This window comes from Flavobacterium sp. DG2-3, from assembly GCF_030730925.1.
Lineage (GTDB): Bacteria > Bacteroidota > Bacteroidia > Flavobacteriales > Flavobacteriaceae > Flavobacterium.
Genome location: NZ_JAVAMB010000001.1, coordinates 633872 through 691542, shown reverse-complemented (window position 1 = coordinate 691542; position 57671 = coordinate 633872). Strand labels below are relative to the sequence as shown.

Genomic DNA, 57671 nt, shown 5'->3' with positions numbered 1-57671 from the left:
AAACCGTTGGCTCTCAGATAATTCAGCAATTCTAATTGAGGCTGGTATCTAATTTGCTTTACTGGCACATTTTTACCCGGATATTTAGCTCCTGCAAAAAACTCCTTAGCCGAAGCTTCAAACTCCGCTTCAGTCATACCGGTATGAGTCGCTGCAACTAGTTCTATAAGTGCTTTATCTCCACCTTTTTCAAAAAAGGCTTTATCTTTTTCTACGACAGCTTTAAAAGGCTGTTTTTTTGCCAACTCCGGATTTGCTTCGACCATTTTTTTCACACGATAAAAAGCAAATAGTTCTTGTACATAAGGTTTCTCAGCCCACAAAGTTCCGTCATTATCAAACGTTGCAATTCTGTCTCCTTCAGGAATAAAATCAGCGCTTCCTTCTTTGGTTACTTTCGTAACATAATCAATAATTTCTTTCTTTAAAGGCGTGTCGTTCCAGCTTGGCAAAGGGTCGCCACCTGTAGTAGTTTCTGTCTTTTTAGTCTCTGTTGTTGGTGCAGTTATGGTGTCTGATTTTTTACAGGAAAATAAAAACAAAACTGCTAGAGACAAAATGTATATATTTTTTCTCATGGTGTTTTTCTTAAATAAAGAGATTCAGACTCTTTAATCTGAATCTCTTTTGTTATGATTTATTTTTTCTTTTTTGAAGCTGCCTCTTCTTCTTTTAATTTTGGCAAAATGTTTTTTTCTACATATTCCTGCGCTTTTATACCTCTTAAAGTCTGTTGCAATATTGTTGTTGGGTTAAAACTTGGCGGGAACGAACGAGGCGGGTATTCTTTGAATGACTCAGCAAAAACAAATACATCATTCATTGCTCCATAGACAGAACCTACATGATTAAGTAACCAGTCCCAATAGGTATTTGAAGTAAAATCAGCTCTTTCATAAGGATCTTGGTATAAATTGAATATTTTTTGTAGACGAAGTTCTGTAAAAGGCTCTGCCCAAACTCCCATAGTTCCTGCTAAACGTTGTTCTGCAAAAACATATTTATAATCACCAACGCGCATACCTACCAATAAACCATCATCATCCGAATAGAAGAATTTGTCTCTGACACTTTTTCCGCCTTCCAATAATTTAGTCTGGTCAAAACCATCTAAGTGCACTTTATAGTTTTTACCATTTGCACTGTATCCTTTTAAAAGTTTGTTTACAATATCTGGCTCACCCGCTATAGAAGCAAAAGTTGGAATCCAATCGTTGTGGCTCATTAGCTCATTTGTAACAGTTCCTGGTTTAATATGGCCTGGCCATTTTACAATACAAGGAACACGGAAAGCTCCTTCCCAGTTTGTGTTTTTTTCTGAACGAAATGATGTCATTGCACCATCTGGCCACGTATTCATGTGAGGTCCATTATCCGTAGAATATACCACGATTGTATTGTCGGCAATTCCTAAATCGTCAAGAGCTTTTAAGATGCTTCCGATAGTTTCGTCATGCTCGATCATACCATCAATATATTCACTGTCACCGTGAGTATATCTTCCTCTGTGTTCTTTTCTCACGTGTGTACGAAGGTGCATACGAGTAGCATTAAACCAGCAGAAAAATGGTTTGCCAGCAGCATTTTGTCTTTTAATAAAATCAATAGCAGCTGCAGAAGTTTCATCATCTACCGTTTCCATTCTTTTTTTAGTAAGCGCTCCGGTATCTTCAATTTTTTGTTTTCCAACACGTCCAAAGCGAGGATCTGTTGTTGGGTCATCAACATTTGTTGCCGTACATTTTAGCACCCCTCTTGGTCCAAATTTTTTCAAATATTCTGGATCTTTCGGATAATCTGGCAATTCTGGTTCTTCTTCTGCATTTAAGTGATACAGATTTCCAAAAAATTCGTCGAAACCATTAACTGTAGGCAATGTTTCATTTCGGTCACCCACGTGATTTTTTCCAAATTGCCCAGTTGTATAACCAAGACTTTTCATAACACCTCCAATAGAAGGATCTAACTGGCTCATTCCCATTGGTGCGCCGGGGAAACCTACTTTTGTAAGTCCTGTACGAATACCATGCTGTCCTGTTAAAAATGCCGCACGACCGGCAGTACAGCTTTGTTCTCCATAATAATGTAGAAAACGCATTCCTTCATTAGCTAAACGATCAATATTTGGGGTTGTATATCCCATAAGTCCGTCACTGTAAGCACTAATATTAGTAATTCCAATATCATCGCCCCAAAGCACCAAAATATTTGGCTTTTTGCTTTGTGCCGTAATAGAAACCCCAGAAAAAAATAATAACGCTAATACCTGTAAGGCATTTGCTAATCCGCAATTTAATTTGATTTGTTTCATGATTAAAAAATTCGTTAATAGATCTTGTTATTATTATATGAGTTTGATAAATGCAAAAAAATCAAATGGGAAATGGTAAGCTTTCAAAAAAACAATCTAAACGAGGTTTCATTTTTTTGATGTGTTTCAAATTCATTTTATTTTAAAATCTGAAACAAAAAAATTTTAACTTTTTCTTAAGTCTCTCAAAATTAACTAATAAATGAGCGAACAATTGTATTTATTCGGAACGAGCTTGTTTCATTTTATAATATGAAACAAGAAAAGTTAAAAATTTGCACCAAAATGTTTCATCTTATAAAATGAAACACATCAAAACGTCAGAAAATTAACTAGTTACATTTTTGTTACCAAAAGTTCGAAAAAGAAGGAAATGCATGTTTGTTCCGTTTTTTTGTGTAGTTAATTTGTAAAAATTGAGTCAAATGAAACATAAAAACTCTTTTTTGACCAAAAGTGTATAAGATTGCCAGAATAGCAAATCAAGGAAAGTAAACTATTTTTGAAAAAGTCTCAAAAACAAAAAAACCGCTTAAAGAATAAGCGGCTTTTTTAAAATATGTTTTGAAGAAATAATTACTCGATTTCAGAAACTCTCATCGTGTTAACCATTCCTCTATCTTTAATTGGCATTGCAGCAAGGTTGATTAAATAATCTCCTTTTTTGGCATAACCTTTCTCGATTGCAATTTGATTTACATCTGTTACAGTATCATCTGTACTTTCCTCATTATCATAGTAGAAAGATTTAACTCCCCATAATAAATTCAATTGTGTTAAGATTCTTCTGTTTGAAGTAAATACTAAAATATGAGCAGTTGATGGTCTCCAAGCCGAAATTTGGAATGCCGTGTAACCGCTGTTTGTTAAAGTACAGATCGCTTTAGCTTCGATTTCATTTGCTAATAAAGCCGCTTGGTGACAAACTGTTTTAGTAACAAAACGTTTTGTTTTAATCTGTGGTGTATTTTGAGGAACTTGAATAAGCGGAGAGTTTTCTACAGCTTCGCAAATTTGTGCCATTCTCTGAATTACTTGTACAGGGTAGTTTCCTGTAGCTGTTTCTCCAGACAACATAACCGCATCTGCACCATCCATTACAGAGTTTGCAACGTCATTTACTTCTGCTCTTGTTGGAGTTAAACTTGTAATCATTGTTTCCATCATTTGTGTAGCAACGATAACTGGAATTCTAGCCGTTTTAGCTCTTCTGATCAAATCTTTTTGTACCAATGGAACTTCGTGAGCAGGAAGCTCAACACCAAGATCTCCACGAGCAACCATTAAACCATCGCAATATGCTACAATTTTATCCATGTTCTCAAGAGCTTCTGGCATTTCAATTTTAGCAATGATTGGAATTTTAACTTCAGAATGCTTAGCAATTAATTCTTGTAAGTCTTGTAAATCGCGAGGAGTCTTTACGAATGAAAGTGCGATCCAGTCTACTTTTTGCTCGATAGCGAAAATAGCATCTGCAATATCTTTTTCTGTTAAAGCTGGTAAAGAAATTTTAGTATTTGGAAGGTTAACTCCTTTTTTAGACTTCAATTCTCCACCTTGGATAACTTTAGCAACAACCTCCGTTTTTTTATCTGTAGAAACAATTTCGAAAATCAATTTACCATCATCAAGCAAGATACGCTCTCCAACGTTAACATCATTTGGGAAATTCTGATATTTCATGAACGCTCTTTTTGATGTTCCGATAATATCTTCAGCAGTTGTAAAAGTGATTTCATCACCATCGTTTACAACAGTACCTTCTTCCATTACACCTACTCTAAGTTTTGGTCCTTGCAAATCTCCTAAGATTGCTGTCGTGTAACCAAACTCTTCGTTTAGGCCTCTAATAATGTCTATTTTTTCTTTTACTCCTTCGTAATCTGCATGCGAAAAATTGATTCTAAACACATTAACACCTGCGTCGATCATATCTTTAATGATCTCTCTTGTACTACAAGCGGGGCCAAGTGTAGCAACAATTTTGGTTTTCTTGTTTGTTAGCATTTTTTTTAAAAAATTAGATTGTTTTTTGATTTTATCTTGTCTGTATCAACGGCATAAATAGCCGCAATACTTTCTATTGTGTTTAATTTTTGTTGAATTTCTGAAAAATTAAGCGCCTCTTCGCTATTATCAATTTTCAGGAAAAAATCGACTTTTTTAAATTCAGGAAGTAAATGAATTGTTGTCGAAACCTCACTTGTTTCATTAGAAAACAAATTCTGAAAATCATTTGTACTCACAGAAATGATTTCATTTTTATTCTGAATTAAATTCCAGGAAACAGCTTTTTCTTCATCATAATAATAGAATCTCGAAAAATTTGCTTCACCTTCCTTAGTCTGAGCATGGATCTCGTGTTTGCTCTTACTTAAGTTAATCGGAAGGATTTTATTGATAAAATAGGCCAGTCTATAATCTTCTAATGAAGTATGAATTGCCATTAAATAATAATCAATTTCGTCAAATTCGTCTAAATCCAATTTATGAATAGCCATGTCTTGAAAAATCAAGTTGTAAATATACTATTTCTAAACGGAGCATCAACAGTTATGACATGCTTGTTTTGTTAAATTATAAACGAAAACGTTGTAGCCTTGTGATAGTTACAACATTTTTGCAGCTATTTCTTGTCAATTTTCTCTTGAAATGCAAAATACGCTCTTTGCGATGCTTTTTCTTCTGCTTTCTTTTTTGAAGTTGCTCTCGCTCTTGCAACAACTTTATCGTCGATACTCAATTTAACACCAAATAAACGCTGGCCGTCTATGCCATTGTCTTCAAAAATGTCATAATGAAAAACTCTTTTTTCTTTCTGGCACCATTCGATAACAAGGCTTTTATAACTTATAACTTTTCCTTCTAATCGAGCAATATCGACATAAGGTGTCACTACCTTTTTTTGAATAAATTTTTCGCAAAAAGAATAGCCTTTATCTAAATAAATTGCTCCGATAAGTGATTCAAAAATATTACCGTGAATGTTTTCTCCAAAATGCTGAATCGGCACTTTGCTTTCTACAAACTGTACTAAATTTAAATCTTTACCCAATTCATTCAAATGTTCACGACTCACTATTTTGGAACGCATTTTGGTCAAATAGCCTTCGTCTCCATTTGGAGCTTTGTTAAACAAATGTGCAGCAATAACCGCACTTAACATAGCATCTCCTAAAAATTCTAGGCGTTCATAATTTATAGGATGCCCTTTTTCATCTAATTTATTTGAAGAGCGATGCGTAAAAGCTCTTCTATAAAAATCAATATTTGTAGGCTGAAAACCAAGAATTTTCTGAATAGTGTCAAAAAAAATCCCGTCTTCTAGAGAACGGGATTTAGAAAATATTTTTTTGATAATATTCATATACAGAAATTAGTCAGCTAGTTTTTTAAACAATACGCAAGCATTATGTCCACCAAAACCAAATGTATTACTCATAGCAACATTTACTTCTCTTTTTTGAGGTTTGTTTAGAGTAAGGTTTAAAGATGGATCAATGTTTTCGTCAACAACTGTATGGTTAATCGTTGGAGGAACAATTCCGTGTTGCATTGCCAAAATAGAAGCAATAGCTTCAATAGCTCCAGCAGCACCAAGTAAGTGTCCTGTCATAGATTTTGTAGAGTTGATATTGATGTTTTTAGCATGATCTCCAAAAACTTTGCTAATCGCTTTTAACTCCGCAACATCTCCTAATGGAGTAGAAGTTCCGTGGGTATTAATGTGATCAACTTGATCTGGGCTCATTCCAGCATCTCTCAATGTGTTTTCCATAACTGCAATAACTCCAATTCCTTCTGGATGTGGAGCAGTTAAGTGGTAAGCATCAGAAGACATACCTCCACCGCCAATTTCGCAGTAGATTTTTGCTCCTCTAGCTTTAGCATGCTCGTAATCTTCAAGAACTAACGCTCCAGCTCCTTCTCCTAATACGAAACCATCTCTGGTAGCATCAAAAGGTCTAGAAGCTGTTTCTGGGCTTTCGTTTCTTGTAGATAAAGCGTGCATTGAGCTAAATCCTCCCATACCTGCAATTGTAACTGCTGCTTCAGAACCACCAGACACAATAACATCACACATTCCTAAACGAATGTAATTGAAAGCATCAATTAACGCGTTTGCAGAAGATGCACAAGCAGAAACTGTAGTATAATTTGGCCCCATATACCCGTTACGCATAGAGATATGCGCAGGAGCAATATCAGCAATCATTTTAGGAATAAAGAAAGGATTGAACTTTGGAGTTCCATCACCTTTTGCATAATACAATACTTCATCTTGGAAAGTTTCTAAACCTCCAATTCCTGCTCCCCAGATAACACCAACTCTTTGTTTGTTTACGTTATCATTTGTGATTCCGGCATCTTTGATAGCTTCATCACTGGCAGCAATTGCATACTGTGCAAATTTATCTAATCTACGAGATTCCTTGCGATCCATGTAATCTTCAATATTGAAGTTTTTTACTTCGCAGGCAAATTTCGTTTTGTGTTTCTCGGTATCATAATATGTGATTGGAGCGGCTCCGCTAACTCCATTCACAAGTGCATTCCAATATTCTTGGATATTATTCCCGATAGGAGTAAGTGCACCTAATCCTGTTACAACAACTCGCCTTAATGCCATAAATATGTATTTTGTACTTTAAACAAATAAAACCCACGCTTTCTTAACTTATAGTTACTTAAGAGCCATGGGAATTACAATATAAATATATCTTTTTGATTGAGAATCAATCGAAATTTAAATTTTAAAAAAATAATAACACCCGACTCTTAAAAATTTCAAAAATCAAAAATCAAATTCCAATTGGAATTTGGAATTTCAAAAATTGGGATTTTTAGAAATCGGGTGTGGTATTATTATTTTTTTGCTTCTTCGATATAAGAAATAGCTTGACCAACAGTAGCAATGTTTTCTGCTTGATCGTCTGGAATTTGAATATCAAATTCTTTTTCGAATTCCATAATAAGCTCAACAGTGTCTAATGAGTCAGCTCCTAAATCATTAGTGAAGCTTGCTTCTGTTACAACTTCGTTTTCGTCAACACCTAATTTGTCTACGATAATCGCTTTTACTCTTGATGCAATGTCTGACATAATCTTTAATTTTAGAATTTAATTTGTTGGCAAAAATAAAAAACTTTATTTTAAAACAACTATTTAGTTTATAAATGTGACACTAATTTATAAAATTAATTTCAAGAAAGGTCTTTCAAAGCTATTTATTTTCGTTTTTTATTCCGTTTTTTGCATTCTCAAAACACACAGCTTTATGAAAAAAATTATCGTTTTTGCCTCAGGATCAGGAACTAACGCAGAGAACATTATAAAATATTTTGCGAACACCGAAATCGCGAAGGTCGTTTCGGTCTTTACAAATAATGCTTCAGCAAAAGTGATTGAAAGAGCAAAAAATCATCAAATTCCAGTTGAAATCTTCTCAAAAAACGAACTTTTAGAGAGAAACGTACTACAAAAAGTACGAGAAATCGACCCAGATTTGATCGTGCTGGCTGGTTTTCTATTGAAGTTTCCCGAAAACATAATCGAACTATATCCAAACAAAATAATAAACATCCATCCTGCACTTTTACCGAATTACGGAGGTAAAGGAATGTACGGAATGCACATACATAGAGCTATTGTAAATAATAAGGAAAAAGAAACTGGAATCTCTATTCATTATGTAAACGAACATTATGATGAAGGCGGTATCATTTTCCAAGCAAATGTTGCGCTAACAGACGAAGATACTCCAGAAACCGTTGCAGAGAAGATTCATGAATTAGAACAAAAACATTTCCCGGAGATTATCGAGAGATTACTGCACGCGTAATTTTTTTAAAAACCATATAAGTTATATAAGTCCATTTTAGAAGGGGGACGCAAAATTATAGGAACGTAAAATTTAAGATCATATAAGTGTATTTGAATTCATTTTAAGTTGAAGTATAAAATAACAAAACTTAAATGCCCTTGCCTATCCATTAAGCAACATAACGTTCCAATTTTTAAAATGAACTTATATAACTTATATGGTGAAAAATAAAAAAACAGACAAAGCATTTACTTTTCTATCAAAACTTAAATGCCCTTGCCTATCCATTAAGCAACATAACGTTCCAATTTTAAAATGAACTTATATAACTTATATGGTAAAAAATAAAAAAAACAGACAAAGCATTTCCAATCTAAAATCAACAATCTAAAATCTAAAATAATTAAATGTCTCACGAAGTACATATATATACAGACGGCGCTGCAAAAGGAAACCCAGGAAATGGCGGTTATGGTGTTGTCATGGAACTAGTAGGTACTCCATATAAAAAAGAATTCTACGAAGGTTTTCGTCTTACTACCAATAACAGAATGGAACTTCTGGCTGTAATTGTGGGTCTGGAAAAACTGAAAAATCCAGGCATGAAGGTTCTGGTTATTTCAGATTCTAAATATGTGGTTGACTCTGTCGAAAAAAAATGGGTTTTCGGATGGGAGAAAAAAGGCTACACAGGCAAAAAAAACCCTGATTTATGGAAACGCTTTTTAATTGTTTACCGAAAACACAAAGTCGATTTCAAATGGATAAAAGGCCATAACAATCATCCGCAAAACGAGCGCTGCGATCAATTGGCCGTTATGGCATCCATGCAGCCCAAACTTTCAGTTGACGTGTATTACGAAACCATCGGTTCTAAAGAATAAAAAAACGCATCAATATTGATGCGTTTTTTGTACTAACTTAAATCTTTACAAACTGCTTATTCTTTATCTAAGTCTTTTGCCGTTTTAAATCCAACTAAAAGTCCAATACCAGCCATTATAAATATAATTGAAGGATAAACAGCTCCATCATTTAATGAAGTGTAAGTTGTAATTAATAAAGCAATAAATATACCTGCACCACTTCCTATTAATAAGAAAGCCAAATTTACTACAAACACTTTCCATGCTGGAACACCGCCATTTTTTCCTTGAATAAATATACTCGCATCTACTCCTTTTTCTATAAGAGCCAAACGCTCTCTGTTTCTTGTTGAATAAATTAAATAAACGATCCCGAAGATCATTAAAAAAAAGCTGATTGGAATTAAAATTTTGTCGTCCATGATATTTACGTTTTTAATTGATTGATATACCCATAGGACGACAGGTTTTGAAATGAGGTTACAGAATTTTAAAATAAATTTCAAAAAACAAATCCCAAATTACAAAAGTCACTGATAATCAATTAATTTTGATGTTATTTTTTACGTTGCCAACTTTGTCAAAGTTTAAAACTTTGACAAAGTTCAATTCTACCTTATATATTAAAGATTGGAATTTGGAATTTAAAAAGTTTGGAATTTATTTTTCAAGATTCTTGTAACCTTTTTCAAAACATTGTCGTCCTATATAATATGAGTACAATTAATGATCAGCATTATATCGATAAAATCCTGCAGGGCGAGACCAATGCGTTTGCCGTGCTGGTTGATCGTTATAAAGATATGATCTTTACGCTGGCTCTTAAAATGGTTAAAAACAGAGAAGAAGCAGAAGAAGTTGCACAAGACACTTTTATAAAGATTTACAGTTCATTAAATAAATTTAAAGGCGATTCTAAATTTTCAACATGGATTTATAAAATTGCTTACAATACCTGTCTGGATCGTTTAAAGAAAAACAAAAAAGAAGATTTAAATATTTCGATTGATGAATTTTCTTCTCATTTAATTAAAACGATGGACAATGCTTTGAGCGCTTTAGAAGACAAAGAACGAAAGGAGACCATTCAGAAATGTTTAAATTTATTACCAAGTGACGAAAATTTCTTGCTGACTTTATTTTATTTTGAGGATCAGAATTTGGAAGAAATTGGAAAAATAATGAATATTTCGGCCAATAATGCGAAAGTAAAATTGTTTAGGAGCCGACAGAAATTAGCCGTAATTTTGAAACAGCAGTTAGAACCAGAAATAATAGAATGTTATGAAAGAGAGCGATAAAAACTTAGAACAACTTATTGATAAAATGATGGCTGAAGAAAAACTGCAGTCGCCATCTTTTGATTTTACTTCTAAAATAATGTCTGAAGTTTTAATCTTGGAAGAGAAAAAATTAAAAGCATACAAACCTTTAATATCTAAACCTGTTTGGATTGCTATTGGCGCGGCTATAGCTTTCTTGATCGTATATGTTTCTCTTTTTTCAGTTTCAGAAAGAAATCTTAAAATTGACGAAATCGGAACTTTATATTCTGATAAGATTTCAACAGCATTTTCAGGAATTCATTTTTCGAAAAATATGTTGTATGCTATTTTAATTGTTCCTATTATGATTTTGGTTCAGGTTGGCGTTTTGAAGAATTATTTCGATAAGAAGTATGAACTGTAAAATAATCGCATTTCTTTTCGAAAAATTTGCATTTTAAATCCTAAAAACATATTTTAAGCATTCCAAAAAATCAATTTTAACCAATTCATTTACAAGCTTTTTACTTCGAAATCGTTGTCATTATTTTAAGAAAATTTTGAGAACCTAAACCATTGCAAGATTGTAACTTATAGAGTATCTTTGCAGCCTAATTCGAAATTCATAAAATGAATAAACTATTGATTGTTGGAACAGTTGCTTTCGACGCGATTGAAACTCCTTTCGGAAAAACAGATAAAATATTAGGTGGTGCTGCAACCTACATCGGATTATCAGCGTCATTTTTTAACTTGCAATCGGCCATTGTTTCTGTAGTTGGCGACGATTTCCCTCAAGAACATTTAGATCTTTTAACTTCAAAAAATATTGATATCTCTGGTATCGAAATTGTAAAAGGAGGAAAAACCTTTTTCTGGAGCGGTTTATACCATAATGACTTAAACTCTAGAGATACTTTAGTTACTGAATTGAACGTTTTAGCTGATTTTCAGCCGAAAGTTCCTCAAAACTACAAAGATGCTGACGTGGTAATGTTAGGAAACTTACATCCATTAGTACAAAGCAGCGTTTTAGATCAATTGGAGAAAAAACCAAAATTAGTTGTTTTAGATACAATGAACTTTTGGATGGACTGCGCTCTTCCAGAATTATTAGACGTTATTAAACGTGTAGATGTTATCACAATCAATGACGAAGAAGCAAGACAGCTTTCTGGTGAATATTCATTAGTAAAAGCGGCTGCGAAAATCCAAGATATGGGGCCTAAATATGTGGTGATCAAAAAAGGAGAACACGGAGCACTTTTATTCCACAATAGAGAAGTATTCTTTGCACCAGCTTTACCATTAGAAGATGTTTTTGATCCAACAGGAGCAGGAGACACTTTCGCAGGTGGTTTCTCTGGATTTATTGCGCAAAGCGAAAACATTTCTTTTGGCAATATGAAAAATGCAATTATTTACGGTTCAAATTTGGCTTCGTTCTGCGTAGAGAAATTTGGGACTGAAAGGATGGAAACATTAAGCAAAGCAGAAGTAGCGATTCGATTACAGCAATTTAAGTCGTTAACTCAGTTTGACATAGAAATATAATGCCTAAGAGCCTCGATAAAACGGGGCTTTTTTATTACGTTAATACACACAACTTACAACAACACAAAAAAAAAACAAAAAAAATGAGCGACGCTTTAAAACACGAATGTGGAATAGCTTTAGTTAGACTACTGAAACCGCTTGAATATTATAAAGAAAAATACGGAACTGCTTTTTACGGAATCCAGAAAATGTATTTAATGATGGAAAAACAGCACAACCGCGGACAAGACGGAGCTGGTTTTGCAAGCATTAAATTTGACGTTGATCCAGGACAGCGCTACATTAGCCGAGTTCGTTCTAATCATGCACAGCCAATTCAGGACGTTTTTAAACAAATTAACGAACGCATTAGCGAAGAATTGAAAGAGCATCCAGAATTGGGTGACAATATGAAAGAACTAAAAGCAAATATTCCTTATGTTGGAGAATTGTTTTTAGGTCACGTTCGTTACGGAACTTTTGGAAAAAACAGCATCGAAAGTGTTCACCCATTTTTACGTCAAAGTAACTGGATGCACCGTAACTTGATTTTGGCAGGAAACTTTAATATGACGAATGTTAAAGAACTTTTCGAAAATCTAGTTGAATTAGGGCAGCACCCAAAAGAAATGGCTGATACTGTTACTGTAATGGAAAAAATTGGTCACTTCTTAGATAAAGAAGTAATGCAATTGTACCAAGACTGCAAAGCTGAAGGTTATTCTAAAAGAGATGCTTCTCCAGTAATTGCAGAGCGTTTGGATATTGCTAAAATTTTAGCTCGTTCTGCTAAAAATTTAGATGGAGGTTATGCTATGGCTGGATTATTAGGCCACGGTGATGCTTTTGTTTTTAGAGATCCCGCAGGAATTCGCCCAGCGTACTTTTATCAAGATGACGAAGTGGTTGTAGTAGCTTCTGAAAGACCAGTTATTCAAACTGTATTTAACGTTCCTTTTGAAAGTGTTCAGGAAATTGATCCAGGAAATGCTTTGATTATCAAGAAAAATGGTAAAGTGAGCATGAACCAGATCTTGGAACCAACCGTTAAAAAAGCTTGTTCTTTTGAAAGAATTTATTTCTCTAGAGGAAGTGATGCGGAAATCTATCAAGAGCGTAAAGATTTAGGTAAATTAATTTTACCAGCAGTTCTTAAAGCAATTGACAGCGATACAGACAACACTGTTTTCTCTTATATTCCAAATACAGCTGAAACTTCATTTTATGGTTTAGTAGAAGCTGCTCAGGACTTCTTAAACCAGAGAAAAAACAATTATATTCTAGAAAATAGAAATACACTTACTACCGAAACGCTTCAGGAACTTTTAGCTGTAAAAATACGTACAGAGAAAGTTGCCATAAAAGATGCTAAGCTTAGAACTTTTATTACTGAAGACAGCAGCCGTGACGATTTAGTTGCTCACGTGTACGATGTTACGTATGGTGTAATTAAGCCAGAAGATAATTTGGTAATTATTGACGACAGTATTGTTCGTGGTACTACATTAAAAATGAGTATCATTAAAATGATGGATCGTTTGAAACCAAAACGTATCGTAATTGTTTCTTCTGCACCGCAAATTCGTTATCCAGACTGTTACGGAATCGATATGGCAAAACTAGAAGGTCTAGTTGCTTTTAGAGCAGCGCTTGCTTTATTAAAAGAAAGAAACCTATACCATATTGTAGATGAAGTTTATGCTAAATGTAAAGCACAAGAAAATTTCCTTGATAAGGATGTTGTGAATTATGTAACTGCAATTTACGATCAGTTTACAGATGAAGAAATTTCAGATAAAATTGCAGAAATGTTAAGCTCACCAGAAATCAATGCTGAAGTAAAAATCATCTTCCAAACTGTAGATGATTTACATAAAGCATGTCCTAAAAATTTAGGCGACTGGTATTTTACTGGAGACTACCCAACTCCTGGTGGAAATAGAGTTGTAAATCGTGCATTTATGAATTTTTACGAAGGAAAAGACGCTAGAGCTTATTAATAAAATACTAACAAAAGGTTAAATTGTGCATTTCATCGGTTTTTTTTGCCGTTCATCCTATTTCTTTGGTGAAATTGAAAAGCTATGATACTTTTGGAATACCATAACATTAGTAGGTTAAGTTTATGGTAGATTTGGGGCAAAAAGGGTGGTAGAAATACCACCTTTTTTATTGGAATAAACTCAAATAATTTATAAACAGCCGATTATATCTCTTAATCGGATTTACTTACCTTTCATCTGAAATTTTTTCTTCACAAAAATAACCGCCCTACATTTACTATACCATAACATTAGTAGGTTAGTTTATGGTAAATTTGGGGCAAAAAAGGCGGAGTAATATCCGCCTTTTTTATTTTCATATCTTAAATTATTGAAAAACAATTAGTTATATGGTTTTCGTCGAGTATAATTGCCTTTCATCTAAAAAATTTTCATTATAAAAATGTCTGCCATACATTTACTGAACCATAACATTAGTAGGTTAGTTTATGGTAGATTTGGGGCAAAAAAGGCGGAGTAACATCCGCCTTTTTTATTGCAATAAATCTATAAATTTTTCAAAACAGCCAATATAGGTTTTTAATCGGATATTGTTGCCTTTCATCTATAAAGTTTCATTCAAAAATATATCTGAGCTACCTTTACAAGACCATAACATTAGTAGGTTAAGTTTATGGTAGATTTGGGGCAAAAAAGGTGGAAGTGATTCCACCTTTTTTATTTTATTTTTTTTAGAGAATAGATAAAAGAAAATAGAACAAAGACTTAAACTTAAAACTTATAAAAAAAAAAAAGACGAACAGCTTTCGCCATTCGTCTTTCTTCTATTTTCTTTACTCTATTTTCTTATTTGTCTAAAGCAAATCTTCTAGCAACTTCTGTCCAGTTAATTACACTGAAGAAAGCTTCAATATAATCTGGTCTTCTGTTTTGGTAGTTTAAGTAGTAAGCGTGCTCCCAAACGTCCATTCCTAAGATTGGAGTTCCACCATTACCAGCAACTTCTGGCATTAATGGATTGTCTTGATTTGGAGTACCTACAACTTCTAATTTTCCACCTTTTTGCACTGTTAACCAAGCCCATCCTGAACCGAATTGTGTAGCTCCAGCTTTAGCAAATTTTGCTTTAAATTCTTCGAATGATCCGAAAGAAGCTTCAATTGCAGCTAATAAATCACCTGTTGGCAATCCTCCTCCATTTGGAGACATAACTGTCCAGAACAAATTGTGGTTGTAGAAACCTCCACCATTGTTACGAACTGCTGCGTTAGATTTATCTAAGTTGATTAAGATATTTTCGATTGTTTTTCCTTCTAAATCTGTTCCAGCGATTGCTGCGTTAAGATTTGTAGTGTATGCATTGTGGTGCTTTGTATGATGGATTTCCATTGTACGTGCATCAATATGTGGTTCTAATGCATCGTATGCATAAGGTAATTGTGGTAATTCAAAAGCCATGGTAAAATGATTTTATGGTTTATAATAATTTATTCCAAATTTAAACATTTAACTTTGGAATTGAAAATACTATTTCGTTATAATTGAATTTAATTAACTGATAATTTACATTTTTATCACATAAACAACTGAAAATCTTTATTTTCCATTAAAAGTGGTCATCGTATTTTCTAAACCTGCTGTTCCGAAAGTCCTAATTATTTCTGCTGAAATTTCGTAGCGTTCTGGTAGTTTTGCTTCCTCCTCAGCAGTCCATTCTCCTAAAACATAATCTACTTGCTGGCCTTTTTTAAACTGGTCGCTAATACCAAATCTATAACGGGTATAGTTTTGAGTATTTAAAACCAGATTGATGTTTTTAAGTCCGTTATGACCGCCATCGCTTCCTTTTGGTTTAATTCTGATTGTTCCAAAAGAAAGGTTTAAATCGTCTGTAATAACCAATATATTTTCCAGCGGAATATTTTCTTTGTCCATCCAGTATTTCACTGCTTTTCCGCTTAAGTTCATATAAGTATTAGGCTTTAAAAGAAAAAAAGTTCTCCCTTTAAATTTATATTCCGCCAACGAACCTAATTTTACGGTTTCAAACGAAAGACCTTCTTTTTTGGCTAAGAAATCAAGTATTTTAAATCCAATGTTATGTCTGGTGTTTACGTATTCGGCTCCGATATTTCCTAATCCGACGATTAAATATTTCTTCATATTATCTGTGTTCTCTTCTTTGAGTGTTGATGAAAACAGTTTTGTTATCCATTTTATCATTTAGCAAAAATAAGGTTAATTGGGGAATTAGGAAATGTGTTAATTAGATAATTTGTCAATTAGATAATTTGTCAATTAGATAATTTCCTGTTAGCTGTGTTTTTTTAACCGCAAAGTTTGTGAAGGATTTACGCGAAGAACGCGAAGAATTGTCCTGTATTCTTTTCTCATTTTTGTCAGGCTGAGCGGAGTCGAAGCCTCAGCTCAAAGCTTAACAATCTAACATGAAATACTTTGCGCGGCTTCGGCTCCGCTCAGCCTGACAAAAGATTGAAACAAGATTTTTTTTCAAACCTCATTCCAACTTATAAAAACGATATTTCTCGTTAGCCCTGACAGGAGCGATATCCTTTTTCTGGTCTCGTTTTTTTTGACGAGACCAGGAAAAGATTTAGCGGATGGCAGGAATGTTACTTCTGATGAAAACGGAGGTTTGTGCTTCTAAAAAATAATTAGATAATTAGAGGAATGTAGCAATTAGATAATTTGGAGCACGTGAATCACTGTGTAGGGCTTCGACTCCGCTCAGCCTGACAAAAAAATACGATTTTTCAAACTTAGAAGCTCAGCACCTTAGAAACTTAGAAGCTTAAAAAAAAAAAGCCCCAATCGTAAGATTGAGGCTTTTTGTATAGTTTGAAAAAAATTATTTTTTCTTTCCTTTTGCAGGAGCTTTTGCAGCTTTTGCAGCTTCTTGAGCAGCTTTCATAGCAGCACGAGAAATTCTTACTTGAGCAACAACTGTGTTGTCTGGGTGCATAATTTTGTACTCTGGTTTTCCAACTTTAGTAACGTATAATTTGTTACCCATTTCAAGTGGAGTGATGTCAGCTTCAACAAAATCAGGAAGATTTGCTGGAATAGCTTTAACTTTCAATTTACGTTGGTTCAAACGTAAAACACCTCCCGCAAGAACACCTTTAGATGTACCAACGATTTTTACAGGAACTTCCATAGTGATTTCTTTATCATCAAATAATTGGAAGAAGTCAATGTGTAAAATTTTGTCAGATACTGGGTGAACTTGGATATCTTGCAAAATTGCATTGAATGATTTTCCTTTTCCAAGTTCGATCACAACTGTGTGAGCGTTTGGAGTGTAAACCAAGTTTTTGAATGCAGTAACGTCTGCTGAGAAATGTACTGCTTGGTTTCCTCCGTATAATACGCAAGGTACCTGTCCAGCATTACGTAAGGCTTTAGTTGACACTTTGCCCACGCTTTCTCTTTCTGATCCTTTAATTGTAATCGATTTCATTGTAAAAAAATATAGTTATTAAATAAATATTCTAATTCTTATTGTAGTGAGATTGCTTCGTTCTTCGCAATGACTACATTATAAATTTTCCACTGATGGAATTGTTGTGGTGAACCATTTGCATTACCTCAGCAAATAGAGGCGCGCAGCTTACCACTTTTATTTTCTTTGATTCTCTCTTTAACGGAATAGAATCTGTTACGATTAATTCTGTTAGTTTTGAGTTTTCAATTTTTTCGTACGCACCGCCAGATAAAATAGCGTGTGTACAAATTGCTCTTACACTTAGCGCTCCTTTTTCGATCATTAGGTCGGCAGCTTTCGCTAAAGTTCCTCCTGTATCGATCATGTCGTCTACTAAGATTACGTTACGTCCTTTTACTTCACCAATTAGCTCCATAGTGTCGATAACGTTGGCTGCTTTTCTTTGTTTGTAACAGATTACTACATCTGATTCTAGAAACTTAGAGTAAGCATATGCTCTTTTTGAACCTCCCATATCTGGAGATGCAATTGTTAGATTTTCTAAATTTAAACTTTCTACGTATGGTAAAAAGATTGTAGATGCAAATAAATGATCTACTGGTTTTTCAAAGAATCCTTGAATCTGGTCTGCATGCAGGTCCATTGTCATGATTCTTGTTGCTCCTGCAGCTGTTAATAGATTTGCTACTAACTTTGCTCCAATCGGAACTCTTGGTTTGTCTTTTCTATCTTGTCTTGCCCAACCAAAATAAGGCATAACCGCTGTAATATGTCTTGCTGATGCACGTTTTGCCGCATCAATCATTAACAACAATTCCATCAGATTATCTGCACTTGGAAAAGTTGAACATACGATGAATACTCGCAATCCTCTTATTGACTCTTCGTAAGATGGCTGAAATTCTCCATCACTATACGTTGACATCGTTACTTTTCCTAACGGAATCCCGTAGTCTTTTGCAATTTTTTCTGCAAGATAAACACTTTGTGAACAAGCAAAAATTTTAGCTTCTGGTTCTAGGTGCGACATTATATGTGTAGTTTTATTTCCGCTACATTTAATAGATTTTTACTCTATCATTTCTGTAAAGCTCGATACGCTTAAATGTCTCGGATGTAGTTAGTTGTGTGTGCTTCGTTTTAACGAGCTGCAAATTTATAAAATTAATCGAACACTGAAAGTAAAATTTTGAGATTTTTTATTAGAATTTTTAATTTTATTTTTTACATTTGCACCGTGTTAAAGGAATGGGCACAGAAATGAACTCATTCTATTGCGTTAAAATAATCACTTTAGATTGTTTTTTCGTCTGCTAAGCCCGGATGGCGGAATTGGTAGACGCGCTGGTCTCAAACACCTGTGGGAAACCGTGCCGGTTCGACTCCGGCTCCGGGTACAAAACCTCTTCTTAACGGAAGAGGTTTTTTTGTTTTATAGATTTTCCTATAATTTAAATTTTTCAGGATTTTGATATGTATTCCAAAATCTTAAAAGCTCAATATTATCATTATCTACAATTGTATAGTACAATGTAATTTGCTTTGTAACGGGAATCTGAAAAACATTTTTATAATTTGAAGATTTAAAAATCACGTTTTGTCTTGTGAGTAACTCAATGAGAGTATCTGTTTTATCTATAAAATTATAAACATCTTGCAAAGTCCATTCTCTTTCTAAATATTCAATATTTTGCCAGTAATCATTTTTTGCAGTATTTGTCCAAATTATTCTTACCATGGATTACCTATTGAATAAATGTGGAAAACGTTTTTTAGTTTCATCCATGACATCTTGGTGAGATTGAACTCTTCCTTTTGCTACATCTTCCAAAGCTTCATCTATTGCAGCTTTCTGGGCATTACTCAACAAAGAATCATCATTTTCTTCATCTAATGGAATCACAACAAATGAACGACCTTTCCCTCTGTGAATTATTAATTTTTCAGACTCTGCTATATCCAAATACTTTTTAATATTTCCTCTAAATTCTGTTACACTAACTGTTTTCATAATTACCAATTTTTACAAATGTACGCTTTTCTGTACGTTAAAATTAAAAAACCTCACAACTCGCATTATGCAAAACTGGAAAATTGCACGAATTAGCAATAAAACACAATTGATTTGCTTTTGTATGAAGCTCTAAAGCCAACTCCATTCTATCTGAATTTGCAATTATAACTTTTGGATTTAACCGAACTTCTGTAAAACGGCCGCTTCCGTCTGGATTTACTTCTAAAATTCCCTCCGCATTATCAAAATATTCGAGAACTTCAATTCCGTTTTGAGAACAGACGTATAAATATGACATCATATGGCAGGAAACCAAACTGCTCAACAATAAATCTTCGGGATTGTATAATTCTGGATCACCTTTGAAAGCTTTTGCCGCTGAAACGTCTAAAACTGGTTTTCCTTCAATTTTTATTTGATGGGTTTTGCTGTAGAATCTTTTTGATGATTCTGTTTCATTTTTCTTGGAAGTCCAGTTTAATTGGGTTTTGAATAAATGTTTGAATGCCATAACTGCTTTTTTTCGCCACGAATTCACGAATTTATGCAAATTGAAATGTATGTAAAAATCTAATTTCACAAATTTCAATTTCACAACTTGGAATTTTTTAGAAAAAATTCGTGAATTCGTGGCTATTAAAACTAAAAAACCTCGAAAGCAATTACTTTAGAGGTTTTAGAAATTAGAATAAATTAACAAATTCCAAAAAATTATTTTCCCCATTTAGTCCAGTCAGAATCTGGTCTTTTAAATGGTTCTGATAAAAATTTATTTACTATAGCATTAAACATCTCTGCACTAGAAGCTGGTGCAAAATGCGTTTCTCCAGGCATAATACACAATTGCGCGCTTACAAGATTTTCAAAAATTTCAACCGTATGCTCGTTTCTAATTATATCTCTGTCTCCTGCTATTACAAGAACTTTTGCCTTTATTTTTGATAAATCTTTTGCTGGAATATTGGGTTGGTTTAACAAAAGTCCGGCAAGTTGTTTTCCTAAATCCCAATTTTCACTGGTGTCTTTCGCTTTAATTTTCGACTCAAGCATATCTCTCGTTTTCGAAACATCATTAATCGCCCAAGAATTAACACCGTTAGGTCTCAAATTGGCACCCATTGCCACCATTTTCTTTATTTTGGTTTTACCTGAAATTCCCATTTGCAAAGCAACAATTCCGCCATCACTCCATCCTACAATGCTGATAGAATCTAATTTTAAATGATTTACTAATCCTTCCCAATCTTTTGTAATTTGAGTATAAGTTAAAGAATCTGTTTTCAACTCCGATTTACCTTGACCTCTGTTATCGGCGATAATAACTCTATATTTGGTTTTAAAATAATCAATCTGATTTCCCATCGATTCAATACTACCGTTATTTCCATGAATCAGCAATAATGGCTCTCCTTTTCCATATTCTTCGTAATAGATTTTAGCACCATTAAGTACAACAAATTTTCCAACGGTTTCATTTTTACCGTATGGAGTATCAAATTTGAAATTCATTTCAACCTGAGCATTTGTTATTTCAAATACTGAAAAAATTAACAATAACAATAATAGTTTAATCGGTTTTTTCATAAATAAAAAGTTTTTTTTAGGATAGTTATTTTTCAAATATAAGAAAGAACGTACAAATTTTTATTCTTTTACAATCTTTTTTCACCTTAATTTTACCTATAAAAAAACCTCGAAAGCAAATCACTTTCGAGGTTCTTAGAATTACTAAACTAATTAACAGATTTTAAAAATTACTTCTTTACAGAGAATTTAAAAGTCGTTTTCGTTTTATAATTTTCTCCCGGGTTCAAAACCGTTGTTGGAAAGTTTTTCTGGTTTGGAGAATCTGGATAATGTTCTGTTTCTAAACATAATCCTGTTCTGTGTGCAAAAGTTCCTCCTTTTGGCATCGGTAAAGTTCCGTCAAGGAAATTTCCAGAATAGAACTGAATTCCAGGTTCGTCTGTTGTCATTTCAAGAATTCTTCCACTTGGCGCGTGGTACACTTTTGCAATGATGGTTTTTCCTTTTTCTGGATTATTTAAAACCCAGCAGTGATCGTAACCTTTTCCTTTTTCTAACTGCTCATTTTTAACTGCAATATCTTTTCCAATTAATTTTGGCGTTCTGAAATCGAAAGGCGTATTCGCAACATCTTCTAATTTTCCTGTCGGAATCAAAGTCGCGTCAACTGGAACTAATTTGTCTGCATTTAAAGTCAATTCGTGATCTAGGATTGTTTTCGTAAAATCTCCAGATAAATTGAAATAAGAATGCTGCGTTAAATTCACAACCGTTTTCTTGTCTGTCGTAGCTTCATACAAAACTTCCAACTGATTATCATTTGTCAATGTATAAGTCACAAAAACTTGTAAATTTCCAGGATATCCTTCTTCCATATCTTTACTTAAATAAGATAATTTTAAAAAAGCTGTTTCACCAGATTTAACCTCATCTGCTTTCCAAACTACATTAAAAAATCCTTGCGGACCACCGTGTAAAGCATTTGGAGCGTTATTAATTGCTAGCTGATATTCTTTTCCGTCAAGCGAAAATTTTCCTTTCGCAATTCTGTTTCCGTATCTTCCGATTAAAGCTCCAAAAAATGGATTCTCTTTTTCGTATTGTGCCAAAGAATTAAAGCCGATTACTACATTTTCTGAAACACCTTCTTTATTCGGTACTTTCAAGTTAGTAATTCTTCCTCCAAAAGTGATGATATCAACTTCCATCCCATTTTGGTTTTTCAGTTTATAACTCTCGACTTTTTCACCTTTTGCAGTCGTTCCGTATTCCGATTTTTCAATCGTAACCGAAGCTTTTGCATCAGCAGTTTCTGTTTTTTCTGTATCAGCTTTTTTCTCGCCTTTACATTCAACTAATACTATTGCCGTACTCAACAGAGTTAAAATGAAGACACTACGTTTTAATACATTCATAAATTGATATTTTTTTGGTTTGTAAAAAGTTAGATGTTAGAAGTAAAATGTTCGATGTGAAATTTAATCATTTTTAAAATGTAAAAATCACATTTTTAAGTTTTTTCACATTTCACATCTTACAAATTATATTTAACTGCCTTACAGACCGTGTTGAAACAAATGGAAATAAGCTTCGTTGGCATTGATTTTATCTTTAAACTCTCTTACAGTTGTTCTTTCATCAATAACCAACAATTCGATTCCAGCGATATCTGCAAAATCTTCCATAAATTCTGTTGTGATCGACTGGCTGTAAACCGTATGGTGCGCACCTCCTGCTAAAATCCATGCCGTTGCTGCTACTTCTAAGTTTGGTTTACAATCCCAAAGAACGCGTGCTACAGGAAGTTTTGGCAACTCAGCCATTGGTTTAACCGCTGTAACTTCGTTCACGATCAAACGGAAACGAGTTCCCATATCAACTAAAGAAACGTTGATAGCGTCACCTGCAGGAGAATTGAATACTAAACGAGCCGGATCTTCTTTGCCTCCAATTCCTAACGGGTGCACTTCGCAAGAAGGTTTTCCGTCAGCGATTGATGGACAGATTTCTAACATGTGAGATCCTAAAACGTATGATTTTTGCGGTGTGAAATGGTAGGTATAATCTTCCATGAAAGAGGTTCCGCCTTCCAGACCAATACACATTACTTTTAAAGCTCTCACCATTGCAGCCGTTTTCCAGTCTCCTTCTCCACCAAAACCATAACCGTCGGCCATTAATCTTTGTGTTGCAATTCCTGGCAATTGTTTCCAAACGCCAAGGTTTTCAAATGTATCTGTAAAAGCTCCGAATCCACCTTCTTCTAAGAAAGCTCTTAAACCTAATTCGATTTTTGCTGCTTCAACTAATGAACTTCTTTGCGCTCCACCTTCTTTTAAAGAATCGGTTAAGCTATAAGAAGACTCATAAACCGCTAATAAATCAGCTAATTGTTTGTCTGTAACTTTTTCAATATGTTTAGTAACATCTGAAGAATCGTATCCGTTTACCGACATTCCGAAACGAATTTGCGCCTCAACTTTATCACCTTCTGTAACGGCAACTTCACGCATATTGTCTCCGATACGGGCAACTTTTAAGTTTTGCAATTCATCCCATCCTAAAACCACTCTTGACCAGATGCCTAATTGTTTTTGAACTCTTTGGTCTTCCCAGTGTCCCACAACTACTTTACGTTTTTTACGTAATCTTGACATGATGAAACCGAATTCACGATCTCCGTGTGCCGATTGGTTCAAGTTCATGAAATCCATATCGATGCTTCCCCACGGAATTTCAGCGTTATATTGCGTATGTAAATGACATAATGGTTTTTTAAGGATATTTAATCCGCCAATCCACATTTTTGCTGGTGAAAAAGTGTGCATCCAAGCGATGATTCCGATACAATTTTTAGCAGAGTTTGCCGCTAAACAAACGTCTAAAATTTGCGAAGGTGATTTCACCACATCTTTATAAACCACTTTTACTGGAATTGAAGACGAAGCGTCTAATCCTTTTGCAATAATCTGCGAATGTTCTGCTACTTTTCTTAGTGTTTCTTCACCGTATAATTCCTGGCTTCCTACTACAAACCATACTTCTTTTTGAGAGATATCAATCATGTCTTTATTTGTTTATTTTGTTTCAAGTTTCAGGTTTCAAGTTGGTTGGAATCTGAAAAAGCTTGAATTGTTTATTTTTGTTTTATTTGTTTAAAGTTTCACGCTCCAAGTTTCAAGTTCCAAAAACTTGAAACATGAAACAAAAAAACCTGAAACAAAAATTCTATTGTCCGTAATACGAATCTTTTCCGTGTTTACGATTGTAATGTTTCTTTATTAATGAATCTTTTAATCTTGGTGCATTCGGATTTATTTGTAAAGTCAGATACGCCATTTCTGCCACAACTTCCAAAACTTTACTGTTGTAAACCGCTTTTGCCGCATTTTTTCCCCAGGCAAACGGACCGTGATTTCCAATTAAAATCATTTCTACTTCTTCGTACGAAAGATTTTTTTCTTTGAAACAATCCAAAATCTGGATTCCGGTATTGTGTTCGTAATTTCCTTCAATTAAATGATCTGCCATTGGCGGTGCGCACGGAATATCTGCTGTTAAATGATCGGCATGCGTTGTTCCAAAAATCGGAATATCTTGTTGCGACTGCGCCCAAGCTACAGAATACGTTGCGTGAGTGTGTGCAACGCCTCCAATATTTGGCCAGTTTTTGTATAAATACGCATGTGTTTTCGTGTCTGATGACGGACGCATTGTTCCTTCAATAACATTATTATCAAAATCGACAATTACGATATCTTCAGGTTTTAAATCTTCGTACGGAACACCACTTGGCTTAATGGCAAAAACACCATTTTTTCTGTCCACAGCGCTCACATTTCCGAAAGTATACACTACAAGATTCAATGCGTTTAACTGCATATTTGCCTCGTAGCATTCTTGTTTTAAATCTTTATAAAGAGAACTCATTTTGAGAAATTTTAATAGTTGGATCAGCGAAAGCGCTTAATTGTTCGTAAGCTAAAAGCAGTTTGTGATATGCTTCTACTTTATCTGTTTGAGGGAAATATTCTCCATCAAAATTACTTCCTATTTTCTGACTTGCTTCGATTACGTTTGGATAAATTCCGGCTGCAACGGCTGCGTAAATTGCCGCTCCTAAAGCTGGCGTTTGATCTGACGCTGCAATTTTAATTGGCTTGTTTAAAACATTTGCCAAAGTCTGCATGATAAAAGGAGATTTACGGGCAACACCGCCAATTCCGATAACGCTGTCGATTTTTACACCTTCTTCTTCAAAACGGTCTACGATTTTCTTCGCTCCAAAACAAATTGCGTTTACCAAAGCTTTAAAAATATGTGGTGCTTTTGTTCCTAAAGAAAGGTTTGAAATCGCGCTTTTCACTTCTTGATTGGCATCTGGAGTTCTACGTCCATTAATCCAGTCTAAAGCAATTGGAAGACTTTCTGAAACTGGAATTTTCTCTGCTTCTTTCGTTAATTCAACAATCAATTTATCGCTGAATTCTTCTCTTAATTGTTCTTTTTGAGCATCGTTTAAAACAGAAGATGAACCCAATAAATGTTCTGTCGGCCACATCAATAATTCTTTGTACCAAGCCAATAAATCACCAAAAGCAGATTGTCCCGCTTCCAAACCGATAAATCCCGGAATTACAGATCCGTCCACTTGTCCGCAGATTCCGCGTACGGTTTTTGTTCCTACCTCATCATAAGAACCAACCAGAATATCGCAAGTTGAAGTTCCCATAACACGAACCAAAGTATTCTCTTCGATTTTGGCTCCAACTGCTCCAGAATGCGCGTCGAAAGTTCCAACAGCAATAATGGTTTCTGTTGAAAGTCCTAAACGGTCTGCCCATTCTTTGCTTAATTTTCCAGCTGCTAAATCTGAAGTATAAGTCTCATCGTATAAATTGCCACGAAGCTGCGCTAAATACGGATGTAGTTTTTCTAAGAATTCAGCTGGCGGTAATCCGTTCCAGTCGGTGTGCCACATCGCTTTGTGACCCGCCGCGCAACGGCTTCTTTTGAAGCTTTTTAAATCTTTATCTTCAATTAATAAATATGTCATTAAATCGCAATGTTCCATCCAAGTGTGCGCTGCATTTCGAACCGCTTCGTCTTGTCTTGCAATGTGAAGAATTTTTGCCCAAAACCATTCAGAAGAATAAATTCCGCCTACATATTTAGTAACGTCTTCTCCGCCCCAGCTTACTGCCAGTTCGTTGATTTCGTTTGCTTCGTTGATTGAAGTATGATCTTTCCATAAAACCATCATCGCATTCGGATTTTCTTCAAAACCTTTTGTCAATGCCAATGGTGTTCCGTCTTTCGTAACCGGAACTGGAGAAGATCCAGTTGTATCGATACAAATTCCTTTTACTAACGAAGGATCAACTTTACTTTCTTTAATAACGGTTTGAATCGTGATTTCCAATCCTTCAATATGATCCAAAGGATGCTGGCGAAACTGATTTATAGAAGCGTCACAATATTGTTTGTTTTTCCATCTTTTATAATGAGAAACATTTGATGCCAACTCCTGTCCATTTTCTGCGTCAATAAGCACCGCTCGAACAGAATCTGTTCCGTAGTCCAATCCTATTACGTAATTTTTCATTTCTAAATTTAATTGGTTAAATAATTGACAAATATAAAGATTATAATTTTATAAGTGTACAAAAAACACTTAATATGATTTTGCTATTTAATTTTTATAAAAAATGCATCAAAACAAGGCTTTAAGCTTAAAACCAAAGATAAATGTCAACATTACATTTATTCTTTTGCGATTATTTCATCTTAATCTTCAAAACAGTCAGAAAATAAGTTGGAAATCGTATTCACATTATTTTAAATTTTTAATTAAATTCAAATATTGGCCTACCGTTTTTATCAAATTTTAATTTCATCATTCTCGCATGGCGATTAGGATCATATAACGGATCTGCAATAATTTCTTTCAATGGTCTTTTATCTGTTGCAGGTACCACTTTGGGATCGCCAACCGCTTTTTCATAATCCCTTGCATGATAAATTACTAATGGTTCTCCGTTTTCATCTACTGTAAAAGAGTTATGCCCTGGCCCATATATTTTTTTCGCTTCATTGGTTTTTAATACAGGATATCTGGATTTTTTCCAAGAATTTCTATCTAATAAATCAGCATTTTCATCTGCTTCCATCATTCCCATACTGTAACAAGAACCAGTAGCACTTGCCGAAAAAGTAATATAAATTTTGCCATTGTGTTTAAGAAATGCAGGCCCTTCATTTACCCAAAAACCTATACGCTCCCAATCATAATCAGGAGTCGTTAGCATGAATTGAACTGTTTTTAGTTTTATGGGTGATTCCATTTCGGCTAAATACAAATTAGAAGCTGCAAACTGCCCGCCTGTTTTTTCTGCCCAACAGAAATAGCGTTTATTTTTATGCTCAAACACAGTCCCGTCTAGAGAAAAATCGGTAAAACTTTTTGGATCTGCGTCAGCTGCCTGCATTTGCCCCAATTCAATCCACTTATCATGCAAAGGATCCTGACCTGTACACTGCAAAACATAAGGTCTTAATCTCCAAATATCGTCTTCTTGGCTTGCTGCAAAATATACGTACCATTTTCCATCCAAATAATGAATTTCCGGAGCCCAAACATGACGGCTCATTGGTCCGCTTTTGTGTTTTTCCCACACTCTAAAAGTTTCCGCATTTTGAAGTTCATCAATAGACTTTGCGCGTCTTAACTCTATAGCGTCGTAAGTTGGTACAGACCCTGTAAAATAGTAATACCCATCTGTATGCTTGTAGATAAAAGGATCTGCTCTTTGCAACACAATAGGTTTGTTGGTTAAAGTTGTTTTTGTCGCAGTCACTTTTTCTTTAGACAGCTCTTTTTCTGCTTTTTTATCTGTACAGGAAGAGACACTTACAAAAACAACGGCTGAAAGTGCCAGATTTTTTAATAGGTTTATTTGCATGTTATATTGGTTTGTTGAATTAAATTTATTTGTGCGGAATTCAGTTTTTAAAATCAATCCAGACTTTCATTTTATTTACGCCTCGGTTTGACCAAGAATAGTATGGAATGGCTTTGAATTTATCAGTTTCAATTACATTCACTCCATTCAATAAATTGGCTTCTTTTCTTACTTGGAAAGTATCGTTGGCGCTGATATTTATTTTATCGAAATTGCTATTATTATCCACTTCTTCAAACGCATAAACAATTGGTCCGTATTCTAAAGAAACTTTGTTTTTGTTGGTTTCAACTTTCGAATTGGTTTCAACTTCCTGAACTTCCATTGGAAAATTAAGCGCAATTTTGTCTCCTTTTTTCCAATTTCTGGTTACGTTGAAATAACCATTTTCAGGCTGAATTGCTATTATTTCTCCGTTTATCGTAATCGTTGGTTTTTGAGTCGAAGCTTTTTTATACGTATATAAATCGCCTGGTAAAACTTCATTTCTTGCCCAACCCGGAACTCTAAGTTTAATCGTGAATTTACTTTCTTTTTTTGGGTTAACAGAAATGCCAACTTTTCCATTCCACGGATACGAAGTCTGCTGTGAAATCTGTAAATCGGTTTTTCCTAAAGTGAAAGAAGCGTCGTTTGAAGCATATAAATTCACAAATAAATCATTCTTTGTTTTCGAATAAATCAACCCCGGAATTGACGGAATAAAACGAATCAGATTTGTCGGACAGCAAGAACAATCAAACCAAGCCTGACGCGTACATGAACCTCTATTTGACTTATAAACTCCATCAGATTCTAAAGCATTGGGATAGAAAAATTGTTTTCCGTCAAGCGAAATACCCGAAATTAATCCGTTGTACATGGTTCTTTCGATCACATCAAAATATTTCGATTTTCCGTATAAACTGTGTAGTCTGTGATTCCAATATACATCTCCGATTGCAGCGCAGGTTTCGTTGTAAGCGGTTAAGTTTGGCAATTCGTAATTTACTCCAAAAGCTTCGCCGTCATGTCTTGAACCGATTCCGCCTGTGATGTACATTTTTTTGTTGACCATGTTTTCCCATAAATTATTTACGGCATTTTCATAGTTTTTATCTTTTGTTAAAGCCACAATATCGGTCATTCCCGCATACATATAAACCGCTCTTACGGCGTGTCCAACCACTTCATTTTGCTGAATTACTGGAATATGATCTTGCGCATATTCGCCATATAATTTATGATCGTTTGGATTTCCGCGATTGTCCAAATAGTATTTTGCCAGTTTTAAATAATCTTCTTTACCCGTAATCTGATACAATTTCAACAAACCCGTTTCTACAATTTGATGCCCTGGAACTCCTCTTATCTGATCTGGTTTTTCTCCAAAAGTTTTCACTAACAAATCGGCATTTTTGATGGCGATGTCCAAGAAATTTCTTTTTCCTGTTGCTTCATAATGTACAATAGCCGCTTCAATCAAATGTCCTGCGTTATAACATTCGTGGCTAATTTGTAAAGATTCCCAACGTTTTCCTTCAATCACCGGAACCCAAGTTGCGGGCGGTTTTGCTGGATTTATGGTTCTCCAAGTTGTTAAATAACCGTCTTTTTCCTGACCGATTTTTACAATCGCAATTAAGGAATCTAAAACTTTTTCCAATTTAGGATTTGGTGCTGAAATCAAAGTATTCGATGCGCCTTCGATAATCTTGTAAACATCGGTATCGTCAAAAGGCATTTCTCCGCGAACGGTTCCGGTTTTTTGTTTTCCAGCAATTAAAAAATTCTCAAAACGGCCTTCTTCATTACATTTCTGAATCGCATATTCTATTGTAATTTCCTGCACTCTTTTAATAATGGGCAACCAAAAAGAATCGGTTAATTTTACATTTTGGATGTTAACGGGTTCTATTTCGTAACCTGCTTTTAAGGCTGAAGTTTTACTCGATTGTACGGCATTGTTTTTGGTTTCTTTACAGGAAACTAAAACCAAAAGCGAGATGAAAATCGTTAAAATTGGTAAGTTGTATTTCTTCATTGTTTTATAATGACTTATTCGATGTAATTATTTTTTAAACACATAGAATCATAGTTTTACTTTATCTGTAAAAGGCATTTCATTTTTATAAATTCACATAGCTATGTGTTTAAATTTTGTTTCCCGCAGATTTAGCTGATTTATTTTAATCTTAAAATCTGTGACAATATTTTTTCTAACACATAGAATCATAGTTTTTCTTTGTCTGTAAAAGGCATTTCATTTCTCTAAATTCACATAGCTATGTGTTCAAATCTAGATTTGTTCTTTTAACTCTTTTATACATTTTTAAAATCTATGTTTCTATGTGTTTAAATTTTTCTCCTGCAGATTAAGCAGATTTATTTTAATCTTTTTAATCTTGTTCAACGGATTAAAATCCGTTGCTACAATATGTTTCGTTCCTACGGAACTTCTTTGTTTATTTTAGAACAGGCCATAAATCGGCGTCCCATTGCATTTCTTTGACTACTAATTTTGGCGTTCCGTTGGTTTTCTTTTCGTAAGCGTGGTAAAACATATAATCTTTTCCGTCGAAAGTGTAGGCGCTGTTATGGCCTACGCCAAAGTAATTTTCATCGCCTTGAACAACTAGACTTCCTCCGCCTTGGTCTAGCTGTTTTCCTTCTTTATCTAAATAAGGACCGATTACACTTTTTGATCTTCCGACAACGACTTTATAAGTGCTTTTTTCTCCGCGACAGCATAAATCCCAAGAAAGAAATTGATAGTAATAACCGTTTTTCTTAAAGATAAATGGAGCTTCAAGCGCGCCATCTCCAGGATCTGAATCGGCTAATTCGAAACTTCTTTTACGTTTTGAAATCGTATGCCATTCTTGCGGTTCTGCAATTGATTTTAAATCAGAATTTAATTTGACCAATTTCAATCCTTCCCAAAAAGAACCAAAAGAAAGCCATGGCGTATTGTTTTCATCAAAAACTAAATTCGGATCTATGGCGTTCCACATATCTCTGTTTGGGTGCGATTGAATAACGATTCCCTGATCTACCCATTTGTAATTTTTATCTTTTGGGTCTAAAGTTTTATTAATTGCAACGCCAATCGCCGACGTATTTTTCGCGAAAGCGGAAACCGAATAATACAGATAATATTGATTGTTATGGAATGAAATATCCGGTGCCCAAATGTGGTTTTTAAAATCGGCTGCAACACCATCTGCCCAAACTGGTTTTTCTTTGAAAACGGGTGCCTCTTTGTTCCACTTTTTTAAATCTTTTGAACTAAAAACACTGATTCCGTTGCCTGTGCAGTACAAATAATAAGTGTCTTTTTGTTTGATGACAACGGGGTCGTGAACGACAATATCCTGCGCAAATGACATCGACACTGTCAACATCATTAGAACTGTAATTGTCTGTTTTATGTTTTTGTAAACCATATAAGTGATGTAAGTTTTTTGAGCTCTCCTGCAAGGTTTTCAAAACCTTGTAGGTCTTTATTATACATGAATTCTCATTTTTGTCATCCTGACGAAGGAAGGATCTCCGTTAGTAGCTCGACAAAGATTGACGATTCTCTAAATGGAGTTACTTGCGGATATCCCTCGTTCCTCGGAATGACAAGATTGTGGTTACTTTTCTAATTAAGAACATTTAAGTTTTAAAAACAGAAATTTGAAATGGCCTTCGACTCCGCGCAGGCTGACAACCTTACTGAATTCCCTCAGATGTCATCACCACACGTTTCATCGTTCCGTCTTTGTTGTAAAATAATTTATCGACGCAGACTGACCTTCTAAAACTTCCTCCATGTGGTTGTGATGCTCCGTTGTGATAAATGAAATAAGATTGCCCTTTAAAATTAATTATCGATTGATGATTCGTATTGCAGTTTCCAGCTAATTCGTTTAGAATTCCTTTAAACTCCCAAGGTCCAGTAATTGATTTGCTCATCGCGTAGGCAATTTTCTCTGGAAACTCATAAGCGTACGACAAATAATACCAGCCTTCGTGCTTGTGAATCCACGGTGCTTCGGTGAAATTTGGCAGTTTGATGTGATGAATTTCTCCGTCGATTTCCGTCATATTTTCTTTTAATTTGGCATAATGGCAAGCAGTATTTCCCCAAAATAAATAAGCTTGTCCATCATCATCGATATAAACCGTCGGATCGATGTCATCCCAACTTATATCGCTAAATTTGGTCATATCATTGGTGATTAATGCTTTTCCTAACGCATCTTTAAAAGGTCCAAGCGGGTTGTCTGCAACTGCAACTCCAATAGATTTTCCTGGAACTGTGCCGTGTTCAACCGTAACGTACCAATAGAATTTTCCATTTCTTTCTATTACCTGCGAAGCCCAAGCATCACTTTTTGCCCATTTAAAATCGGTTACTTTTAAAGGCACTGGATGCGATTCCCATTTTTTCATATCAGAAGAAGAATACACCAGCCATTCATTCATTTTATAAAAATTAAAATCGTTTGGCGCTTCATCATGACCAGCATACAAATACACTTTGTCTTTATAAACCAATGCCGCTGGATCGCCGGTGTATTTATCGGTGATAACGGGATTGTTTGTTTTTACCGATTGCGCAGTGGCTATCGATAAGAATAAAATGGAAAGGCTTGTAAATAGGTTTTTCATCATTGCTTTTATTTTTTTTCGCCACGAATTCCCGAATTTTACCAAATCATAATTCGAGAAATTTGCGGTTATTTTTATTACACAAATTTTTTAATCATTTTAATTCGTGAATTCGTGGCTTATTTTTTTGTTTCACGCAGATTTTACAGATTAGAGCAGATTTATTTGATTTTTTTCTACCTGCTAAAATGGTTCTCTCGCAGATTCTACCGATTTGTTTTTAAGCTCTTATACCTTTGGAATTTGGGATTTAAAAAAATTGGAATTTTTAGTTCACTTTCTTACCCCAAACGGCTAATCCTGCGCTGTTGATTCCAGTGTAAGTTAAAGTCACTTTTCTGGTAGCCGATTCCCAATCCCAAGCGTCGACTACGTTGCATTTTACTCCGTTTATGGTGGCGATTTTTTTAGCAGCATCATATGACCAAGTTCCTGTTATGTCTCCGCTTACTTTTTTGTCGGCTGTTAAATAAATTGTGACTGCTTTCTGCATGGTTTTGTATTGGTAATTCATCGTGATTTGTTCCCAAGTTCCTACCAAGTTTCCTTCAGCAAAAGTCGTTGTCGGCACTCCCGCATAACGTTCAGGTTCTACAACTGGCCATCCGTCTTCTGTCCATTGAATGCCGCGAACATGTCCCATCATAACCGCATTTGAAACTGCGATTCCAGCAATACCTTCAGGCAAACGCGCTTGAGAAGCATAAAACCATTGTTTTGTTGTTGGGTTTTGAAAAACAGCACAATGCGCAAATCCAACCCAGCCTGTATGATTTTTAAATTGATACGGATGTGTTACTAGCGGAAAACATTCTGCTCCGTTGGTAATGCTCATTCCTGTGTTGGTTACGTAAGGACCAAGAATGTTTTTGGAACGCGCTACACGTATATTGTACGCCACGGATAATTCGTCATAAGCCAAAAACAAATAGTAATATTGGGTATCTGGATTGTAGATGATTTCTGGTCCTTCAAGCGCTTGCCAACGGTTTGTGTTTACATTTCCGCGGCCTGCAATTCGAACTCCGTAATCGTCAATTGTTTTTAATTTGTCTGGTTTTCCTGTTGCTGGATTTAGTTTTAAAGCCGCGATTCCAGAATGCCATGACCCATAAATTAAGTATTGTTCGCCTTCTGGGGTTTCGATAAAACTCGGATCGATTGCGTTAAATTTGAAATACGCATCCCAATCGTTTCCTCCGTTTCTAACATAACTTTTTACACCGTCAGGTTCAGAACAAACTACCATTCCTTTGTCAACCCAATTATTAGACGCCAAATCATCTGTTTCGGCCAAACCAATAAAAGCACGCTCTGACCAAGAAGTATTCGTATCTGTTCCGACAATTGGATTTGTAACTACAATGCTATAATACATTCTAAATTTATTCCCCACTTTTCGAACACACGGCGCCCAATACCCGTAATTCGGATTTTCGATTGGAGGAAGCGCCGGATTCATTCTCGCTCTTTTATTATTCAACGAATCTTTTACCCAAGCCGGAGCTGTGGTCATAGTAGATCCCATGAATTCCCAATTGATTAAATCTTTTGATCTTCTGTAGAAAAAATGTCCGTTGCCTTCATGCGAATTTCCGTATGAAGCATCGGTTTGGTACATATAATAGTATTCTCCCGATTTCTCTACTGATGGATCGTGTACGTTGGCTAAATTCCATTGCGATCTGCTGGCCCAACTTGCAAATGCCGTATAATTGTCAGCGTAAGTTGGCCCATTAAATGTTGGCGTAACCACTGGCGGATTCACCACGGGATCTGGATCTGGCGTTTCTGTCGCTGGATCGTCTTTGGAACAGCTTACCGCAATAAGCGCCACAAAAAAGAGTCCGATGTACGAAACTGTTTGGAGAATGAAATTGGATTTTTTCATCTTTATAAATTTATTTTCCTTCTAAAACAACTACTGAGAAAGGAGGAATCGTGATTACAAGTTTTCCTTTTTTGTTTTCGAAACCTTTAAAAGCTGTTGGAACAATTTTGTTTGGATTTTCGAATGAATTGTAATCTTGTAATTTAGCAGAAGTAATAATCGTTCCTGTGAAGTTTTTAGCTCCTAAATCTTTTACATCAATTTCGATTTTGTTTTTATTTTTGGCATCCACATTCACTAAAGAAATATGAATCGCTCCACTTTTATCTTTTGATGCCGATGCCGAAACTGCTGGAAGTGTTTCTCCGTTAAAAGTATAAGAAGGCGATTGAAAACTTACTGGCAGTAGTTTTGCATCTTGATGCACCGCATACATTTTCATTACCGAATACGTTGGTGTTGTAATCATTTTAGCTTTGTCAGTAAGGATTACTGCTTGCAAAACATTGACGCATTGCGCTAAGTTGGCCATGCGAACACGTTCTGCATGATTGTTGAAAATGTTTAATGTTGCTCCCGCTAAAACAGCATCACGCATGGTATTTTGCTGGTATAAAAATCCAGGATTTGTTCCTTTTTCTACTTCGTACCAACCTCCCCATTCGTCTACAATCATCGCTACTTTTTTCTCAGGATCGTATTTGTCCATAATCGCAGAATGTTTGGTAACCAATTCTTCCATTTTTAAAGCAGACTGCATGGTTTTGAAATAGCCTTCTTCTGTAAATTCTCTGTCGCTTCCTTTTTTGCCCCAGTCAATTACAGCATAATGGTGAACGCCAACTCCGCCTAACATATTTAACGGAATTCCTTTCATTAAAACTTCTGTCCAATTGTAATCGGAACTATTTGATCCAGAAGCAATTCTTGTAATTCCTCCTGTATTTTCCCAATCTGACATAAATGTGGCAAATTTTCTATATTCGCCAGCGTAGTATTCTGCAGTCATATTTCCTCCGCATCCCCAAGCTTCATTTCCAATTCCCCAATATTTTACTTTCCAAGGTTCTTTTCTTCCATTCTTTACACGCAAATCACTCATCGGACTTTTACCTCCAAAATTGGTGTACTGAACCCAGTCTGCTAATTCCTGAACGGTTCCGCTTCCTACGTTTCCAGACAAATACGGTTCTGCGCCTAGAAGTTCGCACATGTTCAAGAAATCATGTGTTCCAAAACTGTTGTCTTCTGTTGTACCTCCCCACCATTTGTTTACAATAGTTGGTCTTTCGTTTTGAGGTCCAATTCCGTCTTTCCAATGGTATGTATCAGCAAAACATCCGCCCGGCCATCTTAAATTTGGAATTTTCAACTCTTTTAAAGCAGCAATAATATCATTTCTTACTCCTTTTGTATTTGGAATTTTCGAAGTATCTCCCACAAAAAATCCTCCGTAAATACAGCGGCCTAAATGTTCTGCAAAATGACCGTAAATATTTTTGTCAATTGTTGGCGCATCAGCAGAATTTTTAATGGTTATTGTCGTCTGCGCGAAATTTAACTGACTACAAAACGTAATAAGAAATGAGATTAAAAGTGCTTTTTTCATAGTGGTTTTTGTTGTAGAGGAAAGTCCGAAAACTTTCCTCTGAATTTTAGTTTTTTAATAAGAAAGTGTTGGCCATCCAGATGACCATGTAAAGTATACGATTTCGAGTTTTGGGTTTCCGTTATCGGCTGCGTTGTAATAATGAACAGCTCCTTTTTGAGTTCCTGTAATTCTAGACAAATGTCCAGGTCCAATGTAATTGCCTTGTGAAGCCAAAACGGTTGTTCCGCCTCCGCTTTTTAAAGAAACTCCATTTTTATCTACAAAAGGCCCGAAAGGACTTGTTGAGCGTCCGACAACAATGTAATAGGTACTGTTTACGCCATTGCAGCAAGTGCCGCGGTTTACAAACATATAGTAATAACTTCCTTCTTTAATCAGACAAGGAGCTTCCCAAGATGCGCCGTTTCCGCCTGCAACAATAGTTCTACTCCCTGTTGTTTTTCCTGTTGAAGGATTAATTTGAATAACTCCAATTCCGGCATGCCAAGAACCATAAGCCATGTAAACATTGGAACCATCTACTAAAATAGACGGATCGATAGCATTTACATCTGAGGCTGATGAAGACGAAACTACAACTCCTCTGTCTGTCCAGTTTGTTCCTGCGCTTTGCGAAATGGACGGCGTTGTAACCAATCCGATTGCTGAAGTGGCAGAGCCAAATGTCGAGCAAGAATAATACATATTCCATCTGTTATTGAACCAAGCCACATCTGGAGCCCAAAATGTTTTTGTAAATCCTGGAACATATCCTGTAATCCAACTTGGTGTTGATGAGAATACCGATGTTCCCCAAGACCAGTTGATTAAATCTCTTGAATAAGTAACTGGAATATTATCTCCAGTGGTAAATACATAATAATTAACGCCGCTTTTTACAATCGTACTCGGATCGTGCGATGGCACATTTCCGCCGACTGTTTTAGCGGTTGAATTGGTAACCTGTGAATCCTGAGCATTTACAGCTGTTGCTGCTTCCTCCATTGGGACAATATCTTCATTTTGACAACCCCAAAATAATACTGCTAATAAAACCAAACTTGTAATTGTTTTCATTGTTCTAATTTTAGTTACGGTTAAAAATTACTTCTCTTGTATTCCAAATTCTAAGGCATAATATCATGTGAAGCGGCAATTCTTCACATGATATTAGGTATCTAACTAACTCAAATAAATATTAATAACTGTCGTTTTGGATAGTTCCCGGGTTATTATCCATTTCTAATTGCGGAATTGGGAAATATTCTCTTCCTGCTGTATAAGAATTAAATTCGGCATCTCTTGCTTTCAGCCAAGCTAATTTAGCTGGATCTTGAAGCCATCCCCAACGGCGGATATCATCAAAACGGTGTCCTTCAAGAGGAAATTCTAAAAATCTTTCGTGGCCAATCTGCTCTCTCATCTGTGCTTGGCTCATTCCTGGTTTTGTCGTTGCCAAATCAGGAAGATTTACTCTGTTTCTTACCATTTGAATGTAAGTATAAGCTCCCGGAGTATCTCCTGTTTCGTTTAAACATTCGGCATACATTAAAAGAATATCTGCATATCTTAATAAACGCTCATTGATTCCTGAACGCCAATCGTATTCGTCAGCAAATTGTCCGTCAGAGTTTTGGTATTTTCTACAGAATAAATCATTTAAATCAGCTGGACTTGAAGCATAAAATGTGGCAAAATCTTTTCCGTACAATTGCATGCCGCCTGGTTTGTTGTAGAAAATAGTAGCTTCTAAACGCGGATCATCTGCGCCAGATACTGTTTTTTCTTCTTTAAATTCATTAAATAATGCCCAAGTTGGCTGTACGTCTGTCCATCCGAAAGCACGTGGTGCGTAAGTAATCGCTCTTGCAGAAGTTTTTCCCCAACCAGAAGCAGGAGCACCTCCCCAACCTAAGTCAACGCCTCCAGCATCTCTACTAAACTGCACTTCAAAAAGAGACTCTGAATTGTTTTCGTTTGCTGTTGTGAAATTTTCTCTATAATTATTTACTAAAGAATAAACTCCTAAATCTATTACTTGTTTAAAAGTACTTTTTGCATTAGTAAAATCTTTAGTAAACAAATAGGCTTTTCCTAAATATCCTAATGCGGCACCTTTAGTCGCGCGTCCTTTTTGTCCTGCGTCTAATCCTGAAATACCAACATAAGTCGTTGGAAGCAATTCTGCAGCCGCTTTAAAGTCTGCAATAACTTGTGCCCAACCTTCTTCTTGTGTTTTTTGAGGATAATAAACCGCTAATTCTGTTGGAAGCGGAACATTCTTAAATAAATTTACTGCGTGAAATAAATACAAACCTCTTAAGAAATAAGCCTGTCCTATAATTCTGTCTTTTAGAGCTTCGTCTTCAAATTCAATTCCCGGCACATTTGTCAGTACTTGATTAGCACGGTAAATACCTTGATAATACGTTTCGTAAGCCCAACCATAAATAGCAGGATCTGCCACATTAGAGTTGAAATGTCCAACATTGTACATAGAACCCCAAGGGCTGTTTGTACGAGAATCATCTGCTTTTACGTCCAGCAATAAAGGAGTACTTCTCATGTAAGTTCCGTCTGTCAATAAACTTCCGTAAGTTGCATTTACACCTTGCAGTGCATCTTCATCTGTTTTCCAAAAATTATCGACAGAATCATTATTTGGATCCAGTTGAGTTAAATCTTCGTTGTCCACACAGCTTGTTGTTACCAAGGCTAATGAAAGGAAAACGGTTATATAGCTAAAAATTTTAGATTTCATTTTAATACGTTTTAATGGTTAGACCTGGTTTAGAAGCTCACTTCTACTCCTAAAGAAATTGTTCTCGGATTTGGAAAAGATCCTGCATCATATCCTCTTGAAAGCAATCCGTCACTGTTAAAGTCTGGATCGTATCCTTTATATTTAGAGATAATCAACAAGTTTTGACCATTTAGGTAAACCTTAGCTTTTTCAATAAATTTATCCTTAAGCGGAATGTTATAACCGATTTCCATTGTCTGCAGTTTCAAATAATCACCGCTTTCAATAAATCTGTTTGAATCTCTAGCATTTCCATTTGGATCTCCAATAACTGGAGCAGGAATATTGGTATTGGTATTAGTTGGAGTCCAATAATTTAATTCGTCTGTATGATGGTTCGTGTATTGACCAATCATTAAGTTGCGGTACATGGCATTAAATACTTTATTTCCACCAGCTCCCTGCCAAAACATGGAGAAATCAAAGTTGGAATAAGAAGCGCTAAAATTAAATCCGAAACCATATTTAGGAATCGTTACGCCTTGAAACGTTCTATCAGCATCAGTTATAGCTCCGTCACCGTTTACATCTCTAAATTTCACATCTCCAGGAGCCGCGCCGGTTTGAGTTGGAGAAGACGCAACCTCAGCCGCATTTTGGAAAATTCCAATCGCTTCCCAAGCAAACATTTCTCCTACTGATCTTCCTACTTCTGTTTTAGAAACTGCTCCGTAAATAGGGTTTCCGTTTACACCGATTTTAGTCACTTCATTTTTAAGTGTTCCAAAGTTGGCCGAAATATCATATTTAAATTTATGATGATGATTGCTGTAAGACGCTGTAAATTCTACTCCTGAGTTTTTCATCGATCCAGCGTTTGTTGTCACACTTGCCGGAAACGCTCCTGTAGAAAACGGAAGAGGAACTCCCAATAATAAATCGTCTGATTTTTTCATGAAATATTCAGCCGTGAACTGTAAATCATTATTGAAGAATCCTAACTCGATTCCCACATTGGAGTTGATCGATTTTTCCCATTTTACATTCGGGTCAAGCGCTGCAACTACCGTTGTTCCTGGAGCAAGCTCATTATTAAAATCGTATCCTGCAAAACTGTTTACTGTGGAAGCAAAGAAATATTGCAAAATAGTATTATTTCCTAATGTTCCGTAACCTCCTCTAAGTTTAATATTGCTAATCCATTCAGGCAGAGTCCAGAATTTCTCATTGCTAAGTTTCCATCCTCCTGAAAAAGAGTAAAAGTTTGCCGAATTATTTTTTTCGCTGAAAAGCGATGTTTTATCTTGTCTAAAATTAGCCTGCAATAAATAACGGTCATCATAAGCATAATTCAATCTGCTGATGTAAGACACTCCTGTTATCGTAAATTTATACTCTGATGCATTTCTAGCATCTGCATATTGAAGCATCGGAATGTCGTTTGGAGTAAAACCTACACCTCTCATATTATATCTATGATAATCTCTTTTTTCTTGAATCCAACCTGCAAGAGCATCAATTTTATGTTTGCCTAAAGTAACTTCATAAGTTAAAATGTTATTTAAGAATGTTCTTAACTCATTTCCTTTTTCAACATCTAGAGAAGCTTCATCATTTGTTGTAATATAATACCAACCTAAATCACTTGGCGGCATAAACTTTCTAGTTTCCCAGTCTGTTCTGTCATAACTTACGTCTAATTTGTATTTAAGACCTTTTACAATTTCAACTTCTCCCCAAACGTCTCCAATGAAACGGTTTCTTTTTCCGTTATTGTCAATTAAATTATTGTACCCAATTGGGTTCATCGAAATAGCTCTTTGCGTCAAGTTGTCTGTACCGCCGTAACCTCCAAGTCTGTTGGCATCGTAAACTGGCATTGTCGGAATAGCTCCTAAAATGTCACTAACAACAGTTTGTCCAGCATTGTATTCATTAAAAATTTCTTTATCAGATTGTGTATACGCTATTTTCGCACCGTATTTAAATCTTCCTTTTTTACCGTTTAAATTTAAATTGGTTGACAATCTCTCATAATCTTGAGGCGTTTTGATGTAGCTTGTATTTTTAAAATAATCCACATTAAAACTATAGGCAATACTTTCTGCACCACCAGTAAATGTAAGAGCTTGATTTTGAACTACACCAGTCTGAAAAGATTCTTTCTGCCAGTCTGTATTTACATTTGAAATATACGAAGGGCTATTTGGGTCATTCCCTGGCGCAATACTTACAGGAACTCCTGCTCTAATATCTCTGTTTCTTTCAGCTTCACTAGTGATTTTCTGATATCCTACGCGATCTGTAACATCCCATTTTTTAGCCACATTTTGAAGACCTACAATCGACTTGAATTTAATATCCATCTTGCCTTGTCTACCTTTTTTAGTTGTAATAATTACAACACCATTCGCACCGCGAACACCATAAATAGCAGCAGACGAAGCGTCTTTTAAAACCTGCATCGATTCTATTTCTCCTGGAGCAAAGTCGTATGGAGAATCGACCATAATCCCGTCTATTACAAACAGCGGATTATTGTTACTAAATGAAGTTATCCCTCTAATTTTTACATTGACAAAACCGCCTGGTTCTCCCGAAGATTGCACCGTAACACCTGGCACTTGCCCTTGAAGCATTTTAGCAGCATCGTAAGTCACTACTTTTTTAGCCGATTCTAGATTAACAACACTTACAGAACCTGTTAAGTCCGATTTCTTTTGAGTTCCGTAACCAATAACAACTACCTCATTAAGTTTGTTGGTGTCTTCGCCCAAAGCCACATCAATTTTAGACTGGCTTCCTACGACTATCTCTTTGTTCTGAAATCCTATAAATGAAAAAACTAAAACATCATTTGGCGATGCTTTAATCGAATACTCTCCGTCAAATCCAGTTGCAGCAACTGTTTTGGTTCCTTTTATAATAATGTTTACACCCGGCAAAGGAAGATTGTCTTGCGCCGATGTTACAACCCCTGTAATCGTTTTGCCTTGAGCAGACAACTGATTTACAGAAAATAATAGCATTAATATTGCTAAAATCCAGTTCGTTTTTGGCAATAGAAAATTGCAATACAAAAGTAATTTTTGTTTTGTAATCATAATGGTTTAGTTAAGATTGGTTAGTGGTTTTAGTTAATAAGTGTTAATCTTACATTTGTAAATTTAACTAAAAAAAAACCACGTAAACAAATTAATATCACAAAAAAACCGTCGAAAAAAAACACATATCGCAAATTAAGTGTTGAATTAACATTTAAAAATTCATAGTTTTTTCAAAAAAGCAGTCGTTTTTTTAGTTTTAATTGTGTAAAAAATACACTTTTAATGAAAAAGTCGTTTTTTAATCAAAAAACGGCTTCAATAAAAAATTGAAGAAATATTCTGTTTTTTAATGTTTTGAATGGAAAAAAATGATAGTTTTGTAGGTAAAGGATTGTTTATTTTCGATCGTTTCTGACTAAACAGAATCTTTTTTTGCAAAAAACTATCCTTTGCTATCCTGTTTTTTTCTTAAAAAAATCTTAAAATGGAGATTTGTATGTTATTTTTGTGTAAAATCTAACTTTTTTAACTTTACATTTGAGCAGTTATTTATGTAAGTGTAAAATCTACATTAATAAATTATGATAGCTTTTAAGAAGTTCATATATTTACCACACCAAATTAATATATATGCTAAATAGTTATAGCTCTGCTGATAAAGTTTTACTGGCAGTAGACTGCATCATTTTCGGATTCGACAATGACGGTCTGAAAATACTTCTTATTCAAAGAGATTTTGAGCCTGAAAAAGGAAAATGGTCTTTGATTGGAGGATTTCTAAAACGTGATGAAGTTTTAGACGCTGCCGCAACCAGAATATTAAATACATATACAGGTCTTAACGATATTTACATGGAGCAGTTATATGCTTACAGTGAAATTGATCGTGACCCTGTAGAAAGAACCATTTCGGTTTCTTATTTTGCTTTAATTAATATAGAAAACCACAATGCAGAACTGATCCAGAATTATCATGCAGAATGGTTCCCAATTAATGATGCTCCAAATTTAATTTTCGACCACAACGAAATGGTGCAGAATGCAATTAAAAGACTTCGATACAAAACTTCTATAAAACCAATTGGTTTTGAACTGCTTCCTGAAAAATTCACCATGCGTCAACTTTTAGAATTATACGAAGCGATTTTGAGCAAAGAATTGGACAAAAGAAATTTCATCAGTAAAATAAATTCTCTGGAAATCTTAAATAAACTGGACGAAAAAGACATGCAGTCTTCTCGTAAAGGTTCTTATTTATATACTTTTAATAAAGAGAAATATGAAGAAAAATTACTTAACGATTTTGTTCTGAATTTGTAAATAAACTGTAACGCATATTATTTAAACACATAGAAACATAGCTTTTCTTTGTGGAGAGAGGCGTTTCACTTTTTTAAATTCACATAGCTATGTGTGGAAACTAGTTTCTTTTGTATTCCTTTTAAAGTTCAAAAAATCTATGTTTCTATGTGTTCAATTTTTCAACACTCCCGATTGTCAGGCTGAGCGGAGTCGAAGGGCGCTCCAATAGGAACCTGGCTTCGACTCCGCTCAGCCTGACAAACTAAATGTGTATGTTTTTATTTTGTAAAAAATAATTAGCCACGAATTGAACTAATTTTCGCGAATTTATTTTCCACACTGATTATAAAATTTGTGCAATTCGTGTAATTGCTCCGCCTGTTCGCTATCGCTCGGGTCGTGGCTAAAAAAAATTTATAAAGAATTCCGCATAATAAGAGCAGATCTATTTTCGATCTGCTCTTTTGTTCCTTTTAGAACCATATCGGCTAGAATTTTTCCCATCAATTCAAAATTGGTTGAGATCGTCGTAATGCCGTTTGCCGCAATTTTCTTCAATGGCGTTTCATTATAAGATATAATTCCGAAATCTTCTCCGAGCTTTAAATTTCGATTAATGGCATTTTCGATTACCAAAAGCAAATCGCGATCGTTAGGAATAATATATAAATCTCCCAAAGCAATAGATTGGTTGCTGAAATCTGAGATAATTTCATACTCAAAACCATAGGTCTGGCAAAACAATTCAAAACCCAATTTCATTCCTGTAGGTTCTCTAAAACCAGAAAAAATTAAAATCAGTTTCTTGTATTTTGCCAATCGGGATTTGCCTTTTATCAAACCTTCATAAATATCTTTTTGATGATTCTGGTAAATCGCTGGGAACATTTTCAATTCCGAATTGGTCTGATCCAAAATAATTACGTCGCCTACTGGTAGGGTTTTTATAGAATCGACGATATCGTTTAAGTTCGTCGGCATAATAATGTACTTGGTATAATTTCCGTTACTGTCATTTAACAGCTTTTTGAAAACCTGAACATTAAAATGGTGAAAGAAAATATCAACCTGAACATTTTTTCCGATGTTTTTTAAAAACGAATTATAAATGTCTTCTTTGAAAATATTCAATTCGTCAAAAAGCAAAAAAACCTTCTGAGTTATAGTGATTTCAACACTTTTAACGTAATATCCTTTCCCAGGAATGGCATAAATAATTCCTCGTTTCTTCAATTCGTCGTACGCCAGCAAGACCGTATCTCGAGACAAAGAAAAAGCCAAACAAACTTTATTGACCGACGGAAGCCTGTCACCTTTAACTAAATTCCCCTCTTCAATAGCTTTTTCGATTGAAAGAATAATCTGCTTATATTTTGGCAGACCGATATTATTTTGAATTGAAATGATGCTCACGATAAAGTCATTTTGACTATTAATATTAAAAACTGGTAGATACTGGTATGCAAAAATAATAAATGTTTCTATTTTTGGATTTCACTTTTGGTAATTTTTTTATGGAAATAAAACACATATCGCATTTAAAGGAGAATCCTAATTGTAAATTGTTTGGTTTAATGCCTAATAAGGATGAAATTTATTCAATTGATCTAGTTAACAAAAACGGAATGAAAGTTCAGATCATCAATTATGGTGCAACGGTAACTTCGATTCAAATTCCGTTAAACGGAAAACTGGTAGATGTGGTTTTAGGTTTCGATAATATAGAAGCGTATTTAGAATCTTATAATTTACCAAGTGCTCCTTATTTCGGCACTACAGTGGGGCGTTATGCAGGACGCATTCATAAAGGTGCTTTTAACCTTAATGACATCGAATTTAAACTTGATGAAAATAATAACGGAAATACGCTTCACGGCGGTGATATGGGATTTGGAAGAAGAATCTGGAATGTAGCAAATGTAATTTCTGGAGAAAATTCATCTATTACTTTTAGTCTCTTGAGCGAACATTTAGATGAAGGTTTTCCAGGAGAAATGACTGTTTTCTTGACGTATACATTAACCGAAGAAAACGAATTAAAATTAGAATACAAAGCAACCTCAACAGAAGATACGGTTATTAACTTAACACATCACAGCTATTTTAACCTTGACGGACACGATGCAAATGTTCTGGAACAGCAAATGTTTATCAAATCGGCTAAAATGCTGGAAACAAATCCAGATAACATTCCAACTGGAAATTATACCGATTTAACGAATCATGATTTTGATTTCAGAACACCAAAAAACTGTCCGTTTCCTATTGACAATTCTTTCGTAGTCAATTCTAAAACAGAAATTGTGGCGCAGTTAATCAGTCTTAAAAATAACCTGAGAATGAATGTTTACACCGATCAGCCAAGTGTACATATATATGTAGGCGGAAATTGTTTCGGAAAACTAAAAGGAAAAGAAAATGTAGATTATAATGCACAAAGCGGAATTTGTTTTGAAACACAAAATTTCCCAGACGCTCCAAATCATGCTCATTTTCCGAATGCTGTTTTGAAAAAAGGAGAAGAATACACGCAGAAAACGCTTTACAAATTTGAAAGTTTAAATTAAAACAAAATTAAATTTAAATACATCGAGATTCAGTTTGTCACCCTGAGCGAAGTCGAAGGGCGCTCCAAAAAGAAGGCAAAGAGAAAAACTTTTCTTTCACATACTATGCTATGTGCATTTAAACTAGTGAAACGCCTTTTTTAAGTTTACAAAAACTATGTCTCTATGTGTTAAAAATTTGCTCAAAAGATTAAAACCACAATACACTAACTATATAATGAATGATATTTTAATACAGAATACCACTGCTTTTTTTGAGAAATCTTTCGGAGCTTCTCCAGAAAAAACAGTACTTTCTCCAGGCAGAATCAACATCATTGGAGAACATATTGACTACAATGATGGCTATGTTTTACCTGCCGCAATTGACAAAATAATCTGTTTTGCTTTTTCTAAAAACAATACCAAAACTTCAAAAATAATCGCGATTGATTTAAATGAAGAGTTTGAAATCGATCTAACTCAGGAAGTAAAATTGAGCGATGTTGTTTGGACCAATTATATTCGTGGCGTTATCAAACAATTGCAGGATAATGGCTTTTCTTTTGAAGGTTTCAACTGTGTTTTCAGCAGTAATATTCCAGTTGGTTCTGGATTATCTTCTTCGGCAGCTTTAGAATGCGGAATGATTTTCGGAATCAAATCTCTTTTTGATTTAAAATTGGAGAAAAAAGATATCGCATTATTAGGTCAGAAAGCAGAGCACTGGGTTGGAATCAACTGCGGTATTATGGATCAGTTTTCTAGTGTTCACGGACTTGAAAATAAAGTTATTCAGTTAGATTGCAATACCTTAGATTTTGAATATCACAACGCCGACTTCAAAGATTATTCACTTATTTTATTTGATTCTAATGTAAAACATTCGCTTTTTACATCAGAATATAATACGAGAAGAATTGAATGTGAAGAAGGTTTATCAATTATAAAAAGCCATTTTCCAGAAGTAAAAAGTTTTAGAGACGCTACCGAAGAACAGGTTTTAAGTCTAAAAGACAAATTTTCTGGAAAAGTTTTCAGCAGAGTTCATTTCGTAGTAAAAGAAATCAATCGTGTTATCAAGGCTTGCAAAGCTTTGGACGCCGGTAATATCGAACTTTTGGGCGAATTGCTTTTTGAAACACATTATGGTTTATCTCAAGAATACGAGGTAAGCTGCGAAGAATTGGACATGTTGGTTGATACCGCAAAAGAAGATGAAGCCATCGTTGGTGCCAGACTAATGGGCGGAGGTTTTGGCGGCTGTACCATCAATTTAGTTAAAAAAGGACACGAAAATGAGGTAAAACGTAAGTTCTCTAAGCTTTATTTAGATACATTTGGAATTGAATTAAAATTCTATGATGTAAAAATCTCAAACGGAACAACGCTACTTTAAAAACCACAACACACTACAATGAAAAATTTTGACATTAACGAAGATCCGCACAGACGCTTCAACCCACTAATTAACGAATGGGTCTTGGTTTCTCCTCACCGTTCAAAACGCCCTTGGCAGGGACAAAACGAAGTTATTTCTACAGAAGAACTTCCGCAATATGATCCAACCTGTTATTTATGTCCAGGAAATGTTCGCGCCAACGGAGCTCATAATCCCGCTTACGAAAACAGTTTTGTTTTTGAGAATGATTTTGCAGCTATGAAACAGGACGAAATTATTTTTGAAGAAGATATCAAACATACTTTTTTTAAAGCAAAACCAGAGCAGGGAATTTCACGAGTTGTCTGCTTTTCGCCAAGACACGATCTTACGTTACCAGAAATGGAAATTGCAGATATTGAGAACATCATCAAAACTTGGCAAAAAGAATATACCGATTTAGGAAACATTAAATTCATCAACCACGTTCAGATTTTTGAAAATAAAGGAAGCGTGATGGGTTGCAGCAACCCACACCCGCACGGTCAGATCTGGGCGCAATCTTCGCTACCAACTCAGGTGGAGAAAACCCACAACAGCTTAAAATCGTATTACGATAAAAACCAAAGAACGCTTCTAGAAGATTATGTAAAAGCCGAATTAAAAGTGGGCGATCGTATTGTAATCGAAAATGATCATTTTGTAGCATTAGTTCCTTTCTGGGCAATTTGGCCTTACGAAACTATGATTGTAAGCAAAAGAGCCGTAAACAAAATCACCGATTTTACTGCTGAAGAAAGTACCGCTTTCGCGAAAATCTTAAAGCAGCTTACCACGAAGTACGACAATTTATTTAATACTTCTTTTCCATATTCTTCAGGAATTCACCAATCGCCAACAGATGGATTGCTTCATCCAGAATGGCATTTCCACATGCACTTCTACCCACCGTTGTTAAGATCGGCAACTGTAAAGAAATTTATGGTCGGATACGAAATGATGGGCGAATCTCAACGAGACATTACTCCAGAAAAAAGTGCCGAAATCTTGAGACAGCTTTCAGATGTGCATTACAAAAGTCTGGTAAAAGCGTAAGAGTAAGTGTTGGAATTTAGTCGAAAATCAAAAATTTAACACAATTTGTTATTTATAAATGTAAAAAACACATTTACTAATGACCGATTTCTAAATTTTTATTTTACATTTGGCTTCTGCTTTTATTTTCGCAAAAAAATAACAGAAATAAAACACATCTTGCATTTTTAACAAGATTTAACAACATAAAAACAATTTAGAACCACATAAACAAACAACCCTATAATAATTATTTAAAATACTACTAACAATGAACCAAAACCTTGCTGTCGCAGATTATGCGGTTTTTATTATTTATTTTATCGTAGTTTCGGTCTACGGTTACACGGTTTACCGCAAACGTAAACAAGACGAACAAGATGCTAAGGCTTATTTTTTGGCTGAAGGAAATTTAACTTGGTGGGCAATTGGTGCTTCTCTTATTGCTTCTAATATCTCTGCAGAACAATTCATCGGAATGAGTGGTGAAGGTTTCTTTTTAGGAATCGCTGTTGCTGCTTACGAATGGCTTGCTGCCGTTGCTCTTATCATCGTAGCGGTATGGTTTATTCCTGTATATCTTAAAAACAAGATCTACACAATGCCTCAATTCTTAAAAACACGTTACAACGAATCTACTGCTTTGATTATGGCTGTTTTCTGGCTGTTTTTATACGTTTTTGTAAACTTAACTTCTATTCTTTATTTAGGAGCAGTTGCCATTAACGGTCTTGCGGGTGGAGAATATCTGCACGTAATCATGTTAGGATTAGCCATTTTTGCTTTATTTATTTCTCTTGGAGGAATGAAAGTTGTGGCTTACACAGACGTTATTCAGGTTGCCGTTTTAATTATCGGAGGTTTAGTAACTTCTTATATCGCATTGACAACTGTTGGAAGTGCTTTTGGAGTTGGAGAAAATGCAATTGCTGGTTTCAAAGTTTTAATGAAAGAAGCGCCTGAGCATTTCAAAATGATTATTCCAAAACCGACTGCAACTTCTTCTCAGTTAGAAATCGATAAATATTTAACTTTCCCAGGATTGTTATCTTACGCTGCTGGTATCTGGATCATCAACTTAAACTACTGGGGATGTAACCAATACATTACACAAAGAGCACTTGGAGCAGATTTGCAAACAGCTCGTACAGGAATTTTATTTGCTGGTTTATTAAAATTATTAATGCCGCTTATCGTAATGCTTCCTGGAATCGCTGCTTACGTTCTCTACACAAACGGACAATTGCCTCAATTGGTTGGAGGAAAAGATGGAGCTTATTCTGCCATTCTAACATTCCTTCCGACAGGATTAAAAGGACTTTCTGTTGCGGCTTTAACCGCTGCGATCGTTGCTTCTTTGGCTGGAAAAGTAAACAGTATTTCTACAATCTATACATTAGATATTCATAAAAAATACATTCAAAAAGATGCTGGCGAAAAACAACAAGTAAACATTGGTAGACTTGCTGTATTTGCTGCAATGCTTTTAGCTGTATTATTTACATGGAATGACATCTTAGGAATCGGTGGTGTTGGAGGATTTACATACATCCAAAAATATACTGGATTCATTAGCCCTGGAGTTTTTGCTATGTTCTTCTTAGGTATGTTCTGGAAAAGAACTACAGGAGCAGCAGCTATCGTGGGTGTAATTTTAGGATTTGTATTATCGGTTTTATTCAATGAATACGCTCCTGCATTATTTGGAAACGACACACTTTTATACACAGCTTACCCTAACGGAAAAGGAGCTTTCGAAATTCCGTTCCACATCTGTATGGGATTATCATTCTTATTTACAATGATTGCGATGATTCTAATCAGTTTCGCTGGACCAAAAGTAAACCCTAAAGCATTCGAGACTGAGCCTGGAATGTTCAAAGTTAAACCGCAGACAACGGTCTTAATCGTAATCACGATGCTGATCATTATCGCGCTTTATGTTAAGTTCTGGTAATAAATATCAGTTCTAATTCTCTCTATTTTTACAGCTGTTGTTTGTCATGAACAACAGCTGTAAATTTTTAAAAGAGTTTATTAAATGATATATTGCCACAGATTAAAAGATTAAAAGGATTATTTATGAATTAAATTGTCACCCTGAGCGGAGTCGAAGCCCACGTCTAATTGGAACGCCCTTCGACTCCGCTCAGGGTGACAAAACAGAGTGTAAAATCATTTTAATCCTTACAATCTGTGGCAAAAAAATTAAACACATAGAATCATAGATTTTGAAATGCGTTGAAAAGAGCAAAGAACAAATCTAGATTTGCACACATAGCTATGTGAATTGAAACAAATGAAATGCCTTTTCTACACAAAGTAGAGCTATGCCTCTATGTGTTAAAAAAATAGCACAACAGAAAACAAACAGTATTTAAATTAAAATAAAAATCATGCAGTTATCATTAACACAAAAAATCATTATCGTTACGGGCGGTGCAAAAGGAATCGGATTAGGAATCGTTAAAGTTCTTGCCGAAGAAAATGCCATTCCGTTTATCGTAGGACGTAACGAAAATGACAACATCAAAGCCGTAGAAGAATTAAAAGCCATTGGAAAAGAAGCGCATCAAGTTGCTGCCGACTTAACCAAACCAGAAGACTGCAAAAAAGCTGTTGAAGCCGTAATCGCCAAATTCGGAAGAATTGACGGATTGATAAACAATGCCGGAGTTAATGACGGCGTTGGACTAGAAAACGGAAATTACGAAGATTTCGCTGCTTCGTTGCACAAAAATTTGGTTCATTATTATTTGATGGCGCAGCACGCACTTCCATACTTGAAAGAATCAAAAGGTGCAATCGTAAACATTGGTTCTAAAACTGCTGAAACAGGACAAGGCGGAACCTCAGCTTATGCCGCATCAAACGGAGGAAGAAATGCTTTAACCAGAGAATGGGCGGTTGAATTACTAAAATACAGCATTCGTGTAAACGCGGTAATTGTAGCTGAATGTTACACGCCGCTTTACGAAACCTGGATCAATACTTTTGAAAATAAAGAAGAAAAATTAGCCGCAATTACTAAAAATATTCCGCTAGAAAATAGAATGACAACAGCCGAAGAAATCGCGAATATGGTGGTTTTCTTATTGTCTGAAAAATCAAGCCACACTACTGGACAGATTATTTATGTTGATGGTGGTTATACGCATTTGGATCGATCTATTTAATTTTTTTTACAAATTTTTTTCGCCACGAATTCACGAATTTTTTTTCACGCAGATTGAGCAGATTTACCTAATGATCTAATTCGTGAAATTCATCATTTTTCGCCACGAATTCACGAATTGCGATTGAAAAAATTCGTGAATTCGTGGCAACTTTTTTTAGCATTCCAGTTTGTCAGGCTGAGCGGAGTCGAAGCCCACGTCCAATTGGAGCGCCCTTCGACTTCGCTCAGGGTGACATAACTAGAATTAAAAATCCTTTTTAATCCTTTAATCTGTGGCATTAAACCAAAGCATTACTCTTAAACTCCGTAGGCGTTATTCCTTTACACTTTTTAAAGAGTTTATTAAAATTGGATGCCGTTTTATAACCGCACGCATACGCAATCTCAGACATACTTTTATCGGTTTCCAACAACAATTTACAAGCATTCGAAATCCTAATTTCATGCAGATAATCCATGAAATTTTTCTTGGTTTTGAGTTTAAACATTCTGCAGAAAGACGTCGGTGTCATATTCGCGACAGCGGCAATTTCTTCTAAGGAAATATTCTTTTTGTAATTTTTATTAACGTATTGAAAAACCTCCGAAATACGATCCGTTTTAGAATCCTTTTGCATTAAAGAATAAATTTCGTCGTTAATGTAAATCTTATCTGGACTATCTGAAAGAATCGATAGAATTTCGAAAAGTCCGACAATAACTTCGAAGTCTTTTTTAGCGACTAATTTTTCTAGTTTTTTGGCAATCTGTTTATTCGTTTTTCCAATAATTGAGATTCCTTTTCCTGCTTGCACAAAAAGCTCATTTATTTTTTGAGTTTCCTGTAATTCATAAAAAGCAGATCCGAAAATGTCTTTGTTGAAATACACCACAATCGAATTGGCTTTCAATTCTTCAATTCCCTGATAATATTTCTCGTCATTCAGCCAGACATGTGGAATATCAGAACCTAGAAAAACCATATCTCCTGGCTCAAACGGCATAACAGAATTCCCGATAATTCGCTTTCCAAAACTCTCTTTTACATACACTAATTCCAATTCTGGATGCGAATGAAAAGGCGATTGAAAAAAGGGTTCAATCCGATTCAAAACCGAAACTTTCGAGTTGAGATACGACGTTATTTTGGTTTGCTCTAATTTCATATTGCAAAGATAATAAAAGATTACACAAGGATAATATTAGGCTAATAACCAATACTTAAAAAAACTACTTTTATTTTTCGCTTATCTCTCATTTTTTTAAAGAAAATCAGGCTTTTGAATTGATTTAAAATCACGAGAAATGGCATCAAAAAAAGAAAAAAACAACAAGCAATGTCTGAGAATAACACAAAAAAACTGGTTGTAAAACTACATCCAGATGATAATGTTTTGGTTGCCCTGACCGATCTTCAAAAGGGAGAAACCATTCATTTTGAAAATGAATCTTACGTTTTAAGAGACCTCATCAAAGCCAAACATAAATTCTACATGCAGGATATGAAGCAGGGAGAAGAGGTAAATATGTATGGCGTTTTGGTTGGAAAAGTACAGTTTGATGTACCGCAGGGAAGTTTAATGACAACCGAAAACCTAAAACATGCGGCAGATCCTTACGCGTACAGAAATGCTTCTTACGAATGGACCGCACCAGATGTTTCTAAATTTGAAAACCGAACTTTTAAAGGATATAAAAGAAAAGACGGACGTGTTGGAACGGCTAATTACTGGCTTTTTATTCCGACTGTTTTTTGTGAAAACCGAAATCTTGATGTAATCAAAGAGGCATTACACAAACAATTGGGTTATGCTGTAACGGACAAATACAACCAATATACGCACGAATTGTTGGAAGGTTATTTGAATGGAAATGACATCAACGACATCAATATCGAATTGAATCCGACACCAAAAAACAAACGTGTTTTTGAAAATGTCGACGGAATCAAATTCTTAAATCACCAAGGTGGTTGCGGCGGAACGCGTCAGGACGCTTCTACTTTGAGCGCTTTATTGGCTTCTTATGCGAATCATCCAAACGTGGGCGGAATCACACTTTTGAGTTTAGGATGCCAGCATTTACAAGTTCAGGATTTTGTGAATGATGTAAAAAGACAAAATCCAGAGTTTGATAAACCGTTGTTTATTTTTGAACAGCAGCAAACCCAAAGCGAAGAAGTTTTGATTACCAATGCCATTAAAAAAACTTTTGAAGGTTTAATCGAAATCAATAAATACGAAAGAACCGATGCGCCATTAAGCGATTTATGCATTGGTGTAAAATGTGGCGGAAGTGACGGTTTCAGCGGTGTCTCAGCAAATCCTGCTGTGGGTTATACTTCTGATTTAGTTGTCGCTTTAGGTGGAAAAATTCTTTTGGCAGAATTTCCGGAATTATGCGGAGCTGAGCAAAATTTAATTGACCGTTGCGTTACCGAAGACAAAGCGAGAAAGTTTATTGATTTAATGGAATCTTATGATGAACTGGCACATAAAGTAGGTTCCGGTTTCCACATGAATCCTTCGCCGGGAAATATCAAAGACGGCTTAATTACAGACGCGATCAAAAGTGCTGGAGCAGCAAAAAAAGGCGGAACTTCTCCCGTAATTGACGTTTTAGATTATACCGAATTGGTTACAAAACCTGGTTTAAGTTTGGTTTGTACACCAGGAAATGATGTCGAAGCAACAACAGGAAAAGCAGCTTCTGGAGCAACACTTATTTTGTTTACAACAGGTTTAGGAACGCCGACAGGAAATCCAGTTTGTCCTGTAATTAAGGTTGCGACAAATTCTGTTTTAGCGACAAGAATGAAAGACATTATTGATATTGACTGTGGACCAATCATCAGCGGAGAAAAATCTATTGAAGAAATGGGCGAGGAAATTTTAGAATATTGCATCAAAGCGGCAAGTGGCGAAATTATTCCGAAAGCGGTTCAATTAAATCAGGACGATTTTATTCCTTGGAAACGAGGCGTATCTTTATAAGCTAAATTTCAATTAAAAAAGCATAAATTTCAACACATAGAGACATAGATTTTCTTATCTACAAAAGGCAATTAAAGTAAACTAGTTTACACACATAGACTATGTGAATTTTAATAAAGTGAAACGCCTTTTTAAACTCAAAAAAGCTATGTTTCTATGTGTTAAAAATTGCACTCGACAGATTAAAAAATAAATTATTAAACACATATAATATGTTTTCATTACAAAATAAAAAAGCCATTATCACAGGTGGAGGAAGCGGAATCGGAAGAGCGATTTCGGTTCTTTTTGCTAAACAAGGAGCAGAGGTTCACGTTTTAGAATTGACTGAAGAATCTGCAAAAGAAACGGTTGAAGAAATAAAATCGGCTGGCGGAAATGTTTTTGCTCACGCTTGCGATGTTTCAAACCACGAACAAGTAAAAGCAACTTTCGAGAAAATCGGAAACATCAATATTTTGGTAAACAACGCCGGAATTGCTCACGTTGGAAAAGTGGACACTACTTCCGAATCTGATTTTGACAGAATTATGAACGTAAACGTGAAAGGTGTTTACAACTGTCTTCACGCTTCGATTCCTGCATTGAGAGCTTCTGGAGGTGGAGTAATTTTGAACTTAGCTTCAATCGCTTGCTGGGTTGGAATTCCAGATCGTTTTGCTTATTCTACTGCAAAAGGTGCAGTTATGGCCATGACTTTATCTGTGGCTAAAGATTATTTGAACGATAAAATCAGATGTAATTCGATTTCTCCTGCGCGCGTTCACACGCCTTTCGTAGACGGATTTATCGCTAAAAATTATCCAGGAAAAGAAGAAGAAATTTTCGAAAAATTATCTCAGTCACAGCCAATCGGAAGAATGGGTAAACCAGACGAAATCGCAACTTTAGCATTATTCCTTTGTAGTGACGAATCTTCTTTCATCACTGGTTCTGACTACCCAATTGATGGTGGATTTATTAAATTGAATAACTAACAAAAGAATAGCCACGAATTGCTTCGCCTGTTCGCTATCGCTCGGGTCACGAATTTTTTCAAATTGTAATTCGTGAAATTCTAGGTGATTTTATTTCACGCAGATCTCACGAATAATTGAAATAAAAATTCGTGAATTCGTGGCGAAAAAAATATAAAGCCACAGATTTAAAGGATTAAACAGATATACACTGTTTTGTCAGGCTGAGCGTCCCGAAGTTTCGGGAGAAGCCCATTCCAATTGGAGCGCCCTTCGACTCCGCTCAGGGTGACAATCTAATTCATAAATCATTTTAATCCTCTAAATCTGTGGCAAAAAAAAAACAAAAAATAAAAGAATATGAAACTTATTAGATTCGGAGAAGAAGGAAAAGAAAAACCAGGAATTCTTCTAAATGATAAAAGATACGACGTTTCGTCTATCGTAACAACAGATTACAACGAAGCGTTTTTTGAAAATGACGGTTTAAAAAAATTAGAAGAAGCTTTAAAAAGTAATCCAGCTTTACCAGAAGTAAGCGATTCAGTACGTTTAGGTTCGCCAGTTGCAAGACCTTCAAAAATTATCTGCATCGGATTAAACTATGTGGATCACTGCGAAGAAACAGGCGCTGCAATTCCAGAAGAGCCAATTATTTTCTTCAAATCTACAACTTCTCTTTGCGGGCCAAACGATAATTTGATCATTCCAAAAAACAGTGAAAAAACAGACTGGGAAGTAGAATTGGCATTTGTAGTTGGGAAAAAAGCAAGCTATGTTTCTGAAGAAGATGCACCAAATTATATCGCTGGATATTGCCTTTTGAATGATTATAGCGAAAGAGCTTTCCAAATCGAGCGTGGCGGACAATGGGCAAAAGGAAAAGGTTCCGACACCTTCGCTCCTCTTGGACCAACAATGGTTACGCCAGACGAAGCTGGAGATGTAAACAATCTTAAAATGTGGCTGACTGTAAACGGAAAAACATTCCAAAACAGTAATACATCAAACTTGATTTTCAAAATTCCGTTTTTAGTGCATTATTTAAGCCAATTTATGACATTGCTTCCTGGCGACGTGATCAGTACAGGAACGCCTCCGGGAGTTGGATTGGGAATTAAACCAGATCCGATTTACATTAAAGCGGGTGACGTAATCGAATTAGGAATCGAAGGTTTAGGCACAAGTAAACAAACTGCTGTAGCTTATTCATAAATAAAAAATAATATGGCAGCACAAAAATTCTGTTTGGCCTTAGATTTAAAAGACGATCAAAATTTAATTGCAGAATACAAAGAACTGCATGAAAATGTTTGGCCAGAAATCAAGAAAAGCATTCAAGATTCTGGCATCGAAGTTTTGGACATTTACTGCACGGGAAATCGATTGTTTATGATTATCGAAGGAGATGAAAATTTCTCTTTCGAGAAAAAAGACGCCGCCGATGCAGCCAACGAAAAAGTTCAGGAATGGGAAACTTTAATGTGGAAATTCCAACAAGCTTTACCTTGGGCAAAACCGGGTCAAAAATGGATTTTGATGGATAAAATTTTTCAGTTGTAATTCATCAGAAATATTCCGCTAGGAATATCTCGTCGGTAGAAAAAAAAAATATTGCCACGGTGAATTATGTCCTGTAGGGACATCTGATTTTATGCAAATCCATTCGTCAATAATTCCAACGTTCCTACGGAACGTGTAATTGCGATTTCAATTTCGTTCTACCGATGAAACATTCCTAGCGGAATGACTACTTTCCAAATCATAAAAAAAGCCCTGATTATTCAGGGCTTTGTTCTTTTTGCATATTCAATAAATACGCCATATTGGCTATTACGTGATCGTGTTTTTTTACAAACGGATTCTCCTCATTCCAAACATAACCTGCCAAAACCGCACATATTTTTTCTTTCACATCTGGGTTTTCTGGCTGATGGAAGAATAGCGTCTGTAGATTTCCAGTATACCATTCTTGCACATAAGTTGTGAAAACAGCAATCCCTTTTTTCATGTATTCTGTAAACTCTGTTTCCCAATTTACTTCAATTCCTTGTGATTCTTTCAAATATAATTTGGCCGCTAGCATTCCAGATTCGGTTGCAAAAGCGACTCCAGAAGAGAAAACCGGATCTAAGAATTCTGAACTGTTTCCTGTTAGAGCAAATCCGTCGCCGTACATTCTTTTTACCGCTCTAGAGTAATTTTCTAGTTTCACTGGCTCAAACAAAAATTCTGTTCCGGCAAATCTTTTAATATAATAATCCGATTTCTGAATGGCATTTTTTAAAGCCTCAGCATTGTCTTTATTAGTTGAAAGCGAATTGATAAATTCTGTTGGTCCAACAACTCCCAAACTTGTATTTCCGTTAGAAAACGGAATTACCCAAAGCCATACTTGAGTTTCCAGAATATCAAAAGAAATCTGAGTTCCCTCCTCGCCTTCTGGCCTGTTAATGTCTTTTACGTGCGTAAATATAGAAGAATGCGGATCTAATTTAGATGGCGTATCCAAATCTAAAAGTCTTGGCAAAACGCGTCCGTAACCGCTAGAATCGATAATAAATTTAGCGTGAATTTCTTTTAGATTTCCTTCTTTGTCTTTTACAATCGTTTTAGAATTTTTTCCTTCAAAAGA

At 35.3% G+C, this 57671-nt stretch carries 48 protein-coding genes and 1 tRNA gene (2 of these 49 running past the window's edge); 17 read left to right on the top strand and 32 right to left on the bottom strand.

Annotated features, from left to right (window positions below; genetic code table 11):
- The 7 genes from Q9Q97_RS02985 to Q9Q97_RS02955 form a co-directional block, all read right to left on the bottom strand.
- A protein-coding gene (locus Q9Q97_RS02985) for an HAD family phosphatase (RefSeq protein ID WP_306154432.1) crosses the window boundary here: on the bottom strand, positions 1-578 show its 5' portion. The gene continues 439 nt to the left of window position 1, outside the view; only the first 578 of its 1017 coding nucleotides appear in the window; its start codon is at positions 576-578; the stop codon falls past the left edge of the window.
- Positions 579-637: 59 nt separating this feature from the next.
- The gene (locus Q9Q97_RS02980; RefSeq protein ID WP_306154430.1) at positions 638-2311 is read right to left on the bottom strand and encodes an arylsulfatase; all 1674 of its coding nucleotides are present in this window, start codon (positions 2309-2311) and stop codon (positions 638-640) included.
- Between the two features lie 576 nt (positions 2312-2887).
- Entirely contained in the window at positions 2888-4321 is a 1434-nt protein-coding gene (gene pyk, locus Q9Q97_RS02975) for a pyruvate kinase (protein ID WP_306154428.1), read from the bottom strand.
- A 5-nt stretch (positions 4322-4326) separates the two neighbouring features.
- Positions 4327-4815 (bottom strand): IPExxxVDY family protein, encoded by a 489-nt coding sequence (locus Q9Q97_RS02970; RefSeq protein WP_198854955.1) that lies wholly within the window; start codon positions 4813-4815, stop codon positions 4327-4329.
- A gap of 125 nt (positions 4816-4940) precedes the next feature.
- Entirely contained in the window at positions 4941-5681 is a 741-nt protein-coding gene (rnc, locus tag Q9Q97_RS02965; RefSeq protein WP_306154426.1) for a ribonuclease III, read from the bottom strand.
- A gap of 9 nt (positions 5682-5690) precedes the next feature.
- On the bottom strand, positions 5691-6944 hold the full coding sequence (gene fabF / locus Q9Q97_RS02960; protein WP_111378847.1) for a beta-ketoacyl-ACP synthase II: 1254 nt from the start codon (positions 6942-6944) through the stop codon (positions 5691-5693).
- Positions 6945-7180: 236 nt separating this feature from the next.
- Positions 7181-7417 carry an acyl carrier protein gene (locus Q9Q97_RS02955; RefSeq protein WP_007137004.1) on the bottom strand — a complete coding sequence of 79 codons (237 nt, stop codon included), beginning with the start codon at positions 7415-7417 and terminating at the stop codon, positions 7181-7183.
- Positions 7418-7592: 175 nt separating this feature from the next.
- Here Q9Q97_RS02955 and purN point away from each other — a divergent pair, with 175 nt between their 5' ends.
- Together purN and rnhA are read left to right on the top strand one after the other, a co-directional pair.
- On the top strand, positions 7593-8156 hold the full coding sequence (gene purN, locus Q9Q97_RS02950) for a phosphoribosylglycinamide formyltransferase (RefSeq protein WP_306154227.1): 564 nt from the start codon (positions 7593-7595) through the stop codon (positions 8154-8156).
- 389 nt (positions 8157-8545) lie between these two features.
- Positions 8546-9022, top strand: a complete 477-nt coding sequence (gene rnhA, locus Q9Q97_RS02945; RefSeq protein ID WP_306154225.1) for a ribonuclease HI — start codon at positions 8546-8548, stop codon at positions 9020-9022.
- Between the two features lie 56 nt (positions 9023-9078).
- Here rnhA and Q9Q97_RS02940 read toward each other — a convergent pair whose 3' ends face one another.
- Positions 9079-9426, bottom strand: a complete 348-nt coding sequence (locus Q9Q97_RS02940) for a DUF6249 domain-containing protein (protein ID WP_306154223.1) — start codon at positions 9424-9426, stop codon at positions 9079-9081.
- Positions 9427-9717: 291 nt separating this feature from the next.
- Between Q9Q97_RS02940 and Q9Q97_RS02935 the strand changes: the two genes are divergently transcribed.
- The 4 genes from Q9Q97_RS02935 (at position 9718) to Q9Q97_RS02920 (ending at position 13805) form a co-directional block, all read left to right on the top strand.
- Positions 9718-10305 carry an RNA polymerase sigma factor gene (locus tag Q9Q97_RS02935; protein ID WP_306154221.1) on the top strand — a complete coding sequence of 196 codons (588 nt, stop codon included), beginning with the start codon at positions 9718-9720 and terminating at the stop codon, positions 10303-10305.
- Entirely contained in the window at positions 10289-10693 is a 405-nt protein-coding gene (locus tag Q9Q97_RS02930; protein WP_306154219.1) for a hypothetical protein, read from the top strand. The genes Q9Q97_RS02935 and Q9Q97_RS02930 overlap by 17 nt, the downstream gene beginning before the upstream one ends.
- Positions 10694-10899: 206 nt before the next feature.
- Positions 10900-11823, top strand: coding sequence for a PfkB family carbohydrate kinase (locus Q9Q97_RS02925; RefSeq protein ID WP_223706767.1), 924 nt, complete (start codon positions 10900-10902; stop codon positions 11821-11823).
- Between the two features lie 83 nt (positions 11824-11906).
- Complete coding sequence (locus Q9Q97_RS02920) at positions 11907-13805, top strand: amidophosphoribosyltransferase (RefSeq protein ID WP_306154216.1); 1899 nt, start codon at positions 11907-11909, stop codon at positions 13803-13805.
- A gap of 849 nt (positions 13806-14654) precedes the next feature.
- On the opposite strand, the gene Q9Q97_RS02915 is transcribed toward Q9Q97_RS02920, so the two are convergent.
- From Q9Q97_RS02915 to Q9Q97_RS02900, 4 genes are all read right to left on the bottom strand, one after another.
- The gene (locus tag Q9Q97_RS02915) at positions 14655-15266 is read right to left on the bottom strand and encodes a superoxide dismutase (RefSeq protein WP_095930681.1); all 612 of its coding nucleotides are present in this window, start codon (positions 15264-15266) and stop codon (positions 14655-14657) included.
- A gap of 138 nt (positions 15267-15404) precedes the next feature.
- On the bottom strand, positions 15405-16031 hold the full coding sequence (gene pth, locus Q9Q97_RS02910) for an aminoacyl-tRNA hydrolase (RefSeq protein WP_306154214.1): 627 nt from the start codon (positions 16029-16031) through the stop codon (positions 15405-15407).
- A 646-nt stretch (positions 16032-16677) separates the two neighbouring features.
- On the bottom strand, positions 16678-17289 hold the full coding sequence (locus tag Q9Q97_RS02905) for a 50S ribosomal protein L25/general stress protein Ctc (protein WP_306154212.1): 612 nt from the start codon (positions 17287-17289) through the stop codon (positions 16678-16680).
- Positions 17290-17362: 73 nt separating this feature from the next.
- Positions 17363-18304 carry a ribose-phosphate pyrophosphokinase gene (locus Q9Q97_RS02900; RefSeq protein WP_008465976.1) on the bottom strand — a complete coding sequence of 314 codons (942 nt, stop codon included), beginning with the start codon at positions 18302-18304 and terminating at the stop codon, positions 17363-17365.
- Between the two features lie 287 nt (positions 18305-18591).
- On the opposite strand from Q9Q97_RS02900, the gene Q9Q97_RS02895 reads away from it, so the two are divergent.
- Positions 18592-18671, top strand: a tRNA-Leu gene (locus tag Q9Q97_RS02895).
- Between the two features lie 47 nt (positions 18672-18718).
- Here Q9Q97_RS02895 and Q9Q97_RS02890 read toward each other — a convergent pair.
- From Q9Q97_RS02890 to Q9Q97_RS02810, 17 genes are all read right to left on the bottom strand, one after another.
- Positions 18719-19012 carry a type II toxin-antitoxin system RelE/ParE family toxin gene (locus Q9Q97_RS02890; RefSeq protein WP_306154209.1) on the bottom strand — a complete coding sequence of 98 codons (294 nt, stop codon included), beginning with the start codon at positions 19010-19012 and terminating at the stop codon, positions 18719-18721.
- A 3-nt stretch (positions 19013-19015) separates the two neighbouring features.
- Positions 19016-19285 (bottom strand): type II toxin-antitoxin system Phd/YefM family antitoxin, encoded by a 270-nt coding sequence (locus Q9Q97_RS02885; protein ID WP_306154207.1) that lies wholly within the window; start codon positions 19283-19285, stop codon positions 19016-19018.
- Positions 19286-19328: 43 nt separating this feature from the next.
- The gene (locus Q9Q97_RS02880) at positions 19329-19799 is read right to left on the bottom strand and encodes an OsmC family protein (protein ID WP_306154205.1); all 471 of its coding nucleotides are present in this window, start codon (positions 19797-19799) and stop codon (positions 19329-19331) included.
- A 200-nt stretch (positions 19800-19999) separates the two neighbouring features.
- Positions 20000-20872: an alpha/beta fold hydrolase gene (locus tag Q9Q97_RS02875; protein WP_306154204.1), complete on the bottom strand. Its 873-nt coding sequence runs from the start codon at positions 20870-20872 to the stop codon at positions 20000-20002.
- A gap of 170 nt (positions 20873-21042) precedes the next feature.
- On the bottom strand, positions 21043-22230 hold the full coding sequence (locus tag Q9Q97_RS02870; protein ID WP_306154202.1) for an aldose epimerase family protein: 1188 nt from the start codon (positions 22228-22230) through the stop codon (positions 21043-21045).
- 141 nt (positions 22231-22371) lie between these two features.
- Entirely contained in the window at positions 22372-23880 is a 1509-nt protein-coding gene (gene araA, locus Q9Q97_RS02865) for an L-arabinose isomerase (RefSeq protein ID WP_306154200.1), read from the bottom strand.
- Between the two features lie 163 nt (positions 23881-24043).
- The gene (locus Q9Q97_RS02860) at positions 24044-24745 is read right to left on the bottom strand and encodes an L-ribulose-5-phosphate 4-epimerase (protein WP_144216206.1); all 702 of its coding nucleotides are present in this window, start codon (positions 24743-24745) and stop codon (positions 24044-24046) included.
- On the bottom strand, positions 24729-26420 hold the full coding sequence (locus Q9Q97_RS02855; protein WP_306154198.1) for a ribulokinase: 1692 nt from the start codon (positions 26418-26420) through the stop codon (positions 24729-24731). Before Q9Q97_RS02855 ends, Q9Q97_RS02860 begins: the two co-directional genes overlap by 17 nt.
- Before the next feature lie 241 nt (positions 26421-26661).
- Positions 26662-27777: a glycoside hydrolase family 43 protein gene (locus Q9Q97_RS02850; RefSeq protein ID WP_306154196.1), complete on the bottom strand. Its 1116-nt coding sequence runs from the start codon at positions 27775-27777 to the stop codon at positions 26662-26664.
- A gap of 40 nt (positions 27778-27817) precedes the next feature.
- Entirely contained in the window at positions 27818-29800 is a 1983-nt protein-coding gene (locus Q9Q97_RS02845; RefSeq protein WP_306154194.1) for a glycoside hydrolase family 127 protein, read from the bottom strand.
- 421 nt (positions 29801-30221) lie between these two features.
- Entirely contained in the window at positions 30222-31202 is a 981-nt protein-coding gene (locus Q9Q97_RS02840) for an arabinan endo-1,5-alpha-L-arabinosidase (RefSeq protein ID WP_306154192.1), read from the bottom strand.
- 271 nt (positions 31203-31473) lie between these two features.
- Complete coding sequence (locus tag Q9Q97_RS02835; RefSeq protein WP_306154852.1) at positions 31474-32415, bottom strand: glycoside hydrolase family 43 protein; 942 nt, start codon at positions 32413-32415, stop codon at positions 31474-31476.
- A gap of 268 nt (positions 32416-32683) precedes the next feature.
- On the bottom strand, positions 32684-34306 hold the full coding sequence (locus Q9Q97_RS02830; protein WP_306154190.1) for an arabinan endo-1,5-alpha-L-arabinosidase: 1623 nt from the start codon (positions 34304-34306) through the stop codon (positions 32684-32686).
- 10 nt (positions 34307-34316) lie between these two features.
- Positions 34317-35855 (bottom strand): alpha-N-arabinofuranosidase, encoded by a 1539-nt coding sequence (locus tag Q9Q97_RS02825; protein ID WP_306154188.1) that lies wholly within the window; start codon positions 35853-35855, stop codon positions 34317-34319.
- A 54-nt stretch (positions 35856-35909) separates the two neighbouring features.
- On the bottom strand, positions 35910-36914 hold the full coding sequence (locus tag Q9Q97_RS02820) for an arabinan endo-1,5-alpha-L-arabinosidase (RefSeq protein WP_306154186.1): 1005 nt from the start codon (positions 36912-36914) through the stop codon (positions 35910-35912).
- Positions 36915-37035: 121 nt separating this feature from the next.
- Positions 37036-38598: a RagB/SusD family nutrient uptake outer membrane protein gene (locus Q9Q97_RS02815; RefSeq protein WP_306154184.1), complete on the bottom strand. Its 1563-nt coding sequence runs from the start codon at positions 38596-38598 to the stop codon at positions 37036-37038.
- Between the two features lie 29 nt (positions 38599-38627).
- Positions 38628-41684 carry a TonB-dependent receptor gene (locus tag Q9Q97_RS02810; protein WP_306154183.1) on the bottom strand — a complete coding sequence of 1019 codons (3057 nt, stop codon included), beginning with the start codon at positions 41682-41684 and terminating at the stop codon, positions 38628-38630.
- Positions 41685-42257: 573 nt separating this feature from the next.
- Here Q9Q97_RS02810 and Q9Q97_RS02805 point away from each other — a divergent pair.
- Positions 42258-42947, top strand: a complete 690-nt coding sequence (locus Q9Q97_RS02805; RefSeq protein ID WP_306154181.1) for an NUDIX domain-containing protein — start codon at positions 42258-42260, stop codon at positions 42945-42947.
- Between the two features lie 396 nt (positions 42948-43343).
- Here the strand turns inward: Q9Q97_RS02805 and Q9Q97_RS02800 are convergent, their stop codons facing one another.
- A complete protein-coding gene (locus Q9Q97_RS02800) occupies positions 43344-44342 on the bottom strand; it encodes a GntR family transcriptional regulator (RefSeq protein ID WP_306154179.1) in 999 nt (332 codons plus the stop codon).
- 161 nt (positions 44343-44503) lie between these two features.
- Between Q9Q97_RS02800 and Q9Q97_RS02795 the strand changes: the two genes are divergently transcribed.
- The 5 genes from Q9Q97_RS02795 (at position 44504) to Q9Q97_RS02775 (ending at position 51106) form a co-directional block, all read left to right on the top strand.
- Entirely contained in the window at positions 44504-45496 is a 993-nt protein-coding gene (locus tag Q9Q97_RS02795) for an aldose epimerase family protein (protein WP_371878202.1), read from the top strand.
- 217 nt (positions 45497-45713) lie between these two features.
- Complete coding sequence (gene galK / locus Q9Q97_RS02790) at positions 45714-46874, top strand: galactokinase (RefSeq protein ID WP_306154175.1); 1161 nt, start codon at positions 45714-45716, stop codon at positions 46872-46874.
- Positions 46875-46892: 18 nt separating this feature from the next.
- A complete protein-coding gene (locus Q9Q97_RS02785) occupies positions 46893-47951 on the top strand; it encodes a UDP-glucose--hexose-1-phosphate uridylyltransferase (protein ID WP_306154173.1) in 1059 nt (352 codons plus the stop codon).
- A gap of 250 nt (positions 47952-48201) precedes the next feature.
- Complete coding sequence (locus Q9Q97_RS02780; RefSeq protein ID WP_306154172.1) at positions 48202-49887, top strand: sodium/sugar symporter; 1686 nt, start codon at positions 48202-48204, stop codon at positions 49885-49887.
- Positions 49888-50326: 439 nt separating this feature from the next.
- Positions 50327-51106 (top strand): SDR family oxidoreductase, encoded by a 780-nt coding sequence (locus Q9Q97_RS02775; RefSeq protein ID WP_306154170.1) that lies wholly within the window; start codon positions 50327-50329, stop codon positions 51104-51106.
- Positions 51107-51386: 280 nt separating this feature from the next.
- On the opposite strand, the gene Q9Q97_RS02770 is transcribed toward Q9Q97_RS02775, so the two are convergent.
- Complete coding sequence (locus tag Q9Q97_RS02770; protein WP_306154168.1) at positions 51387-52253, bottom strand: AraC family transcriptional regulator; 867 nt, start codon at positions 52251-52253, stop codon at positions 51387-51389.
- A 171-nt stretch (positions 52254-52424) separates the two neighbouring features.
- Here Q9Q97_RS02770 and Q9Q97_RS02765 point away from each other — a divergent pair, with 171 nt between their 5' ends.
- The 4 genes from Q9Q97_RS02765 (at position 52425) to Q9Q97_RS02750 (ending at position 56599) form a co-directional block, all read left to right on the top strand.
- Positions 52425-54080, top strand: a complete 1656-nt coding sequence (locus Q9Q97_RS02765) for a UxaA family hydrolase (RefSeq protein WP_306154166.1) — start codon at positions 52425-52427, stop codon at positions 54078-54080.
- A gap of 212 nt (positions 54081-54292) precedes the next feature.
- Positions 54293-55057, top strand: coding sequence for an SDR family NAD(P)-dependent oxidoreductase (locus Q9Q97_RS02760; protein ID WP_306154164.1), 765 nt, complete (start codon positions 54293-54295; stop codon positions 55055-55057).
- A gap of 339 nt (positions 55058-55396) precedes the next feature.
- The gene (locus Q9Q97_RS02755; RefSeq protein WP_306154163.1) at positions 55397-56251 is read left to right on the top strand and encodes a fumarylacetoacetate hydrolase family protein; all 855 of its coding nucleotides are present in this window, start codon (positions 55397-55399) and stop codon (positions 56249-56251) included.
- Positions 56252-56263: 12 nt separating this feature from the next.
- Positions 56264-56599, top strand: coding sequence for an L-rhamnose mutarotase (locus Q9Q97_RS02750; protein ID WP_306154162.1), 336 nt, complete (start codon positions 56264-56266; stop codon positions 56597-56599).
- A gap of 217 nt (positions 56600-56816) precedes the next feature.
- Here Q9Q97_RS02750 and Q9Q97_RS02745 read toward each other — a convergent pair whose 3' ends face one another.
- Positions 56817-57671: the 3' portion of an NAD(P)/FAD-dependent oxidoreductase gene (locus Q9Q97_RS02745; RefSeq protein WP_306154160.1), read on the bottom strand. 396 nt of this gene lie beyond the right edge of the window; only the last 855 of its 1251 coding nucleotides appear in the window; its start codon lies off the right edge, out of view; the stop codon is at positions 56817-56819.

Excerpts from the sequence above, each read along its gene's own strand:
- Q9Q97_RS02940 (WP_306154223.1), bottom strand. The coding sequence starts at position 9,426 with ATGGACGACAAAATTTTAATTCCAATCAGCTTTTTTTTAATGATCTTC.
- pth (WP_306154214.1), bottom strand. The coding sequence starts at position 16,031 with ATGATAAAATGGATAACAAAACTGTTTTCATCAACACTCAAAGAAGAG.
- Q9Q97_RS02915 (WP_095930681.1), bottom strand. The coding sequence starts at position 15,266 with ATGGCTTTTGAATTACCACAATTACCTTATGCATACGATGCATTAGAA.
- Q9Q97_RS02765 (WP_306154166.1), top strand. The coding sequence starts at position 52,425 with ATGTCTGAGAATAACACAAAAAAACTGGTTGTAAAACTACATCCAGAT.
- Q9Q97_RS02905 (WP_306154212.1), bottom strand. The coding sequence starts at position 17,289 with ATGAAATCGATTACAATTAAAGGATCAGAAAGAGAAAGCGTGGGCAAA.
- Q9Q97_RS02805 (WP_306154181.1), top strand. The coding sequence starts at position 42,258 with ATGCTAAATAGTTATAGCTCTGCTGATAAAGTTTTACTGGCAGTAGAC.
- Q9Q97_RS02890 (WP_306154209.1), bottom strand. The coding sequence starts at position 19,012 with ATGGTAAGAATAATTTGGACAAATACTGCAAAAAATGATTACTGGCAA.
- Q9Q97_RS02855 (WP_306154198.1), bottom strand. The coding sequence starts at position 26,420 with ATGAAAAATTACGTAATAGGATTGGACTACGGAACAGATTCTGTTCGA.
- Q9Q97_RS02835 (WP_306154852.1), bottom strand. The coding sequence starts at position 32,415 with ATGAAAAACCTATTTACAAGCCTTTCCATTTTATTCTTATCGATAGCC.
- Q9Q97_RS02870 (WP_306154202.1), bottom strand. The coding sequence starts at position 22,230 with ATGAATGTATTAAAACGTAGTGTCTTCATTTTAACTCTGTTGAGTACG.
- Q9Q97_RS02925 (WP_223706767.1), top strand. The coding sequence starts at position 10,900 with ATGAATAAACTATTGATTGTTGGAACAGTTGCTTTCGACGCGATTGAA.
- Q9Q97_RS02840 (WP_306154192.1), bottom strand. The coding sequence starts at position 31,202 with ATGGTTTACAAAAACATAAAACAGACAATTACAGTTCTAATGATGTTG.
- Q9Q97_RS02920 (WP_306154216.1), top strand. The coding sequence starts at position 11,907 with ATGAGCGACGCTTTAAAACACGAATGTGGAATAGCTTTAGTTAGACTA.
- Q9Q97_RS02785 (WP_306154173.1), top strand. The coding sequence starts at position 46,893 with ATGAAAAATTTTGACATTAACGAAGATCCGCACAGACGCTTCAACCCA.
- Q9Q97_RS02755 (WP_306154163.1), top strand. The coding sequence starts at position 55,397 with ATGAAACTTATTAGATTCGGAGAAGAAGGAAAAGAAAAACCAGGAATT.
- rnhA (WP_306154225.1), top strand. The coding sequence starts at position 8,546 with ATGTCTCACGAAGTACATATATATACAGACGGCGCTGCAAAAGGAAAC.
- rnc (WP_306154426.1), bottom strand. The coding sequence starts at position 5,681 with ATGAATATTATCAAAAAAATATTTTCTAAATCCCGTTCTCTAGAAGAC.
- galK (WP_306154175.1), top strand. The coding sequence starts at position 45,714 with ATGAATGATATTTTAATACAGAATACCACTGCTTTTTTTGAGAAATCT.
- araA (WP_306154200.1), bottom strand. The coding sequence starts at position 23,880 with ATGATTGATATCTCTCAAAAAGAAGTATGGTTTGTAGTAGGAAGCCAG.
- Q9Q97_RS02830 (WP_306154190.1), bottom strand. The coding sequence starts at position 34,306 with ATGAAAAAATCCAATTTCATTCTCCAAACAGTTTCGTACATCGGACTC.
- Q9Q97_RS02760 (WP_306154164.1), top strand. The coding sequence starts at position 54,293 with ATGTTTTCATTACAAAATAAAAAAGCCATTATCACAGGTGGAGGAAGC.
- Q9Q97_RS02980 (WP_306154430.1), bottom strand. The coding sequence starts at position 2,311 with ATGAAACAAATCAAATTAAATTGCGGATTAGCAAATGCCTTACAGGTA.
- Q9Q97_RS02795 (WP_371878202.1), top strand. The coding sequence starts at position 44,504 with ATGCCTAATAAGGATGAAATTTATTCAATTGATCTAGTTAACAAAAAC.
- Q9Q97_RS02850 (WP_306154196.1), bottom strand. The coding sequence starts at position 27,777 with ATGCAAATAAACCTATTAAAAAATCTGGCACTTTCAGCCGTTGTTTTT.
- fabF (WP_111378847.1), bottom strand. The coding sequence starts at position 6,944 with ATGGCATTAAGGCGAGTTGTTGTAACAGGATTAGGTGCACTTACTCCT.
- Q9Q97_RS02815 (WP_306154184.1), bottom strand. The coding sequence starts at position 38,598 with ATGAAATCTAAAATTTTTAGCTATATAACCGTTTTCCTTTCATTAGCC.
- Q9Q97_RS02900 (WP_008465976.1), bottom strand. The coding sequence starts at position 18,304 with ATGTCGCACCTAGAACCAGAAGCTAAAATTTTTGCTTGTTCACAAAGT.
- purN (WP_306154227.1), top strand. The coding sequence starts at position 7,593 with ATGAAAAAAATTATCGTTTTTGCCTCAGGATCAGGAACTAACGCAGAG.
- Q9Q97_RS02770 (WP_306154168.1), bottom strand. The coding sequence starts at position 52,253 with ATGAAATTAGAGCAAACCAAAATAACGTCGTATCTCAACTCGAAAGTT.
- Q9Q97_RS02810 (WP_306154183.1), bottom strand. The coding sequence starts at position 41,684 with ATGATTACAAAACAAAAATTACTTTTGTATTGCAATTTTCTATTGCCA.
- Q9Q97_RS02935 (WP_306154221.1), top strand. The coding sequence starts at position 9,718 with ATGAGTACAATTAATGATCAGCATTATATCGATAAAATCCTGCAGGGC.
- Q9Q97_RS02820 (WP_306154186.1), bottom strand. The coding sequence starts at position 36,914 with ATGAAAACAATTACAAGTTTGGTTTTATTAGCAGTATTATTTTGGGGT.
- Q9Q97_RS02955 (WP_007137004.1), bottom strand. The coding sequence starts at position 7,417 with ATGTCAGACATTGCATCAAGAGTAAAAGCGATTATCGTAGACAAATTA.
- Q9Q97_RS02845 (WP_306154194.1), bottom strand. The coding sequence starts at position 29,800 with ATGAAGAAATACAACTTACCAATTTTAACGATTTTCATCTCGCTTTTG.
- pyk (WP_306154428.1), bottom strand. The coding sequence starts at position 4,321 with ATGCTAACAAACAAGAAAACCAAAATTGTTGCTACACTTGGCCCCGCT.
- Q9Q97_RS02825 (WP_306154188.1), bottom strand. The coding sequence starts at position 35,855 with ATGAAAAAAGCACTTTTAATCTCATTTCTTATTACGTTTTGTAGTCAG.
- Q9Q97_RS02780 (WP_306154172.1), top strand. The coding sequence starts at position 48,202 with ATGAACCAAAACCTTGCTGTCGCAGATTATGCGGTTTTTATTATTTAT.
- Q9Q97_RS02750 (WP_306154162.1), top strand. The coding sequence starts at position 56,264 with ATGGCAGCACAAAAATTCTGTTTGGCCTTAGATTTAAAAGACGATCAA.
- Q9Q97_RS02885 (WP_306154207.1), bottom strand. The coding sequence starts at position 19,285 with ATGAAAACAGTTAGTGTAACAGAATTTAGAGGAAATATTAAAAAGTAT.
- Q9Q97_RS02875 (WP_306154204.1), bottom strand. The coding sequence starts at position 20,872 with ATGAAAAAACCGATTAAACTATTATTGTTATTGTTAATTTTTTCAGTA.
- Q9Q97_RS02775 (WP_306154170.1), top strand. The coding sequence starts at position 50,327 with ATGCAGTTATCATTAACACAAAAAATCATTATCGTTACGGGCGGTGCA.
- Q9Q97_RS02880 (WP_306154205.1), bottom strand. The coding sequence starts at position 19,799 with ATGGCATTCAAACATTTATTCAAAACCCAATTAAACTGGACTTCCAAG.
- Q9Q97_RS02930 (WP_306154219.1), top strand. The coding sequence starts at position 10,289 with ATGAAAGAGAGCGATAAAAACTTAGAACAACTTATTGATAAAATGATG.
- Q9Q97_RS02970 (WP_198854955.1), bottom strand. The coding sequence starts at position 4,815 with ATGGCTATTCATAAATTGGATTTAGACGAATTTGACGAAATTGATTAT.
- Q9Q97_RS02860 (WP_144216206.1), bottom strand. The coding sequence starts at position 24,745 with ATGAGTTCTCTTTATAAAGATTTAAAACAAGAATGCTACGAGGCAAAT.